Annotated in this window: 27 protein-coding genes and 1 pseudogene (2 of these 28 only partly in view); 20 read left to right on the top strand and 8 right to left on the bottom strand. The window is 44.9% G+C overall.

What is annotated here, in order from left to right; translation table 11 throughout:
• On the bottom strand, positions 1-301 hold the start of the coding sequence (locus C1S74_RS24960) for a DUF58 domain-containing protein (RefSeq protein WP_039975745.1). Its footprint begins 626 nt before the window's first position; only the first 301 of its 927 coding nucleotides appear in the window; it begins with the start codon at positions 299-301; its stop codon lies off the left edge, out of view.
• A gap of 14 nt (positions 302-315) precedes the next feature.
• Positions 316-1,272 carry an AAA family ATPase gene (locus tag C1S74_RS24955; RefSeq protein WP_045398646.1) on the bottom strand — a complete coding sequence of 319 codons (957 nt, stop codon included), beginning with the start codon at positions 1,270-1,272 and terminating at the stop codon, positions 316-318.
• 316 nt (positions 1,273-1,588) lie between these two features.
• Between C1S74_RS24955 and C1S74_RS24950 the strand changes: the two genes are divergently transcribed.
• The 8 genes and pseudogenes from C1S74_RS24950 (at position 1,589) to C1S74_RS24915 (ending at position 10,077) form a co-directional block, all read left to right on the top strand.
• A complete protein-coding gene (locus C1S74_RS24950; protein ID WP_045398645.1) occupies positions 1,589-3,505 on the top strand; it encodes a methyl-accepting chemotaxis protein in 1,917 nt (638 codons plus the stop codon).
• 58 nt (positions 3,506-3,563) lie between these two features.
• Complete coding sequence (locus C1S74_RS24945; protein ID WP_045398644.1) at positions 3,564-3,764, top strand: restriction endonuclease subunit S domain-containing protein; 201 nt, start codon at positions 3,564-3,566, stop codon at positions 3,762-3,764.
• Positions 3,765-3,942: 178 nt separating this feature from the next.
• Positions 3,943-4,610: pseudogene (locus tag C1S74_RS24940) on the top strand (LuxR C-terminal-related transcriptional regulator).
• Between the two features lie 230 nt (positions 4,611-4,840).
• On the top strand, positions 4,841-5,497 hold the full coding sequence (locus C1S74_RS24935) for a LuxR C-terminal-related transcriptional regulator (protein ID WP_045398640.1): 657 nt from the start codon (positions 4,841-4,843) through the stop codon (positions 5,495-5,497).
• A gap of 201 nt (positions 5,498-5,698) precedes the next feature.
• The gene (locus C1S74_RS24930) at positions 5,699-6,283 is read left to right on the top strand and encodes a calcium-binding protein (protein WP_045398639.1); all 585 of its coding nucleotides are present in this window, start codon (positions 5,699-5,701) and stop codon (positions 6,281-6,283) included.
• A 64-nt stretch (positions 6,284-6,347) separates the two neighbouring features.
• Positions 6,348-8,066, top strand: a complete 1,719-nt coding sequence (locus tag C1S74_RS24925) for a type I secretion system permease/ATPase (RefSeq protein WP_045398937.1) — start codon at positions 6,348-6,350, stop codon at positions 8,064-8,066.
• The gene (locus C1S74_RS24920) at positions 8,041-9,381 is read left to right on the top strand and encodes an HlyD family type I secretion periplasmic adaptor subunit (protein ID WP_045398638.1); all 1,341 of its coding nucleotides are present in this window, start codon (positions 8,041-8,043) and stop codon (positions 9,379-9,381) included. Before C1S74_RS24925 ends, C1S74_RS24920 begins: the two co-directional genes overlap by 26 nt.
• A 135-nt stretch (positions 9,382-9,516) precedes the next feature.
• The gene (locus C1S74_RS24915) at positions 9,517-10,077 is read left to right on the top strand and encodes a sugar O-acetyltransferase (RefSeq protein ID WP_045398636.1); all 561 of its coding nucleotides are present in this window, start codon (positions 9,517-9,519) and stop codon (positions 10,075-10,077) included.
• A gap of 88 nt (positions 10,078-10,165) precedes the next feature.
• Here C1S74_RS24915 and C1S74_RS24910 read toward each other — a convergent pair whose 3' ends face one another.
• Complete coding sequence (locus C1S74_RS24910) at positions 10,166-10,795, bottom strand: response regulator (RefSeq protein ID WP_045398635.1); 630 nt, start codon at positions 10,793-10,795, stop codon at positions 10,166-10,168.
• Positions 10,792-12,186, bottom strand: a complete 1,395-nt coding sequence (locus C1S74_RS24905) for a sensor histidine kinase (protein WP_045398633.1) — start codon at positions 12,184-12,186, stop codon at positions 10,792-10,794. Before C1S74_RS24905 ends, C1S74_RS24910 begins: the two co-directional genes overlap by 4 nt.
• A gap of 142 nt (positions 12,187-12,328) precedes the next feature.
• Between C1S74_RS24905 and C1S74_RS24900 the strand changes: the two genes are divergently transcribed.
• The 9 genes from C1S74_RS24900 (at position 12,329) to C1S74_RS24860 (ending at position 45,603) form a co-directional block, all read left to right on the top strand.
• Positions 12,329-12,484, top strand: coding sequence for a hypothetical protein (locus tag C1S74_RS24900; protein ID WP_231565424.1), 156 nt, complete (start codon positions 12,329-12,331; stop codon positions 12,482-12,484).
• A 382-nt stretch (positions 12,485-12,866) separates the two neighbouring features.
• On the top strand, positions 12,867-23,390 hold the full coding sequence (locus C1S74_RS24895) for a DUF11 domain-containing protein (RefSeq protein WP_103415388.1): 10,524 nt from the start codon (positions 12,867-12,869) through the stop codon (positions 23,388-23,390).
• Between the two features lie 30 nt (positions 23,391-23,420).
• On the top strand, positions 23,421-26,936 hold the full coding sequence (locus C1S74_RS24890) for a TonB-dependent receptor (RefSeq protein WP_045398632.1): 3,516 nt from the start codon (positions 23,421-23,423) through the stop codon (positions 26,934-26,936).
• Between the two features lie 29 nt (positions 26,937-26,965).
• Positions 26,966-27,883, top strand: coding sequence for an OmpA family protein (locus C1S74_RS24885; protein ID WP_045398630.1), 918 nt, complete (start codon positions 26,966-26,968; stop codon positions 27,881-27,883).
• Positions 27,884-28,235: 352 nt separating this feature from the next.
• Positions 28,236-28,727 (top strand): DM13 domain-containing protein, encoded by a 492-nt coding sequence (locus C1S74_RS24880; protein WP_045398629.1) that lies wholly within the window; start codon positions 28,236-28,238, stop codon positions 28,725-28,727.
• Between the two features lie 373 nt (positions 28,728-29,100).
• The gene (locus C1S74_RS24875; RefSeq protein WP_045398934.1) at positions 29,101-40,176 is read left to right on the top strand and encodes a DUF11 domain-containing protein; all 11,076 of its coding nucleotides are present in this window, start codon (positions 29,101-29,103) and stop codon (positions 40,174-40,176) included.
• A gap of 69 nt (positions 40,177-40,245) precedes the next feature.
• On the top strand, positions 40,246-43,761 hold the full coding sequence (locus tag C1S74_RS24870; RefSeq protein WP_045398627.1) for a hypothetical protein: 3,516 nt from the start codon (positions 40,246-40,248) through the stop codon (positions 43,759-43,761).
• 9 nt (positions 43,762-43,770) lie between these two features.
• The gene (locus tag C1S74_RS24865) at positions 43,771-44,676 is read left to right on the top strand and encodes an OmpA family protein (RefSeq protein WP_045398626.1); all 906 of its coding nucleotides are present in this window, start codon (positions 43,771-43,773) and stop codon (positions 44,674-44,676) included.
• Positions 44,677-44,754: 78 nt separating this feature from the next.
• Positions 44,755-45,603 (top strand): mechanosensitive ion channel family protein, encoded by an 849-nt coding sequence (locus C1S74_RS24860; RefSeq protein WP_045398625.1) that lies wholly within the window; start codon positions 44,755-44,757, stop codon positions 45,601-45,603.
• An 84-nt stretch (positions 45,604-45,687) separates the two neighbouring features.
• Here C1S74_RS24860 and fhuB read toward each other — a convergent pair whose 3' ends face one another.
• Genes fhuB through C1S74_RS24840 form a run of 4 tightly spaced genes read right to left on the bottom strand, consistent with a single transcriptional unit; the run spans position 45,688 to position 51,521 of the window.
• Positions 45,688-47,655 carry a Fe(3+)-hydroxamate ABC transporter permease FhuB gene (gene fhuB / locus C1S74_RS24855; protein ID WP_045398624.1) on the bottom strand — a complete coding sequence of 656 codons (1,968 nt, stop codon included), beginning with the start codon at positions 47,653-47,655 and terminating at the stop codon, positions 45,688-45,690.
• Positions 47,652-48,575, bottom strand: a complete 924-nt coding sequence (locus C1S74_RS24850; protein ID WP_082039036.1) for an iron-siderophore ABC transporter substrate-binding protein — start codon at positions 48,573-48,575, stop codon at positions 47,652-47,654. The genes fhuB and C1S74_RS24850 overlap by 4 nt, the downstream gene beginning before the upstream one ends.
• Positions 48,576-48,589: 14 nt before the next feature.
• Positions 48,590-49,375: an ABC transporter ATP-binding protein gene (locus C1S74_RS24845; RefSeq protein WP_045398623.1), complete on the bottom strand. Its 786-nt coding sequence runs from the start codon at positions 49,373-49,375 to the stop codon at positions 48,590-48,592.
• A gap of 55 nt (positions 49,376-49,430) precedes the next feature.
• Positions 49,431-51,521 (bottom strand): TonB-dependent siderophore receptor, encoded by a 2,091-nt coding sequence (locus tag C1S74_RS24840; protein ID WP_045398622.1) that lies wholly within the window; start codon positions 51,519-51,521, stop codon positions 49,431-49,433.
• Between the two features lie 146 nt (positions 51,522-51,667).
• Between C1S74_RS24840 and C1S74_RS24835 the strand changes: the two genes are divergently transcribed.
• From C1S74_RS24835 to C1S74_RS24825, 3 genes are all read left to right on the top strand, one after another.
• Positions 51,668-53,491 carry an ABC transporter ATP-binding protein gene (locus C1S74_RS24835; protein WP_045398621.1) on the top strand — a complete coding sequence of 608 codons (1,824 nt, stop codon included), beginning with the start codon at positions 51,668-51,670 and terminating at the stop codon, positions 53,489-53,491.
• A gap of 316 nt (positions 53,492-53,807) precedes the next feature.
• Positions 53,808-55,850: an EAL domain-containing protein gene (locus C1S74_RS24830; RefSeq protein WP_045398619.1), complete on the top strand. Its 2,043-nt coding sequence runs from the start codon at positions 53,808-53,810 to the stop codon at positions 55,848-55,850.
• 387 nt (positions 55,851-56,237) lie between these two features.
• Positions 56,238-57,671: the 5' portion of an EAL domain-containing protein gene (locus tag C1S74_RS24825; RefSeq protein ID WP_045398618.1), read on the top strand. The gene runs 633 nt beyond the window's last position; 1,434 of the gene's 2,067 nt are visible here — the first part of the coding sequence; the start codon lies at positions 56,238-56,240; its stop codon lies off the right edge, out of view.

The following is a 57,671-nucleotide window of genomic DNA, read 5'->3' as shown; positions in this document are numbered from 1 at the left end:
CGATGTATAAGATCACCGCTTGCTCTTTGTCTTCAGCAAACAACTTGGTGTGCGCTTTTCCCGTTCGAGCCGTGACTCGCCAATCGATACTGCGAATATCATCGCCCGCTTGATATTGACGCACTTCCATAAAGTCCATACCGCGCCCTTTTTGACGGCTGGTATGATTACCACTCATTTGCGACCAAATACTCTGTGCTGGTGGTAGCCAACGAACGGATTGCGTCCGGTATTGAAGCAGCTCTTCAAGGGTTAATGTCACCCCATTCGCATGAGGTGGCAATGCATATGATGCAGACATGTCACCTACCTACGTTATGCGCTACCTACAAGATTAAGAAGCTTGTCGATAACCTGATTTGCTGTAATGCCTTCTGCCTGAGCGTGGTAGCTAAGCAGTAGACGGTGACGTAGCACAGGGTAAGCCATGGCTTGAACGTCTTCTGGTGAAACGAAGTCACGACCGGCTAGCCAAGCATGAGCTCGAGCACAACGATCCAGCGCGATGGTTGCACGTGGACTTACCCCCATTGATAGCCATTTCGCAAGCTCTGAGTCGTAATCGCTTGGCTGTCGAGTCGCCATCACAAGACGGACAATGTATTGCTCAATCGCATCTGCCATGTGAATGTTGAGCACTTCTTTGCGCGCAGTGAAGATGTCCTCCTGGCTTAAGCTCGGGCGTTCCACCGCTGCTTCGCCTTTCGCTTCACCACGGTTGATGCGTAAGATGGCGAGCTCATGCTCTGCATCTGGGTAATCCACATCAAGGTGCAACAAGAAACGGTCGAGCTGCGCTTCTGGCAGCGGATAAGTTCCTTCTTGTTCTATCGGGTTTTGTGTCGCCATTACCAAGAAAAGTTCGGGTAGCGCATACGTGTTGCGGCCAGCCGTTACTTGCTTTTCTGCCATGGCTTCTAGCATTGCTGCTTGAACTTTGGCCGGCGCACGGTTGATTTCATCGGCAAGGATCAAAGAATTGAAAATCGGACCAGACTGAAAGGTAAATTCGCCTGTTTCAGGACGGAATATATCTGTACCCGTTAAGTCGGCAGGCAGTAGGTCGGGCGTAAATTGAATGCGGTGGAAATCGCCTTCGACACAATCAGACAGGGATTTTACAGCTCGTGTTTTTGCAAGACCTGGAGGACCTTCAACCAAGATGTGCCCATCGGCAAGTAGAGCAATGAGTAGTTGTTTTACCAGATCATGCTGACCAATGATCTGGGACTCTAAATAGCTTTGAAGCGTTTCGAAGTTCGTTTTGTGCATTTTGTGGACTCTCTGGGTATCCATTTGATTCTTATTTTGTGTATTGGTCACTCATTCGTAGGGAAAAGTTCCAGTACGCCCGTGTAATTTATCTTTCCAATATTGGGGCGAGTAAAGTGATTGCAAGCCATTGAAAAACGTGAATTACCCTACTCGACAGTCTGTTACATAACATTTGCATAAGTTTGTGAGAATTTTCTCTAGTTTTGTAGGGAAAGGCCGATATAGATTCCAAGCCGTGCATAGCAAATACTTATGCACCAAGTTTAACCTGTTCAGAATGCAGATAACGAGTGATTCTTTTAAAGGTCCAAATATGTTGAAACTTACTTCTCTGAGTATCAAACAAAAGGTGGTACTCGGTATTACTTTTGCTGTTTTAGCCTCGACTATTATTGTCGGTGTCATGGCGCAGCGCCACGCCCGAGAGGTGCTTAGTCACCGTTTGGTCGATATTGAGCTCCCTGCAATGCTGCAGCAAATCAATACCGAAATTGACCGTGAAGTTGTCCAAATGCAGCAAGCGGCAAAGCAGTTAGCAACCAACGAATTTGTGGTTGAAGCCTTATCTACGACCGACCGTAATCCAGTTGTTGAAGCGCAACTTGTCCAGCAGCTTAACAATGTGAAGTCTCAATATGAGCTAAACGATGCGTCTGTGGCAAACCGCCAAACCGCATACTACTGGAACCAGAACGGCTTTCTACGCCAACTCAATCGCTCACAGGATGGGTGGTTTTTTAGGTTCACCTCTTCGGGCCAAGACACGTCAGTGAGCGTATTCCAAGAGTCCAATGGTGACGTGAAAATGTTTGCTAATTATCAAGATGTGAATGGCATCTCGATGTCTGGTTTGTCAAAATCGATGGATGATATGGTGTCGCTCCTGAATGGCTTCAAGATTGAGAAATCAGGCTATGTTTTCCTAACGAATAGTAAAGGTGACATCCAGATACACCGCCAGCAAGGCAAAAACAAAACGTCTATTAGCCAATTGTTTGGTGGAGAAGCTTCTCAGCTGCTTAACAAAGGTCATTTCAATCTCGTTACTACCGAATTTGAAGGCCAAGATATGTTTGTATCTAGCCTGTATGTGCCATCAATGGATTGGTTTGTGGTTGGTGTCGTGCCAGTGAATGAGGTATTTGCTGACCTTGATGCAACAGCAGAGAAAATGTTGTTTACGACAGCAATCGTGGCGCTGATCTTCATCGCAATGGGTGTTTTGCTAGCAAACAGCATTACTAACCCAATTCGCCAAATTGCAGACCGATTCACTGACCTTGGTGAAGGGGAAGGTGATTTGGCTCAGCGTATCGAAATCAAAGGTAACGACGAGATTGCTCAGCTATCAAAAGGCTTTAATGGCTTTATTGAAAAGATTCACGCGACTATGAAAGAAGTGTCGTTAACCAGCGGCGCATTAAGCCAAGCTGCGGACAGTGTATCCAACAAAGCCACATCAACGCACGATAATAGCCAAGAGCAACGTGACCAAACAATTCAAGTGGTAACGGCGATTAACCAGATGGGGGCGACCATCAGTGAGATTGCCTCTAACGCTGCAACCGCTGCGGATACAGCAAACCAAGCATCTGATAACACACAGACAGGTCGCCAAGTGGTTACTCAAGCGAAAGAAGTGATCAGTCGCCTTGCCGATGACGTTGAAACGACCAGCATGGTAGTGACGCAACTGGCAACCACTACCAAGGACATTGGATCAATTTTGGATGTCATTCGTGATATCTCCGAGCAAACCAACTTACTTGCTTTGAATGCGGCGATTGAAGCAGCACGAGCGGGTGAGCAGGGGCGTGGTTTTGCCGTCGTTGCGGATGAAGTTCGAAATCTGGCTTCACGTACCGCTGTCTCTACGGAAGAGATTCAGAAGATGATCAATCAGCTTCAAAGTGACGCTCAAGATGCCGTGACAGCGATGGAAGCAGGTAAGACCGTAACGTTCGAAGGCGTCGCCTCGACTGATGAAGCCGTTGAAGTGCTGATGAACATTTCTGAGCGCATTGCAGATATCTCTGACCGAAACACACAAGTTGCGACAGCAACCGAAGAGCAGTCAACGGTTGTACATACCATCAATCAGAACATTGAAGAAATTAATGCGATTAATGAAATGACGACCGCTACAGCGGAAGAGCTAGCGAGTGCAAGCCAAGACCTACAGGAACTATCCTCTCGCTTGGATAAGATGGTTGGTAGCTTCAAACTGTAGAGTTGGATAGAATAGGCCTAATTTACAAGTTTAACGACTATATATTTAGGTAAGTACTATGAATGACTTCGAAAAAGAACTAGAACAGATTTCTCAAGAAGCTGCTCAGGAGCCGGAAGTAAAGCTACCTTCTCTAGAAGAGCAAAAGCAAATCGCAGCCGAACTAAAGAAGCTAGAAGCTGAAGGAAAGCTGACACCAGAGATTCTTGAACAATACTTTGGTAAGTTCAATCAGAAAAATTCAACACCAGTGCACTAATAAAGGGGGAGTTTTCGAACTCCCTTTTTCATACTTACTCGTTAACTCACCTTCTTTAACTAGCTTTCAATCAATAAGTTAGTCTTTGTTACTACTTTTTTTCATACTTGACAATACTGCCGCTCTATCTAAATCTATTGCTTATTTCAATCAAAATAACTAAAGGGCTGCAAGAGAGATGGAGTGTAAAAGTACAAGGAACGTCATATTAATTACTGAGGACAGTTTGCAGTCATCTTTGCTCAAGGATGTTCTGGAAACCAAGCTCAGTATCAACGTTGTTTTGATGCCCCCGAGAAGCTCAGTACCCCCTTAAATCACCACGGCTCTATTTCTGCCACCTTAATCGACTACAGTGTAATTTCCGATGAAGTCTTCGCTCGCTATGTAGAATTCAAGAAAGCGGAGCTAAAAGATACGATTGAAGTGCTTATCAATTGCGATAGAACCATTTCAACAGAAGAGCTGTTTGTTTGGCAGAATCTTGCAGGAATCTTTTATACATCCGATGATATTAACAATCTTCAGCTTGGAATTGGTAAGGTGTTACAGGGTGATATGTGGTTTAGCCGCAAGTTTTCACAGCAGTATATTACGCACTTACGCCGACACAGCAGACCAATAAATAAGAGTGTGTCCGCAATTTTGACGAAAAGAGAGCAGCAAATTATTACCTTCCTTTCAATGGGGGCTTCGAATCAACAGATTGCTGAACAATTATTTGTAAGTGAAAATACTGTCAAAACCCATTTGCACAATATTTTTAAGAAGATTGATGTGAAAAATAGAGTTCAAGCATTAATTTGGGCTAAAGAAAATATATCTGGTTTATCAATAGCGGTATAAATTCAGTAAGGTTAGTGTTTATTTCTTCTAAATTGCGATGTAGATCTATCATTAGTTTTTTATATGTAAAAAGTGTTTCTTTTATGAGAAACACTTTTTTTGTTTATGATTTTAACCAAATTGCAATTTAAAAAAGTATCAAATAACTCTACTCTATCGTCTAGCACTTAGATATGAGTTTAGGTGCTCAGCAATAACTATTAAATTCAGAATGTTAAGTTAGTGAAAGTATGAGAAACATTATGGAACAGTATAAGGAAAGGCCTGAGATCCTAATGATCACTCAACAAAGTTTACAGAGTGAAAACTTTAAGGAGATGCTTTCTAAAAATACAGAAACCAAAATAACCATCATAGATAGTAAAAATCTAAGCTATCACGAATTGATTCCTGAACAGTATTTTCTGTTGGTTGATTTCTCTGTAGAAACACCGTCTGATACTTTAGTTTATCTAAAAGATAATGAAAAAGTGCTAGGAACAATTATGTTAAACCTAGGACATGAGCTTGATACGGAAGAATTAGCATCGTGGCCTCATGTAAAAGGGATATTTGGCCCAAGTGATTCAATGACCAAACTTTGCCAAGGGCTTAAAGCGATTATTGATGGTGATAATTGGTTATCAAGACGATTGCTTGAGCAATTGTTGGCTTATTATAAAGGTAAGGAGGCTAACTACGTTATTGAGCCAGTTATAGAAGTAGAACTCACGCGAAGGGAAATACAAGTTCTTCAGATGTTAAAAGATGGTGGTTCCAACATGGAAATAGCGGATTCACTATTTATTAGTGAACATACGATTAAATCTCATCTTTACAACATTTTCCGAAAAATTGAAGTTAAAAACCGGACGCAAGCCACAAGTTGGGCTAAGAGAAACCTTTAGTACTACTTTTAACTTTTTGTTTTAGATGTTGTTTATGTCTAAAAGTACCACTTTTTGTAGTGTTAAAATTATTGATAGTTTGAAATATCAATCCATATTCAAACTTGTTCCTATGTTTATGTTTATTAGACTTCTCATGTCTGAAGGAAGTTAATCCAGACGTGAAAGTCTATTCAAATATAAAGCCAAGAGGGACATAAAATGAGCACAAATGACACATATATTGGTGATGCGGGTGAAAACAACCAAGTCGCTGATTTTGATGGCGGCAATGATATCTTCATCGGCTTTGGCGGCAATGACTCGTTCGTTGGTGGTGGCGGTGATGATTTCGTTGTAGGTGGTGCTGGTAATGACCGTTTAACTGGTGGTGCTGGTGACGATATTCTAATGGCTGGTACAGGCAATGACTACCTTGGTGGCGGTACTGGTAGTGATTTATTGCTCGGCTTATTAGGTGACAACAAGCTAAATGGTGGTGTCGGCGATGATATCTTAGTTGCCGGTTCTGGTGACAACGTCGTTATTGGTGGTAGCGGTGCAGACAAGTTCGTCTTTACGGATAAGTTTGGTGGTCACGGTGAAGCAAAGGTTGTTGATTTTACCATTGGTGAAGATTCTCTTCATATCGTCAGTGATGCTGTAACGTCATACTCTGATCTTACTTTTACTTACGATGCGAAAGGTAATGCGGTCTTTACAGATGGTGCAGATCTTACCGTTAAATTAATTGGTGTTACACAAGAGGACATCAACTCATACGGTAGCGACTTGTTCATTATCTAGAACTCAGTCTTTTTTAGGCGCTAGCATACCTAGCGCCTACGCTTGCAAATATGTGGAAGTAATCGTGCAAAAAACGGTTTTCAAAGAAGTTAGACAAAAACTATGCACGCTCACAGGCTTGCTGATTGGTTTTAGTCTATTTATAAATTTATTAGTACTATCTATCCCATTGTACATGTTACAAGTGTACAACCGAGTCATATCCTCTTATTCCATTGATACACTGTTTCTCTTGACCGTTATCGTCATTGCGGCTTTATTGACGATGTCTCTGATTGACATTGCTCGAGCTCAAATGAGTAAGACGTTTGGGTATTGGATGGATGCGAAACTTTCGGTATTTATGCTGAAACGAAGCATTCAATATCAAGCCCACTCAGGGAAAAGCTATACGTCACAAGTATTAAGAGATATCCAAAACATCAAAAGTTTTCTAAGTAGCCAAGCCCCTTATCCTTTGCTTGACGCCCCTTGGACTCCAGTCTTTATTCTCTTTGTGTATTTGCTCCATCCTATGTTAGGACATATTGCTTTGGGCGGTTCTGTTGTGCTCTTTAGCTTAGGTGTGGTCAATGAATTGGTGACCAGAAAGACGATGCAAGAGAGTGAAGTTCGGGCTATATCGCATATAAATCATGCCGAGATCGCTACCCAAAATGCGAACTCAATTATGGCGATGGGGATGATGAATGCGTTTCTAGAAAAGTGGTATTCAAACGTTAACGAGTCGAATCGATTGGAACAGCGAGTTACAGGTAAGTCGATTTACTTGGCCAACTTTTCCAAATTCGTTCGCGGTGCGTTACAAATTTGCTTGCTGGGCGGTGGAGCATTACTGGTGATCCAACACGAAATCACCGCGGGTGCCATGATAGCCAGTTCAATATTAATGAGCAGGGCGCTGTCTCCGATGGAGCAAGCCATTGGTACTTGGCGAAGCGCCATGTCAGCAAGAAATGCTTATCAGCGTTTATTTGAAATTGATCGAGTGGTTACGCAAGAAGAGTCTGATATGCCTTTACCAAGGCCAAAAGGGCACTTTGAGTTGACGGGAATGGCTTATCGTCACCCCGGTGCGAGTGAACCCGTTTTATCAGGTATTAGTTTATCTATTCCTCCTGGTGTATCTGTTGGTGTGATTGGCCCTTCAGGTACTGGGAAATCGACTTTTGCTAGGCTTTTAGTGGGTAACATCAAGCCGTTAGCCGGTAAGGTAACGTTAGATGGGATGGAGGTCTCGACTTGGGCCTCAGAAGATCGTGGTGCCCACTTTGGCTATTTAGCGCAAGAGGTTGAACTCTTCCCAGGTACGATTCGAGACAATATTGCACGTTTTAAAGATGAAGATCCTGCAAAAGTTATTCAAGCCGCTCAGCTCGCAGGTTGCCACGAATTGATTCTGAAAAAGAACAAGGGATATGATTTTGTGATTGGCGAGAATGGGCGTGGGCTTTCAGGCGGTGAACGACAACGTATCGCATTAGCTAGGGCTGCATATGGAGAGCCATCCGTTGTGGTATTTGATGAAGCGAATGCAAACTTGGATGGTGAAGGTGAAGCCGCTTACCAACGCTTGATTGCGCATTTGAAATCACAAGGTTCAACCGTCCTTGTTATTGCTCATAACCCGAGCACGTTGAGGCAAATGGATCGGCTACTCTATTTAGCGGAAGGCCGAATTAAGCTTTATGGAGCAAAAGACGAAGTGTTGAAGCGTTTGATGGGAGAAGAAAAAACAGACATACCGAGGGTGCGAAATGAGCAATCAACTGCCAACCGTTAATGAAATGGCTGCGGAAAAAGTCTTTCGCTTCAAACCAGATGCAGAGCTTCATTTAAAAGGGCCAATCTTTCTTGCTATTTTAACACTGACTTTATTTTTGGGCGGATTGGGTTATTGGGCGGCGACAGCGAAATTGGAGAGCGCAGCCATTGCTTATGGTGACCTTTCTGTCTTGAGCAAACGACAAGAAATTCAGCATTTAGAAGGCGGAATTATCGATAAGCTGTATGTACAAGAAGGCGACCTCGTGGAAAAAGGCCAATTGCTAATACAGTTGTCTGAGCGTCAAGCAACGGCCAAACTGGATGCTTTAGGTGGCCAATATATTCATACGTTGGCAAAAGAAAATCGTTTGAACGCAGAACTGGATGAACTTCCTGATATCAATTGGTCTCAAGATCTTGAAACGATACAAAGCACCGATGTCGTGACCGAAGCAAAGTCAGTTCAAAACAAAATCTTTGAAGCCAGAAAGCGATTTTTCGATAGTAAATTAAGCATCATAAATCAAAGCATCTCGGGGGCGAACCTAGAGCTTGAAAACTTAAAGCAGACCAAAGTTATTGAAAGAGAAAGACTCAAGTTTATCGAGGAAGAAATCACAAGTAACCAAGCTTTGGTGCAGAAAGGCTTTTCTGGAAAATCGGCTTTGTTGCAGTTAAAGCGCTTGGCAGCAGAGGTGAGAAGCACACTAAGCCAATTAGATAGACAATCACTGACGGTCAGCAAGCGATTGGATGAGAATCAAGCCAAAATAGAAGAACTTAAGCTAGAGCGACTTAATGAGATTGTTGAGGAGCTAAGAAACACCAAAACTGAGATGGTAACGATTCGAGAAGAGTATCGCTCGGCTAAAGATGTGGTTGCGCGCACAGCAATCGTTGCACCTATTGCCGGCCGAATCGTTAACATGCAGGTGTTCACTGAGAAGGGCGTTATTGGCTCTGGAGAGACACTATTAGAGCTTGTTCCTCAAGACGATAAGTTGTTGGTGGAAGCGAGAGTCAGTCCGCAAGATATCGATTTAATTACTCCAGGACAGCATGCTCAGATCCGTTTGACAGCATTGAATGCTAGAACACTTACACCTTTAGATGGAACCGTCTTGACGATTTCTGCGGATAAGTTGTCTGAACAAAATGAAGACGACTTCTATCTTGCTCGTATTGCGCTTTCTCAAGAGGATGTGACCAAGCATAGGTTAACGTCAGGTATGAATGCTGAAGTGTTGATTCTCTCAGAGCCTAGGACGCCATTGAGTTATCTTGTTAAACCATTAACTGAAAGTATGAATCGTGCATTTCGAGAAGATTAATGGATGGTTTTTGTTTGAATTAACGCCGTTGTGCCAACGTAAATTGCGTAAATAAATAATTCATTAAACGGGTCACATTTTGCGGTGTTGTGATGTGTTTTGATTCGTTTTTATTTTGGTGAGATGGCGTGTTCGATGAAGACAGAAAAACAAAAGATGCTGGCTGGTGAGCCATATGATGCTTGGGATCAGGAGCTTTACCAGGCACGTATTGAGTGCAGAAAAGTGCTACAAAAACTCAACAACAGCATCCCAGATACGGACGAATGGCGAAGCGCAATTGATACACTTATTCCAGACGCTGAAGGTGCATTTTTAGAGCCACCATTCCGATGTGATTATGGCTCTAACATCAAGTTAGGAAGAAACTTTTACGCGAACTTCAACTGTGTTGTTTTAGACGTCGCAGAAGTACATATTGGTGACAATGTGTTGTTTGCACCCAATGTACAAATATACACAGCAGGCCACCCTTTGGATGTGAAAGGTCGTGTCGAAGAAGGTGTTGAGTTTGGTACGCCAATTACGATTGGTGACAACGTATGGTTGGGCGGTGGTGTTATCGTGTGTCCTGGCGTAACGATCGGTGAAAATTCTGTAATTGGTGCGGGAAGTGTGGTGACAAAAGATGTACCACCAAATGTGGTTGCTGCTGGCAATCCGTGTAAAGTCATTCGTTCAATTGAACAAAAATAAGCGAAGTAAAATATACAGCCCCGACAAGTAATACATGTGAAATAAGAAAGCCGACATATTGTCGGCTTTATCGTTTTGAATTGGCGCATTAAAGCATACTGGAGTGGACTTGTTGCCCCTGTTCCGTGAGCGAATAAATTCGACCATCTTCTTTGATCACCAACCCACTAATAACGAGTTGCTTGAGGTGGAAGTTGAACTTGGTATGATCTTCTATGCCCACGACTCGGCATAAGTCCATAAACTTCATCTTTCGGTGTATCTTGAGCTGCTTGATAACCGACCTGCGAATCGGATTTGATAGAGCACTAAAGATTTGGTCATGCTTGCGTTCATCAAGAGGGGATTTCGGTGAGCGCTCCGCATGTACTCTTTTTAGCGTGACAGACAGTGCAGCAAGATTGAATGGCTTAGTTAGAAACTCATCCGCGCCTTTCTTCATGGCATCGACAGCAACATCAACGGTTGCAAATGCTGTCGTGATGATGATTCCTATATTAGGGTGTAAACGTCTTAAGGTCGATAAGGCCTCAATACCTGTCATCCCTGTCATGACGACATCAAACAATGCTAAATCAAAATACTGCTCGGATGCGATATCCAGCGCATCTTCTGCATTGTCACATGCGATGACGTCAAAAGACTCCATGGTTAGTGCCTCTACGAGGACTTCTCGCAATTCTACATCATCTTCTGCAAGTAAGAGTTTTAATGTCATTCAATATTCCTTGGTAAGCGGATTTCTACCGTTAAGCCTGTAATATGATCACTCTTCTTCGAGTTCCTCAAGTGTAGCTCGCCGCCGTGTTGTAAGATAATTTGATTACTGATTGCCAATCCCATGCCAGTGCCTTCTCCACGTGGCTTGGTTGTGTAGAAAGGGGTTGTCGCTTTGGCGATCTTATCTTGTGGCATACCTGTCCCCCAATCTGAGATCGAGAGTATCGCGACTAGCTTATCTTGATAGGTTTCAATAAACAGTTGTTTATGTTCCTGACTGGCATCGATTGCGTTGCCGATAATGTTGGTCACCACTTCTTCTAATTGCCCCTCATCGCCCAATACCTGTAAAGATTCGTCTAGTGACTGACTCACCAGAAAGTCTTCTAAGCGGTACTGATTCAGTGACAGTGCATTCTTCAATACAGTATTGAGACAAACGGCTTTCCGCTTTATGGGCTTATGATGAGCGTAATTTAGGACTTCATGGCTGATCTCTGCGGCTCGTTCAAGACCTTGGCGAATTCGTGTTAGGTGGCGATGGCTGGCCTCGTTGTCTGGTAAGTGTTTTTCCAACAAATCACAACTCATCGTTGCACTTGAGAGCGGAGTTTTGATCTCGTGAGCGACCGCAGATGTTAACTCACCGAGCTCTTTTAATTTTGCGTCTTGTTGTGACTGTTGAATATTACTTTCTAGTTGCTTGTTCTTTTCATCGTCAAAAACTCTGAGAGCAATCCACAATGTACAAAGGATGCAGATCGCACAGATCGTGCGAACCACTAAAACCCACAGCCCCAAATCTGAGGTAAGTACGCCTGCACAGATCCCATATGCAAACAACGAGAGGCCTGTTAACTGGAATGGTAAAGACGCACCGTGTCCTTCTTTCTCGAGGATGTTGGCATAACTCATCATGGCTAAACCTGATATCGCACCAGATCCTAAGCCGAATATCCAACGTACTTGGTTCGCCGTATTGTGTATATAAATCGCGTATTCTTTGTTTCCAAAGCGGTAAACCAAACTGAATATAAACAGGGTTAGAACCGCAAGAGAAGCGTATTTTATGTGTTTTACGTGCTTCCAACTGGTGAGGTCAAGCATCTTCCAAGCAAATACCCCCAAGGCAATAAAAGAGAACCAGAGTTTAAATACCGTAAAGGCTTCAATACCTTTGGTGAGTGCGAATTCGTGCTCATACATGACAAGGTAAAGATCTGACCATTCGTGGAAGCCGTGGATAAAACCGAACAAAGCAAGGGTTGGGAGGGAAGAAGCGATAGCAATGCGACTTTTGCGTAAATCTCTAAACAAGATGGCAAAAAAGATGGCGAAGAAAGCTAGGCCATAGAAGAGGTAAATCTTGAAGATGAGTAACATGTCCATCATTTGAGTCTAAATTGCATTTTTGAGAGTATCAATTAGGGATATTTGCAATCTTATTATGGAAACTTACATATGTATTCGTGGCACATTTCCTGGTTGAGTGAAGTTTCTTCATCATTCTTTGATGTAATTGAGAGCAAGATTGCACAATGGATTAAAAGTAGGGCAAGCCAAAGACATTGTTAATGCGAGTTTGTTTTTAACTCATCCAGAGAATGACTTTATCAATGATCATAACTTGGTTATCGATGGCGGTATGAGTAAGAAAATGATCTACCAAGACAGCTTGCTTGATTAAGCGATACTGCCCATTCTTGTCCACTAGGAATGCTCTTTGATAGAGTGCTCCTAGGTTTTCATGTCAACAATTTTTTCCCTTTTCTTACTTGGCTTGGTCGTATATTGACCGATTATATGAGTTTTTCCAAGGTAAATAGTTATAAAATCATCAGCTGAACCGCTGTTAATAATATTCATATATCAATATTTTGAATGTAAATAGGCTTGTTTCCTCTCTTACATATTGTTTTTTCTAATAGTCGTAATAGGCATTTAAAAAACTGTTAACTAGAAAGATGCCGACTGTATTTAAAACCTCTTCGATAAACTTTCTGCTGATTAATTCGCCTTAATTAATCTTAATTCACTTTAACTCACTGATTTGGGTAGTAGAAGTAAGTATGCCGAAAGATTTTAGTCGTTTGATTCGCACACTTGGTGGTGCGTTTTTGTCGTTCCTCATGGTATTGATTGCTATGCCTGCACAAGCGGATATAGCAGGACTGGATATCCAGTTGTCCCCAATAACTGGTCAATACGATAACGGCGACCAGATTGAATATACATTGACCCTAACTAACACCTCTGGTTCCACACTTTCCGGGTTAGAGGTCAATGATGAGATCATGAGCATTATGACTTCCGGTGATTCCGGAGGTTTAGTGAATGCGTTTGAAAGCGCAGAGATTTCAGCATCTGCGTCTTTTCTCTCATCGTCTGGTGATTACGACAGAAATGGCAACCTCACTGCTACAGATGTTCGCATTCGTAACAACGGCACCGTGTCCTACATCATTAAAGCAAAAGTCTCTGAGCAGGCTGCTGGTGATATTACTAACGTAGCTAATGTGCGTTCTGGTGCGCTTTCAAAAGAAGACTCCAACACAACGACGCATCAACGCGTTGTTTACGAGCATTCAATTGAACTTGATGTATCCGCAGATAGCTATGGCGTTGGGCAGACTCTAGTTTACACCTTAAAAGTGTCAAACACCGGTACAGCAAAAATCAAAGGTATGACGGTTGCAGACTTGGTAGCGAATATAGAGGCCGAGGACATCAGTGGTGCGACTGTCCCTGCGTTTACTTCTGTTTCAAATAGCTCTTCAGTCATTGGTTCTGGAAGTAACGCAGGTTCTTATTCAGTAAATGGCAACTTAGAAGCAAATGATGTGTCAATTGCCGTTGGTGGATCGGTTACCTACACCATCCGAGGACAGGTAGCTTCAACATTGGTTGGAGACATCATCAATGACAGTGCAGAAGCGGAAACGCGAGACGACAATAAACCTGCCGTTGATATCACTACGCCACCCGAAGAAGCTGATGTCACGCTTACGCATACGTTGAACAAAACGGACGATTATCTCGTTAGCGAAGATTTCTCCTACACCATTTCAGTGCGCAACGCAGTAGGCGCAGGTATTGCACATAACTATACCGTTCAGCAACTGATGGACTCACTGGAATCAGAGTTAGGTCACGACATCAGCAATGATAAAAACGCTGATGATACAACAGGAAACCCTTACTCAACCTGGACCAATGAAGTCATTTCTATTGGGGCAAACAGTACCTCAGAGCTTGAAGCGTCCGGAAAGCAAACCGACAAGTCACTTAACGATAAAGTATCAATCTACCCAGCTGAAGAGATCCTTTACTCTGTGGTCGTGCACGCAAGCTCAGTTTCTATTGGTGAAATTCCACAACTAGAAGCCAAAGTTCTGAACGATGAAGGCAGCGCTGATTCTGCTGGTGTACTTGCTAATACGCTAAATACAGAAGATGTCCTAGATTCGTCATCAAGCAAAATTACTCGACACAAAAAAACGACAGACACGACTTATGTACCTGGTGTATCAGGGGAAAACGAAGTGGTCTATGACATCCTGATATCGAACTCGGACACCAAATATTTTGCTAACGATGTGGCGGTGCTAGACAAGTTCGCGTGTAACGTGACTGAACAAGTTGATGGTCCAACGGGTTCTGCTTTTTCTGAATGGAAACTGGAAGTCGCAGATAGCCGTGGTGATGGTTCGAATTACGGCTCTTTTAATTATGGTGCATGGACAACCAATGATATCGATTTGAAAGTCGATTTAGCTCCAGAAGGGTATGTTCGCTACAAACTGACGGCAAGAGTGTCGGATAACAGTGTTGGTCAAATTGTCGATGATGGGACGGATGCGGGTTTATGCCTTGGTGATGATCTAGAAGAGAGCGGGTCTGGTGTTCAGATGCCGAACTCAAATCTCAAAGTTCAAAAAGAAGTGGATTCGCGCTACTACTCTGCGGGGAACACTTTGAACTACACCATCACGGTTGAAAATAGCGGTGATGGTTATGCGATTGATGTGCCTGTATACGATGATCTTGCCTCAGTAACGACTACGTCAATCAATGGTACGTCGACCAAAGCTTACATTAGTTGGGTGATTACCGCTGAATCCTACGCGGAAGATGGTTCGGTTTCTACCATTAGTGAGCCTGGCTTTACGGGTGAGATTGATGGTAACCAAACTAACAAGAATATTCTTGATGTGAATGCGATGGTTGCCCCTCATGAAACCATTATTTATTCGATTGAAGCTGTAGTTAACCCAATTGCAGATGATGAAATTCGTAACGAAGTTGAAGTAGATGATACGCTTTATTCAGACCGAGGGTCTTATCCACGTGATTACTACTTGGTACTGGACAAACGCGTGGATGGTAATGATGAGCAGAGTTGGTATACCAACACCACAAATGAAATCACTTACACCATTAGTGTGACCAACCCTGAAGGCAATGGTTTTGCTTCCAATATCGAGATTCAAGATGAAATCAGTACCATAGAAGCAGAGCTGCTTGAGCCAACGGGTGCGACGAAGAAAGTTTTTACCTCTTGGACAGTTACTGCAGATATTGAGGCTGATTCTCCTTGGTTGAAAGTCGCGGCTGACGCTGGAGATTTTTCCGACAACAACGATCTCGATGTAACAGCGCAAATCCCGCCGGGTGTGACAATCACATACACCATTGCTGGTACGTTGGATCGTAGCATTGATACAGAGATTCTATGGGGGTCTTTCTCAAACACGGCAACCGTAAAGTCAACTGAAGCGGAAGATCACATTAACTTATCGGATTCGGTTACGACGCATCCGCATGAGCCGAATTTAGTCGTAGCGAAAACGGCACAAAACACTGATTTTGTTGTTGGTGAAAGAGCGACGTTTGATATCTACATCTACAACCGTGGAACAGGCTATGCCAACGATGCAACGGTTAAAGATGACATCGAAGCGCTTAACTTTTTCTCTAGCTGGTCGGTAACAGGCTCTACGGACACTGACGAACCAGGCTCGCGTTATGGTGACGTAGCAGATAATGAAAATATTGACACTGACGTTGATATTACACCGGGAGGGTGGGTGCATTATGAGGTCTCTGGTATCGTCAAAAGTGATTACCCACACGATCAGGTTTCTAACCGAGTTGATGTTTATGACCCATTAACGGACCGTGACCACAGTTCTTCTGCTCAAATCGACAATAAAGACAGTGCTTATGACATCAATGTTGCGTTGACAAAAACAACCAATGTTGTGCGCTACACCCCAGGTGAAGAACTCGAGTACACCATCGTGATCGGCAACAATGGTGACATTGCAGAAACGGACCTGATCTTGATCGACCGCTTGAGTGATATCACAACCACCCTTGCTAATGACAAAGATGGTGAATCAGAGGATTTACTTGAGCAAAATCCTTTTGAACATTGGTCGTATTCTGTTGACGGTGGCGCCTACAGCACGCCTAACACTGACGATGTTGAGATCCCTCTAAATATTCCTGCTAATGATTTTATTATCGTTAAGATCAAAGCGCTGGTAAAAGACAATGCGGTTTCTAACGGGGTAGAAGCGGGTGAACAATATTTGATCCGCAACGAGGCATTGTTGATTCACAAAGATGATGCAGGTTGTACTACTTCTTGTGAGTATCTAAAACGTGCCGTTGCTGAAAACCATCAGGTCTACAACAATGGTGATGTTTTCCGTACCACCAACATCAACCGTTACTCGCCGGGTGACGAGCTGATCTACACCTTCAAATACACTTCACAAGATGGCAAAGGTTATCGTAACAACGTTGATGTAAATGAACTGATAAACGGAATTTCAGTGGACTTGCAAGATGGCTCTACTGGTAATCCATTTTATGATGATGCTTCTGGCACTAATAAGTTTACGGTCAATGTAGCGAAAAGTGATCCTGCGAATGCTGGTACAACCGATGGCACTAAAGACGGTACTGTTGCTGACAACAGTAATATTGTAACGACGATTGATATCGATGAAGGCGAAGATGTTACCTATACCGTTAAGGGCAGAATTCGACCAGATGCAGTCGGTAATATTAACTATCGTGACACTATCGTTATCCCCAATGACTACCACTTAAACTTCGACAAAGTGACCGATGAAACGGTATATGAACCGGGGCAAACTATCACTTACCGTTTGATTATAGAGAATGATGGTGCTGGCAATGCTCATGACATTCCAATCGTTGATGAACTAACGAAAATTGAAACCGAATTGGTTGATGGTTCTACGGGTGCAGCTTTCACTACTTGGACAATTACTTCTAAAGCTAGTGGTGAAGATGCGGACTATGTTGACGCAGGTGCAGGTGCTGACACTGTTTACTCTTCTAGTAATGTCGATCTAAATGTGTCCGCAGATATCCCAATGGGAGCAACCCTAGAGTACGAAGTGGTTGCAACGATCAATGACAAAGCAAATGGTGACATTGTTAACCTGTTCACGGTTGATGGCGATACCATTTCTCACGACATCAAACAAGCTACGAACAAAATCGAATACGAAAAAAATATTCTCGCGTATTACGATGTTGATGGTAACGAGCTTACTGGTGCAACTCACTACATGCCGGGCGGATATGTTGAGTACGAAATTCGAATTGAGAACACAGCGAGCGCACACGTTGATAACTTTAGTCTAAGAGACGATATTGACGAAATTACAACGGACTATTACGACGGTACACGCGGTCCCGCGTTTGACAGTTGGACAATTGAAACTTTCTCTGATGCCTCGGGTATTACCAATCCAGACGTTGACAATGCGATTCAAGACAACCAACCGATCGATTCTCACTTTGATATCGCGGCGGATAACTTTGGCGGATTCTTATCTGAGCCATTTGTTCGCTATGTTATTCGCGCCAAGATCAGTCCTAAAGCGGTAGGATCGTTTACTAACCGTGCTCATATCGATGAAGATAATGGGAATAATTTGATCGCAGTTTCTCCTCCTTCTTCAATGGCGGATCCGGAGATTAACTTCAGTAAGAAGGCTTTTTCTGATGCCGGATTTAGTGCTGAGAAAACGACCTACTCACAGGCATCTGGTGAGAGTGAGGTTTACTACCGCATTCAGCTGAAAAACAATGGCTACGGTACCGAGTATGGCTCTCGTCTAAAAGATACCATCTCTGCAATTCAAACTCGTATCGCGGAAGACAACGCAACGGCAGGTAGCGATCCTGCCGACCAGCCGTTTGATTCAGGTTGGGAAGTGATTCTAGTAAAAGACGCAGCTTCAGGTTCGATCACCGAAGCGGTTGGTTTTGTCGATGGTAACAACATCGATATTGAAAACGACATCGTTATTGCGCCTCAAGAATCGTTGACGTTCACCGTTCATGGCACTATCCGAGAAGATGCCTTGGGTGATATCAAAAACACCGCGAACTACGACGGTAAAAACCGTACTGCCACTTTGCTTCCTTTAACGAACAACATCAATGTTGAAAAACGTGTTGTATCTATAAATGGTACCCCGTTTTCTTCTGGGGATACTTACATCCCGGGTGATGAAGTGGAGTATGAGTTCGTCGTTACTAACCCAGAGAACGGGTGGGCAAACGACGTACGTATTCAAGATACAGTGACGGATATTGGTGTAGAAGTTATTGGTGGTGCAAGCAAATCTGCGTACGTATCTGGCGACATCAACCACACTGTTAGCAATGGCATCGACGCCAACATTGATACTCATGTACCGGGTTACAGTGCGGCTGGGAATCTAGATATTGAAGTCGATATTGCGGCTGGTGAAGCGCTGACCTTCAATCTGACAGGCACAGTAAGAGACGATGCGCTGGGTGAAATTGAAGAGAACCGAGTTATCGCTGATGGTAAATCGGCAACATCGGAGCCTATTCCACCTAAGCCTTCAGAAATTAACTACTTCAAGACTTTAGAGTACACCGATGGGGACTCTGCAAGTTGTACGGTTCCATCAAGTGATGGCAGTGGCTGTACTTACGCACCACGTGGTGATGTGGAATATCAGGTCACATTAGAAAATACGGGTGAAAGTATTGCCAATGATGTTCAAGTGATTGATGCAATAAACAACATTAATACATCCGATGGTACAGCGGCATTTACACAGTGGTCTACGTCGATCGCAGTCGAGCCGACGGGATCTTATGCTGTTAATGGCAATTACAATGGTAACGTTCCACTAAATGCGACCGTTGATCTTCGCCCAGGAGAGTACATTGTCTTCGATGTGAAAGGGACGGTGGCTGCTTCTGCGACAGGTTCAATAACCAATACTGCACAAGTCAATGGCGACAACACGAATGATATTGTTCTGGAAGCTGGCCGATCTCAGTACTTGATCGATAAATGGACTGATACTCCTCAATATGTACCGGGTGGAACGGTTAACTACTACATCGATATTACCAATGATGATGTAAGTACCGGCTTTTTTGGTCTGCTGGATGACATTAACAGTTTTGAAGTTGAAACGGTTGATGGCTCTATGAAGCCTGCTTTAGAAGAATGGACTCTGGATTATGAAGTGTTGTTTGATTCTGCACCTTCAGATCCAGCGGCAAATGATTTCTCCGAGCTAAATAAACTCGTTGGTGTAACTAATCCGGATATCAATATTCCCGCGGGTTCAATAAAAATGGCAGGACGCGATGATGCCGGTACTGGTGGCGGTGATAAATACACCGTTATTCGTATCCACATCCAAGGTAAAGTTCGTGATGATGCTGTAGGCCGTTTTACCAATACCGCTTTCCTTCTATATGGTCTGGGTAGTAAACGAGCGAAGCTAACACAGGGCTACATCACACCAAAACCAGGCCAATTGGAACTGACCAAAGAGACTACGCCGATTGCAGAGCCGGATGCGAAATACCAACCGGGTCAGCCTGTTGCGTACAAAATCACGTTAACTAACGTCGGTGAAGGTTACTTGGTCGACCAAGTGTTGGTGGATCGCATCGATACCATTATGACCGATGTGGCGAACAGTACTGACAATGAACAAGCCTTCACGGGTAAGTGGGTGATCAGTGATGAAGTGCTGGGTGGTAGTGGTGCTCCTTTGCTGAACGCTCGTAAGAACGTTATCGATACCGATCAAGGTTACAGCGCGACTTACAGTATCCACCCTGGCGATAGTTACTCTTTTGTTGTGACGAATACGGTCAACGATAGAGCAAAAGGCAACATTACTAACGTAGTTAAAGTCGACAGTGATGGTACAGACTACACAGCGGAAGCAACGTATTTGCCTGAAGACGCGCAAGTCACGTTGACAAAAGAAGTCGATAAGCTTGAGTACCTACCGGGCGATACGCTGACTTATACCGTGACAGTTAAGAACAACGGCTTAGGTTGGGCAGAAGCGGTTGAAATTAAAGACACCTTGAAGTCGATTGAAACGACACTTGCTGGCGGTACCACAGGAAAAGCATTTGACCCAAGTTCGATTCAGATTTCAGCGGTTTCAACAACTGGTGAAACGCCAGTTCCAGCACCAACAACAGGTGAAGATCTGAAAGAGACGCTCGATATCGCCCCTGAAGATACGATCGTTTATACCATTCAAGCGACAACGGTAGCCAATGCGACTGGTGACATCACCAATATCGCGAGCACAACGTTTGAAGGGAATACAACAGAAAAAAGTGCAATCAGTACGCCGATTCTAGCGACGGTATCCATCGACAAATCGGTAGACACCCCGATCTATGAAGTGACGAAGCTGATTAACTACGACATTACGGTGAGTAACACGTCATTGGCGTTTGCTTCTGGTGTTGAACTGAAAGACATCATCAGCGACATCGATGTTGACACCACCAGTGGCAATAAAGAGTCGGCGTTTATGTTGTGGGAAGTGACGTATGAAGCATCGGACGAACGCACTGTTGTGACACCAAAAACGTTCGAGCTGAGCGACGATATTAATGCAACCATGGATATTGCGCCTGAAAGTACCGTGACTTTCCGTGTGAAAGCGCTGATCCGTACCACAGCGATTGGTGAAATCAGCAACACTGCAACCGTCACTTACAACGGTGTCTCTCAAGATTCAACGGCGATTATGCTGCCGATGGATGCGGACTTCGTTGCAACTAAAACAAACGTTCAAACCGAATACGAGCCTGGTGAAGAGTTGGAGTTCTTGATCACCATCGAGAACACCTCGAATAACTACATCACCGATTTGAGTGTGGTGGATGACATGTCGTCTATCCAAGTTGGTTACTACGACGGCACAACAGGCCCTGCGTTTGTGGATGGCTCAACATCGCTTGAGGTGGAATCGCAAACCATAGGTAGCAACGTCGACTCCATCAGTCCGACAGAATATAGTGTCGATATCGCACCAAAAGGCACGGTTGTATTTCGCGCCAAAGGTACGGTCGTCGATTCGGCAACTGGTGCTATCGTCAACACCGCGCAGGTCGATGGTGGAGAGGTAATCAGCCCGCCAGTACAGAGTGTTAGTGCAGTGGTACAGGCCGAGCTTTATACCGATGCTCCACACTATGTACCTGGTGAGCAAGTGGAATATCACCTTGTGATTGAAAACATCGGACGTGGTATTGCGAAGAACGTCGCTATTTATACTCAGTTTGGTGAATCCATGGGTGATTACATCGATGGCTCACGCAACAAAGCATTCGATAACTGGACTCTAACCGCAGACTGGCAAGGGGCTGAGACTCAGCCGGGCGATTATGAAGACAGTAAAGATCTCTTCACTATTGTTGATATCGCACCGGGCGGTAAGATTGATTACACTTTCACGTTGACCGTCAATGAAGACATGCTGACCAACATTGATGTACTCGGTTACTACTTAGATCTGACGTGGAATCCGGCTGCAATGGCACGCTCAAAAGGCATGATGCCTTCGCCAACCTCAGTGCAGGGTTCTGCAGACCAAGTCGCAGCGTTGGATTTACCGCCTGTTCCTGCTGAGCTTGTGGTCGAGAAGCGTTCTGATAAGCCGGAATACACACCGGATGATGACTCCGTCACTTACTACCTAGCCGTGACTAACCAAGGTGATGGTAACGCAGCCAGTGTTCGCCTAACCGATGAAATCAGTGAGCTGCAAAATGAAGCGGGCAACAAAGTCTTTACCGACTGGACCATCGAAGGTGTCGAAGTAGACGACAGCGGCAGCGTGATTGATCGCCATACGTTCCCAGCAAGCGAAGATTTGGATTTAACGGTTAACTTAAAGTCGAAAAAACGTAATGCGTTTGCCTTTGAAGTTGTGGGCACGCTAGGTAAAGGCTTGGATGACGACATCACTAATACTTTTACTGCGACAGAAACCGACGGTACACAAACCAGTGACAGCGTGACCACGCACATCAAGAAGATCCCAGATAACAATGGTGAACTTCTGCTAACGAAAGCGGCGTTGCAAGACACCGCGCAAGTGGGCGATGCCGTGGAATACGAAGTGATCGTGGAAAACAACAACGAATCGTACTTCAAAAACGTCACCGTGGAAGACCGTTACCCAGGCGGCTTCAAGTACATTCTTGATACATCGGAAGTGGTGTTGAGTGGCCCAGATGGTGAGTTTGGTAATGAAGACGACCGAGTGTTGACGATTGAACCATCAGACACAGGCAAGCTGCTGTTTACATCATTGAACTTCGATCCGGGCGAGAAGCTACGTATTCGTTATCTACTGCGAGTTTCCGTTGGCGCGACGTTTGGTGACTACATCAACACCGCAGTATCGAAAGTCGATGGCCTTGCGGTGTCGAACGAAGACAGTGCCAAAGTGACCGTAGAGCCAGACAAGGTATTCGATACCTCATCCATCATCGGTAAGGTGTTTGAAGACCACAACAAAGACGGTTTCCAAGCAGACGCGACGGCATTTGATGTGGAATTGATTGCCAACTTGCCTACACAGGACTACATCGCTGGCTCTACAATCGTCGTCCGCGATGGGAAAGAGCTGTCGGTTGAGGATGAGCAAGACAATGGTCAAGTGATTTCAGCCGTGCAAGAAGGTGTTGAATTGGGTGATCTGTGGGGCCACTCGATAAACCGCACCATCTCTGAAACAAAATCTGTCGCGATTCAATTCAAAACACGTACTCGTGAGAGCTTTGATTTTACCGTCACATCGGACGGTGGTTCGCGCATCGAATTTGATGCGCAAGGCCAAATCAAGTTTGCTCATGAATCAGACAAAAAGAACGGCCTAAGTGCAGAGAATCTTAACGTCACAAGAAACCTCTATCGACATGGCGATGCCTACTTGTGGGAAATCGTGATTGAGAACAAAGGGGTTTATGAAGACGGGATACCTGGTGTCAAGCTGATGACGGTGGAAGGCATCGTCATTCATACAGACCAGTACGGACGCTACCACGTGCCCGATCAATGGGTGCTGAATAAGAAAGGGAAAAACTTCCTAGTGAAGTTAGACACTGACTCGTTACCGACTTCGATGGAAGTGGTGAGCGAAAACCCGAAAGTGTTGCGAATTACCCCGAATAAGCTCACGAAGTTTAATTTCAGTGTTCATCGCAAAGCGAAAGACACCGAGCAAGAGTAGTGAGTCATTTGAGCAGTATCTGGAATTTGTATGAAAGTATTTAGCAAGTCTCGTTTAGCTACCTGTATTATTTCTGCCATGCCGATGATGGGCATGGCAGCCGATACCAGCAAGCTAGAAAAACTCGAGTCAGAGACCACTGATATCTCGGTCGAAACACCAAAACAAGAAGACGACGCATCGCGTATTTATTTAGACCAAGGCGCAATTTGGGCGAGTCGTGATATCACGCGATTTGACCCAGTGCTGGATGTGAGTGTCAGTGATGAGCTGGAGGTGGAAGAGGGTACGCTGCGCGATAGCGTTGGTTTCACCATTACCACTAACTACAGTTACTACATCAAAAAATACCAACTTGAAGTTTATCGTGTGGGCGACTTTGGTTTGTCCGAGCCGATTGCCGTGCTCGAAGGCGATAAGTTGGCCAACGATTTTGACATCAACTGGGACGGTGCTACGGACGTAGGCTACCAATTTGATGCCGGTGGCCAACTGTTGTTCCGCCTTAAAGCGTGGGACAAAGACGGCAATATGGATGTCACTACTGTGGGTGTGACGGATCTCGTTCGTCCGGATGCAGAAGTGGACATTGATCGTAACGACAACGAAGATGAAGAAGGCAAAGGCCGCAGCTATGGCCAAGCTAAGTTGATGCGTCACAACATTCCGACCGACGCAGGTCTAGCGAAGTTTATTGGTACCGGCCTTAAAGGCGTCGATAAAGTCATCATTGGCGAAGACGAATTCGACGTTGAAGATGGCAACTTATACGCTGAGCAGTACCTTCCTACCGACGCGTACGTATTCCCAACCAAAGTCGTGTTTGGCAATGGCGATGAGCGCCGCTATCAACTCTACGTGCGTATCCCAGACACTTACTATGCTCAAACCGGTTTGGCAGATTTGTACATCGGTAAGAACAACGTATCAGGCAACAGTGCAGCGCTTGGCGTCGATGATCAATACCAAAATGACATCTACAACCAAGGTCGTTTGGCGTACTTTGGCCAAGGTAAGTTTGGTGACAAGCTGCGTATTACTACCCACTTCGATACTAAAGAAAGTGAACTTAAAGACATGTTTAAGCACCCGTTTGCGTCGGAAGATTCAGAGGTGTTTGACATTCTGGAAGACGATGACGAGTTGTACTACGGCAACTATGGCGACAGCTCAAACATCGAGAAAGTGGTCAATACCAAGGGCAAAGTCTACCTAAATGTAGAATACGACAAGTCGCAGTATTTGTGGGGTAACTACAACACGGGTGTCACAGGCACAGAAAACAGCGATTACAACCGTAGCTTATATGGCTTCAAAGCAGACTACCGCACTCGCGATACCACTCAATACGGTGAAGACCGATTGAACATCGTTGGTTTTGCAGCAGAAGCGGATTCTCTGTACGCACACGATGAATTTCTTGGCACGGGCGGCTCGCTTTATTTCTTGCGTCATGGCGAAGCCGTACCAGGCAGTGACAAGGTTTACGTCAGGGTCGTGGATGAAAGCGGTTTAACGCAAAACGAAGTGCCACTAGAGCCGGGGCGTGACTATGAATTCGACCCATACCAAGGCCGAATTATCCTGACTAAGCCGCTAGACAACATCATGTCTGACAGCTTTGGCAGCGTGATTGAAGGCAACGACGATTACGAAAACTATCTCGTTGTGGACTACGAATACGTACCACAAGGCTCTGACTCACTGGATGCCATGTCTTACGGTGGTCGTGTGAAAGGCTGGGCGAATGACTACATCGGCCTTGGTGTGACCTACGCAACGGAAGAGAAAGACAACCAAGATTACCAAGTCTACAGCTCTGATTTGACACTCCGTGCGACGGAAGGGACGTTCATTAAAGCTGAATTCGCACACAGTGAAGGCCGGCAAACTGAGTCGAACTTTGTCTCGTACGATGGTGGTTTAACATTTTCGCCGGTTGGCGACAGCCTTGACGATCGTGAGGGTGACAGTATTCAAGTGACGGCGGTTGCTAACCTGTATGACTTGGCACCAAGTATCTTTGGTGCGGTCGGTAACGACGTCAAACTTTGGTACAAAGACAAAGACGCCGGTTACAGCTACGCGAGCAGCAGTGACGACCTTGAGCAAGAAGCTTATGGGGCGGAGTTGCGTCTGCAAGCCACTGACCGCATTGCTGTGCTATCACGCTTTTCTGCCAACGAAGAGCGTGACATGGATGGCAATCTGAAAACAGATTCAGAGACCATTGAGCTAGAAACTCAATTCAAACTGACTCAGCACATCAAGCTCTCGGCAGCAGGCCAACAGGTGGATGAGCTAAACCAAGCCGATGAACAAAGTAACGCGACCTTGGCAGGTTTACGTTTGGATTACATGTGGGACAGCGACAACAGCGTGTATGTCAAAGGCCAAACCACCATGAACCAATCGGACGACTACGACGACAACGATAGCGTTTCTGTTGGTGCTGAGTTCCGCGTGTTGGAAGACTTATCACTGGGCGGTGAGTACACCACTGGTGATCGTGGTGAAATTGCCGAAGCGACCGTAACCTATGATGTCTCTGACGACCACTCTACCTATGTCACTTACGTGGATGACAACTACGAAGGTGAAAACAACGTGATTGTCGGCCAACGTGCTGACCTGACTTCAAGCGTGGATTTCTACCAAGAGAACCAGTTTGTTGATGAAAATGATGGCCATGGCCGTATCGACTCCTACGGATTTGGATACGACGTGACGGATGATGTCGAAATGGGCATTGGTTATCAGCAAGGTGAAATCGAAGATGATGAAAACCAAATCACTGAGCGACAATCTGTCAGCTTGAATGCGTCAATCGATTTGGATGACATCAACTTGAGCCACAAACTGGAATATCGTGTCGACAAGAACGAAGACGATCCCGATGTCGCACAGCGAGAGCTGGAGCAGATCGTGACGACCAACAGTTACACACATCGCTTAACAGAAGAGCACACCCTGTTTGGTAAATACAACTACTCGATTACTGAGAGTCAAACCACAGGTGAGACCATGGCGCGCTTTGTCGAAGCAACAGGTGGCTTGGCGTACCGTCCGATCTACAACGACCGTCTGAACTTATTGAGCCGTTATACCTACATTGCGGATTATGACCAACTAGAACGTGACGTAGATTACCAAGATGAAACCAGCCAAATCATCGAAGTCGAAGCGATTTACAGCATCGATGAAAACTGGGATGTCGGCGCAAAATACGCACACAAAGACAAAGAAGAAGTCTTTGCGCGTGAATCCGGTAAGAACGAAATCGTCAAAAGTGACATTGACCTGTATGGCTTAAGCGCCTCTTACCGAGTAATGAAAGAGTGGGACGTAACCGGTGAATACCACTGGAAAACGGACACCTTAAATGATGAGTTGGAGCATGGTGCCTTGGTGTCAGTGAACAAGCACATCGGTAACAACTTCAAAGTCGGCATTGGTTACAACTTCTCTGCCTTTGATAGCGACTTAACCAACGATGATGACTACGATGCACAAGGCGTATTCATTAACTTAGTTGGTAAGTTATAACCCCACCTGTGAATGAGTGAGAGGAATTTATGAAAACAACCCTTCGTCTTCTTGGTGGGGTAGTCGGCACGCTGCTTGTTGCTGGTTGCGCTACCGATACTTACGTAAGCCAAGAGAACCGAGACAAGTTTACGGACTTGGACGTATCGAAATTCTTAATCAGCGAATGTTTAGCGCCAGAGCGAGAAATTCACATTGCTGTGGCAGAGCACTTTGCTTTTGATAAGTACAACATTCGAGACGTAGATGCGACGAGTTTGAATGCCTTCGTGCATGAAATCGAAGGCTTAAGCGGTCGAATTACCATTGTTGGTCATACCGATTACAAAGGCTCACAGGAATACAACGAAGCCTTGTCACTGCGCCGCGCTCAATCAGTGGAGAGCTTCCTGAAAGAAAAACTCAACCCAGACCATTATGACTGGGAAGTGAAGTATTTTGGTGAAACGCAACCATTAGCGCTAGGTAAAACCGATCAGGATCGTGCTGAAAACCGCCGTGCTTTTGTGGTGTTCGAAGAAGCGCAAAAATATGAAGAAATGCCATTTTGTGAGCCACCAAAACCGGATCGCAAAATCTACATGGCAATGACACCGCACTTCGATTTCGACAAGTCCAAACTAAAGCCAGAAGATTTGTCGAAGTTGGACAGTTTCACTGATAAGCTGCAGGGCTTGCAGGGCAGTATTCTGGTCGCGGGTCATACCGACCAAATTGGTTCACTGTCTTACAACGAGAAGTTGGCGCAGCGACGAGCAAGAGAAGTGGTGAAGTATCTGAAAACCAAAATCGATCCATCGCAATTCTTATGGGAAGTGAAATCGTTTGGTGAGCTACAACCGGTTGTTAATGAACGTTCCAAAGAGGCTAATGCCCTTAACCGCCGAGCCTTCATTGTGTTCAAAGAAGGAGCGATAGAGCAACCCACTATTCAACCTAAACAGTAAATAAAAACACAGCCGACTTTAGTCACTTAGTGTATTGAAAAGGTCGGCTTTTTATGCAGCCCCGCTTGCGCTTTTTAACCTCATCACTTTCCTTCCCTTAATACTCTGTTCAAAACAAAACTTTCTTACCCATCACAGATGAATACCACCTTTTGATTCCATAAGTTGCACTTGCTTGAATGACAATTGTTCGATTTGAGTATCAAAAACCGCAATATAATAACGATAATTGTGACTTTGACCTGAAAAATATATAGGAAAGTTCCTATTTTTAGGTAATACCCTGATTTGGCTGAATTTATGGACTAAATTTATTATTGACGTCGTATTCGCTAAAGCTAGGTATATAACTATGAAATGGACTTTATTGCTTGTGAGCCACACATTATGTGTTTTGGCTGGTTTTGCTGGTGGAATTTACGCACTACCAATTCTTATACAACCGGCTTCTCCGGATGTTTCTGTTATCTCTAACTCCTCTGAAGGCGTGCTCTATCAAGGCTCATTTGACCGTAATCGAGCTGACAGTGATTTTTTGCATTGGGGAGAGGGAAAAATTTGGCTAACAGAAGACACGCTAGCCTTCGAAGGTAAACTTGCGCCTGGGCCAGATTATAAGCTTTATCTCTCACCAACATTTGTTGAAACCGAAGTTGAGTTTGAACGATTGAAGTCACAAATGATTCAAGTGGGTGACGTGAACACATTTGATCGCTTTATGGTCAATCTTCCTGCCGATCTGCCTTTAGATGACTATACGACCGTCATTGTTTGGTGCGAAACGTTTGGAGAGTTTATTACCTCTGCCAAGCTTGAATCTGTCTCAAATCTGAACCGAAGCTGATAGCCCCAAAGTTTTAACTGATACCAAATTAAAAATGACAGAAACGTGACAAAGTGAAAAATTCAATAGCCAATATCTCGGCGCTTGATTTTTGACATTAATGTTCGCTTAGTCATAAATCTACGAATAATTAATATTTGATATAAGTCGGAAAAGTATTGTGCCAATTGTTCAACGTTATTTAGTTATATTCCTGCTGACTCTCCTTGCATCTGCCAAAGCGATGGCGGCGGGGGAGATCGAAATATCTTTCACTCCTACCTTGGACGCGACTTATGAAAATGGAGAGGTGATTACTTACTCCATTGAGGTTCGGAACACGACGATCAGTACGATCAGTGATGTCACTGTGACGAATGCGATTTGGGATGTGATGTCTGGCTCGAATAAGGCATTCAGTAGTATCAATATTACTGATACTCATACCTTAGGAACGAATGCAGGAACTTATTCTTCGAGCAATAGCAACCTTAACGTTACAGGTGCGAATTTATTACCACTAGGACGCATTACTTATCAAATCGAAGCAACGGTTGCTGATGATGCCGCTGAAAACATTGTTCTTGGCAACACTGAGGTAAAAGGAACGGTTTCCGGCACAGAAACCACCTTTACGAACTCGACTACCATTACTTTTACGCCAGCCGAATACGATTACATTCTTGAAGCTTCTGTTAGTCCGTCAGAATACAACGTTGGCGGCACACTGACTTACTCTTTAAAGGCAACCAACAACGGTAGCTATGCGGTTAAAGGATTAGACATTGAGCAAAACTTTGCGTCTCTAACTGGGCAAAAGATCGATGGCTCGACTGGTGATGCATTTAGCAACGTTAGCATTAGTGCTGTCGCATCATCGGGTAGTAAGGCTGGTACCTTTGCGACAACGGGCGATTTATCTGTGGTAGATGCAGAGATTTCTGTTGGTGGTTACATTACTTACACCGTTGAAGCTACGGTTGCAACAGATTTAGTGTCCGATATTGATACCCAAGCAAGCTCAACGACTCGTGCAGGAACGGTCGACAGTAACGCGTTATCTACTCCTCCTGCTGACCCTGACGTTGAACTTGAACATACGCTGAACTCGACATCGCCGTATCTCATTAATGGTGAAGTTAATTTTGAATTGAAGGTGAGCAACAACGGTGGTGCGATTGCTCATAATTACCATGTAAAACAGAACATTAAAGATTTAGTTAGCCGCAATGGGTTAGCTAACGATTTATCTCCTTCTTACAACAACACCGATGTCGATGGGAACCCTTTCAGCACTTGGGATATCACGGTTTCAAGTATCGGCAGTAACTCACTTTCCGACTACCAAGGCAGTTCAAAAACGGATGTTGATTTTGACGATACAGTTTCGATCTATCCAAGAGAGTCGATCACCTATCAAATTAAAGCGACTTTAACCCCAATCACGATTGGCACTTTGCAAGGCTTTACTGCCTCAGTAACTGATGAATCTGGTTCACTAGTCGAAAGTGCCAGCATTTCAGACACGGTTGACGCTGAAAAAGTGCTGAGCGTGACGGACTCTGATATCTCTATCTCAAAGACCACGTCGGCCTCTGAGTATGTGCCAGGCGGTGAAATCGAGTACGAAATTACCGTTACGAATGGATCTTCAAAGTACTTCGCAAACAACCTGTTAGTACAAGACAATCTAACTTGTGTCATGACAGAACAAGCTGGTGGAGCTGGTGAAGGTCAAGCATTCGAAGAATGGAAAGTAGAAGTCATTTCTGGTGAAGATTCGATTGGTTCGGATCCGGGCTCCTTCGGTTATGGCTCTTGGTCATCTAGCCCAATCTCCCTTACGCCAGACATTGCTCCTGGTAAAACCATTAAGTACAAACTGACAGCAAAAACCAATGATACAAGCACAGGTTTGATCCTTGATGACGATCCGAGTTGCTCTAACGATAACGTCACAGAAGAAGGATCTGGTGTACAAACACCGGACGACAACTTACGAGCGAGTAAAGATGTAGACAGCCGTTTTTACTCTTCAGGTCAAACACTGACTTACACCATTACAGTGACCAACGACGGTGATGGCTTTGCAAACCAAGTGCAGGTTCTAGATGACCTTAACTCAGTAAAAACAACGGATATTAACGGCAAAGAAATCAATGCTTATTCGGATTGGACGATAACCGCAGAAGCATTCAAAGACGATGGAACACCAGCAACGGCATCAAATACTGGTATTACCGGAGAAGTAAAGTATCCTGACAATTTAAATGTTATTGCGACCCTTCAACCTCACTCTTATATCGAGTACACCATTGTTGCGGATACGAATCCTCTCGCAAATGGCCATATCTCGAATGAAGTGACTGTCGATGGATCGGTATATGCAGATCGAGGTTCAGACCCTCGTGATTTTGCGATTGAGCTTAATAAGCGAGTAAAAACTAACACAGATTCTGGTTTCCATGATGAACAGACGGCTTACTCTAAGCTCGATACTGAAGTCACTTATCAAATCAGTTTAAAAAATGCGAAGGAAAACGGCTACGCAACAAATGTTGCTGTGAAGGACACTTTATCGTCTATTTCCGCGAGCATACTGGAGCCCGACACGACATCCAAGCAAGTCTTCACGTCTTGGACAATAAGTGCAGAAATTATTTCGGATGACCCTCAATTAGATGGCAATCCCGCTTATACCGACGTGGGTACCTTTGCGTCGAATACGGATCTAGATACAACGGCACAAATCCCACCCAACGTTGAAGTTGTTTACACCATCGTGGCACAAATCGATCGTTCAAATGAAAGTGAGATTATTTACTCTCGATTTGACAATACTGTAGAAATTAAAACCCCAGACTCAACGGTGCAATCTTCAGCTTCCGATACGGTTATTGTTTACCCTCATGACCCGAAGGTTATTGTGGCTAAAACGACACCGGATGACGAGTTTATTCCAGGTCAGTGGGTAAACTTTAAAGTTACTATTGTTAATACGGGGGCTGGCTATGCCAATGAAGTGCGTGTTACCGATGATATTATTGGTTTGAATGCTTTCTCAGAATGGGAAATTACCTCTACCACGGATTCCAATGATACACCTTTTAAAACAGGTAGTTATGCAGGGTCTAAGTCGAATTACCCTGATAATGGCAATATCAATACGCGCATCGATATCGACCCTAAAGTGAATGGCGTAGAAGGTTATGTTGTCTATAACATTCGCGGAAAGGTAAAAGACGATTACGTTGAAGATGAGATCTCGAATACGGCGGAAATCTATGATCCATCGACGAACCTGAATCAATCCTCTTCTGCGGAAATCGGTGGCACTTCAAGTGAAAAGTTGAATGTTTCGATTCTGAAAACCGCTGACAAAGTTCGTTTTGTTCCAGGTGATGATGTTACCTATGAAATTCGGGTATTGAACAATGGTGCAAACATAGAAACAGGTTTAAAAGTTGTTGATTTGCTTACTGATATTCGAGCTGTTTTAGCGAACGACAAAGACAACCAATATGAAAACTACCCAGATCAGCCCCCATTCAAGTATTGGCAGTTTGATTACGATGATGGGGCCGGCTTCCAATCTCAAACCAAGGACGACTTTATTTATCCTCCGGGTGATGCGTCAAATACAATGACACTTGCTCCGGGAGAGTTGCGAACTTTCAAGATCAAAGCGCGAGTCGAAGACAATGTGGTTGGTTCTCAGGATTCAATGGGTAACTTGAACGACAAGATTGAAAACGATGCGTATGTCTATCGCGATTTTGGCTCTGTAACGGAAGAATCGCACCTTTCTCACCACGAAATGGAGCGTGCATACAATGGTGGAGATGTCGTACGAAAGCTGCTCGTTAATGGCGTAGAGTCACGTTTCTATTCACCGGGTGACACTCTTACCTATCAAGTTACGGTTTCTTCACAAACAGGTTATGTCAACGACCATGGTGTTAATGAGAATATTACTGGGGTAGCAACTCAGTTGCTTGATGGTTCGTTAGCAACACCATTCGACGCTGGTTTTACCGTGGATGTTTCTAAAGATGACGCGAATGGTGGCGATGGAACGACTGACGGTACATTAGATGGCACGGTTGAAGATAATAAAGATATCCTAACAACGATCGATGTTGCCGGTGGTGACTCTGTAACGTTCGAAGTAGAAGGTGTGGTGCGTGAAGATGCGACAGGCACTATCACAATTGGCGGTATTACCGTTATCCCAAATAGCTACCACCTTTCGTTTAGCAAAACTGTTGACCAATCGAGCTATGAGCCGGGTCAACCGCTGGTTTATCGGCTAACTATCGAAAACGATGGTAACGGTAACGCGTATAACATTCCTGTTATCGATAGGCTTTCTACGATTGATGTTGAACTTGTTGATGGCACAACGGATCAAGCGTTTGATGCTGGTTGGACTGTTGTTCCAAGTATTGTGAGTGGCAGTTCTGAGGCCATTTTTGATCTAGACGGTACAATCGCAGATAACGCTGATATTGATACCCATGCTTCGATTCCTGCAGGTACCAAGATTGAATACAAGGTTACTGCGAAAGTTAATGACAATGCAGTTGGCAACATTCTTAACTTATTGACGGTTGATGGCGACACGGTCAGTGCGGAGACTAAAGCGTCTGCCGAGAAGTACGATTTCTCTAAACACGTCGTCAAACTTTATGATCAAGATGGTTCTACCGAATTGACTGGTGGCTACACGCCAGGCGGTTATATCGAATATGAAATTTCGTTGAAGAACTTAAATAATGTTCACATCAATCAGATGCCAATCAAAGATGAAATCAGCAGTATTCAAACGGATTACTTTGTTGGTGGTAAAGGTCGAGCGTTTGATTCTTGGACTATTGTAAGTAGTGTTGACACTAGTGGCATCAGCAATGCGGGCTCTGTTAGTAACAACAGGGATATTGATACTAAATTCGACTTAGCAGCAAGCGGATTCGCGACTGGTGGAACCTTCGTAACGTATACGATAAAAGCAAAGATCAGTGAGCAAGCAGTCGGTCAAATCCTTAACGTAGCAGTTGTTGATAATAGTCATAACTTACCATCAGAACCTGTGGACATGTTGCCTGCGAATATCTCAAAGACGCACAAAGCTTACACAGACACAACATTGGCTACGCACAAAACGACTTACAACCATACCACTGATGGTGAGAAAATCGTTTACCACTTACGAGTTGAAAATAACGGTAAAGGCTTGGAATACAACAAGTCTCTACAAGAGCTGTTCTCTAAAGTAAAAGTTCGAGTCGCGCAAAATGCGGCTGGAGAGTCAGATTCACAGACTCTGCCTGCTTTTGATCAATATGGGTGGACGGTCACCGTAACGACATCAGGTGAAGCGACGACGCTTATTGATGGCTATACCGGTGGTCCGAGTTCTGACATCGATATATCAACACTCTCGATTGCTCCGGGCGGTTGGATTGACTTTGTGATGGAGTCACAGATTCGTCAGGATGCTCTTGATCAGATTGTTGTGAAGCCAAAATACAATGGTAGCAACTTTAGCTCAGCGAAAGTAACACCAGAAGACAGCAATCTGTCGGTGAGCAAAGAAATTGTCTCTATCGACGGTAAATCCTATGTCTCGGGTGACACTTACAAACCTGAAGATGAAGTCATCTACAAATTTACGGTCACCAATACGGAACCAGTATGGCGTGACCAAACGGTTATCCAAGATATCGTGTCTAATGTTCGTGTTGAAGTGATCGGTGGTACGACGAAATCTGCATTTTCAGAGACGAATATCTCTCATGTCTTTACCTCGACAGGTACGACGGGAACACAAGATACCTACATTGAATCTTACGATGCCACCGACGATTTAGACCTTTTGGTAGACATTGCGCCAGAGGAAGTCATTGAGTTTTCGGTGAAAGGTAAGATCCGCCCTGATGCCCTGGGTGATATCGATGGCAATACAGGTAAAGCAGGCAATCAAAGCGACACTACCGATGTGATTCCGCCTGTAGTTCCTGTCCTTTCGTTTAGTAAACAGGTCTTCAATACGACATCGGATACTAATATTTGTACTTTCCCTTCTGATGATGGGGTTGGGTGTCACTATAACCCTAGTGGTCAAGTACAGTATCGTATTACTGTGAAAAACGAAGGTGAGAGTATTGCCAATGACGTTGCGATTATCGATAAGTTAAATGAAATCTATACGGAAGCGGTAACTCCCACATTAGCGTTTTCTGACTATAGCTCTGCTATCGTGTCTGCCCCAGACGCTTCACGTTTCTCAATCGCTGGTCAATACGAGGGAAATGTTCCTCTTGATGCGACATTTGACTTAATGCCCGGCGATGAAGTCGTTTTCGAATTAAATGGTACGGTTGCTTTTGATGCACTTGACGACATCGCCAACGTTGCATCGATCAATGGTGTTAATACTAATGAGGTCAGACTTGAGCAGGGTGATTCAGACATAATTGCTCAAAAATCTACAAGCACCCCAACGTACAAGCCGGGTTCAACGGTTAAGTATGAAATCTTGATCCGAAACGAAACAACGAGTAACCAAATAGTCGCCGTTGAAGATTTAATTGGTAGTTACACAGTTGAAACTGCAGACGGTACGCAACAACCTGCATTGGATTCTTGGACTATAAACGCAGAAATCCTCAGTGATGGTAATGGTGCAACAAACATTGATGAGTTAGACGCGCTGGAAGGTACCTCAAGCCCTACAATAAGCAATAACATTGAACTGGGCGCTAAAACTGGTGATGTGTACTCTTTAGTTCAAATTCAGATTGAAGGTGTAGTTCGCAATGATGCGGTAGGTAAATTTACTAACAACGTAAGTGTAGATACGAAAACATACAACTTACGTGAAAAGTTCATCTATCCACAACCTGGTGAGTTAGAGGTATCCAAAGTCACGACAAGTCCGGCGGCTATTTACCACCCTGGTGATACCATCGGTTATGACATAGAAGTGAAAAACATCGGCGATGGTTATGCAACCGATGTATTGATTTCAGACCTGTGGAAAACGATTCGTGCTGAAAAAGCAGGCGCATCACTGCCTGTGCGTGCGTTTGATTCTTGGTCTAGTGCTCAAGTTGTGAGTGTTGAAGGTACTGACCCTGATTTAAGTAAGCCGATTTCTGGTTCCGAGGTTACGGGTGATAGCGGTTATCAAATTCGTTATAACATCCACCCAGATCATACCGTGAAGCTTCACGTGGAAGGTGTCGTAAAAGATGACCTTGTTGGCGATATTACTAACGTGGTTGAAGTGAGCGACTCAAGTGGTATTCAGTCTGCAAACGCAACTTATGTGGCTGCGACCGCTGACCTGACTGTTGAAAAAACGGTAGATAAGAGCCAATACGAATCAGGCGATACACTGACTTACACCATCAAAATCGAAAACACGACGGCGAACTGGGCAAGCGATGTTGCGATCAAAGATTTGGTGAACGACATTATCGCGACCAGTATTACTGGTACCAATGTGAAAGCATTTGAAACTGGTACCATCTTCTTTAATGCTTCTTCGCAAACGGGTGAAACCAAGCTCCCATCGTCAACCGGTGAGTTTTTGGATGGCAATTTAGATATTGGTCCAAATGATATTGTGACAATTACTGTCGAAGCTGAACTTGATCCAGAAGTGGTGGGCGAGGTTATTAACCAAGTCGAAGTGACTTATAACGGCACAACGAAGACCGCAGAAGCGACCAGTACCGCTAAGATTCCAGATTTGACCTTTACCAAAGAGCCGATGGTTGAGTTTTACAGTCCTAACCAAGCGGCAGGTTACATATTAAAGATCGTTAATGAAGGGAATAGTTACGCGAACGACATCAATTTAAAAGATGAAATTGGTACACTAACAGTCACGACTATTGATGGTTCTACCAATCAGGCATTCCTGCAATGGGCCGTTCAATATGTCAAGGGCAGTTCGCTGACCACTGTAGATGCGAACTCATTGGTTGTGGATAAGGACATTGATTACAACATTGACCTTGCACCGAATGACACCATCACCCTCTACGTTATTGGTTTAGTCAACGCTGAAGCGACGGGCGACATCGTTAACCAAGCGATATTGAACCACAACAGTAAAGACGTGACGGCAACAGCGACGTTGAAGCCACGTCCCGGTGATATCGTACTGGAGAAAACCACCGATGAGCGTTATTACCAGCCGGGCGAGTTCTCGACCTTCCGTGTCAAAGTAACTAACAATGGTTCGGGCTTCGCCGCTGATGTCAAAGTTGAAGACATCATTTCTTCTCTCGAAGTCGAAACCTCTGGCGGTGCGATGGAGCCTGCGTTTAATGACTGGACGATTGTGACGACGAAAGGGGACCCTCGAACTAACATCGACACTACTCCAGGGCCAAATGGTGATATCTCTACAAACCTCGATATCGCCCCAGGGGATACGGTTGAGTTTGCGATTACTGGCACAGTAAACAGCAGTGCGGTTGCAAACATTGTTAATACCGCAACCGTCGAGTTTGGTGGCGCAACTTCAGATGCCACGGCAACGTTAGAAACCTTGCCGGAAGAAGTGTGGATAGAAAAAACGGCTGAATCACCAATCTACATTCCGGGCGAAGAAGCCGTATTCCATGTTCGTGTCTATAACGGTACCGATGGTTTTGATAACGATATTGAACTCGACGATATCTTGTCGGGCATTAAGGCGACCAACATCTACGGTGTAAATGAACGTGCGTTTGAGAGTTGGACGATTGAGACCACCAACAGTGACAGTCGAACTACCATCACACCGATGCCTGTCGATAACCAAGACATTCGCTCTGTTATTGATATTGCGCCACACGACATTGTTGAATTCACGATTACCGTGAAAACCAACCCGTTAGCTGCGAGTGAAATTACGAATACTGCTATCGCAGACTTGAATGGCACCATGCAACGGTCGAGCGCGACCATTCAACCACAGTCACAAGGCATCTCAATCGAGAAAACCGCAGATACGGAGTACTACGTACCAGGCACTGAAGCGACATTCCGCGTTAAGGTGAAGAACGAGGGTACTGTTTCAGCAACAGGCGTGGATGTAAAAGACATCATCAGCGATCTTAAAGTCGTGCGCTTGGATGGTACGACAGTGGAAGCCTTCGACTCTTGGCGTATCGACGTTAACAAGAGCAACCCAGAGACAGATATCACCAATATTCCAGCTGTGAATGCTGACATTGATTCGACGCTGACGATTGCTGCTAATGATGAAGTGGAATTCGTGATTACTGGTCTCGTGAATCAATACGCGACGGGTGAGATTAAAAACACAGCAAGCGCTACTTTCCGAGGTGACACTCAAGAGGCTGCAGCGACACTCTTAGCAATGCCAGAGTCGGTCAAGCTAGAGAAAACCGTGGATGACGAGTTCTATCGTCCGGGTGAAAACGTGACTTACCACGTGGTATTGAGCAATGAATCAGGTTCATTTACTGAAGAGATTGTGCTTAAAGACTTAGTGTCAGAGTTGAAAGTGAACACCATCAACGACACAGAAGCGACGGCGTTTACCTCTTGGAGTATGACCAGTTCTTACAGTGATGAACGCACTATCGTTTTACCTCAAATTCAAGGCGACAATATTGACGTTAATAGCCGCGTGATCCTTGCGCCAAACGATACGTTGGAAATTGAAATCACTGGTGTGGTGAATAGCGATGCGATGGGTGAAATTACCAACCACGCGTATGCCTACGACAAGTCAGAAAGTGATGTACTGGCGGATGACTTTGCAACCATCAAGCCACTGCCAATCATCCTATCCGTGACTAAGGTGGCGGATAAAGCGGAATACACCAACGACGACGATGAAATTACCTTCACGATGACCGCGACGAACCGAGGTTCTGCGGATGCGGAAAGCGTTAATCTGTTGGATGAGATCGACAAGCTGATTGGTAACAACGGTAATGCGCTGTTCACAACATGGAAGGCGACGATCACTGAACTTAAGTCGGGTGTTGTAGTTTCCGTCGATTCTGACAGCAATGTGGATTCCAACCACACCATGAAAGCGTACCAAGGCAATGAGTATGAAATCGTGGTGACGGGTGAAATTAACCAAGGCATCGATGACAACTTCACTAACGTCTTCACCGCAGCTGCATCAACGGGTGAAACGGCTTCGGCTAACGTTACCATCAAGGTCAAGAAGCAAGCTTATAACGAAGGCATGCTTACGGTAACCAAGGTGGCGAGTAAGTCTGAAGCAAGCGTAGGTGAAGTTGTAGAATACGAAGTGACGATCACCAACGAAAACGACAACCCATTTACGGGCGTTCGTTTGGTGGACCGTTATCCAGGTGGTTTTGCTTATATCCCAGATTCGACTGAGATGGTGAACAGCGGTCCTGACGGCGTATTCGATACCTCAGATGATGTTCAGATTACTGTCGAGCCAACGAAGACCAACCAATTGTTTTTTGAAGTAGGTGATATGAACATCTACGGCAAAGGTGATTCGAAAACTGCAGATGCAATTCGTATTCGTTACTTAATGCGCGTTAGCGTGGGCGCAACATTCGGCGTCTACACCAACACGGCATGGGCTGAAGCACCGCCAGCAGAAAGCTTCTCTGCACAAAACACGACGACCAATTATGTTGTGAAATCGAACCTAGCGAGTGCAACAGTAGAAGTGATGCCAGACAAAGTCTTCGATACCGCTTCCATCATCGGTAAGGTTTTCGAAGACCACAATGGTGATGGCTTCCAAGCAGATGCAACAGCAGATGATATCTACATTGATGTCGACCTGGCCGAAGGTGACTACATTCCGAATTCTACTTTCATCACTCAAGATGGCGTGGAGACTCAGTTGAAAGACGAGAAGGTGAAGCGGAAAGGTCAAGAGGTGGTGATGTCGAGTGTTGATAAAGGCTACGAAGTGGATGAATTGTATGGTTTATCTCGTAACCGCACGCTTGAACACAGCAACAAAGTGGCATTCCAATTCAAAACTCGAACTCGCCAAGGCTTCCCTTTCAAGGTGACCACGGATAACGGCACGCACATCGAGTTCGACAAGCAAGGTAATGCGATAACCAAGCACAAAGGAGATAAGAAAAAAGGTCTGTCCGCAGAGAATCTCGATGTAGTAAGAAACCTCTACCGTGATGGGGATGCGTACCTGTGGGAAATCATCGTAGAGAACAAAGGGCTTTATGAAGATGGTATTCCAGGCGTTCGATTGTTGACCGTCGAAGGCATCATCATCGAGACAGACCAATATGGTCGATACCACGTTCCAGATCAGTGGGTGTTGAATAAGAAAGGTAAGCAGTTCTTGGTCAAAGTGGACACAGACTCGCTACCAACCGGCATGAAGGTCATCAGTGAGAACCCGAAAGTACGCCGAATCACACCGAACAAACTGACGAAATTTAACTTCAGCATCAAAAGCAGTGGGGATGATTAACCGTTAGCAGCACAGATGCAGGCTGGGTACGCCCAGCTAACCACTCAAGCGGTTAAGCAGGATTTATTTATGATTAGATTTAGACCATCAAAACTGACAATGTGTATCGCGGCTGGATTGCCGATACTTTCGTTCGCGAAAGATACCAGCCAATTGGAGAAACTTGACAGCGACTCACTGGGTATTGAAGTTAAAGCGCACGAACAAACCGATAACTCGCGTATCTATTTAGAACAAGGTGCGATATGGGCAAGTCGTGACATCATGCGTTTTGACCCGGTGCTTGATTTAAGTATCAGCAGTGATGTGGAAGTGAAAGATGGTAAGCCATTGCAAGAGATGAGCTTCGCTATTACCACCAACTTCAGTTACTACGTGGATCACTACCAATTAGAAGTGTTTCGTGGAGGTGACCGTGGTTTGGTTCATCCTCTAGCTGTGGTTGAAGGCCAACAGTTTGCGAACGATTTCAATATTGTTTGGGATGGCACCACCGAGCAAGACTACCAGTTTGAATCCAATACACAGCTTTTGTTCCGTTTAAAAGCGTTCGATAAAGATGGCAACATGGATGTAACCACCGTGGGTGTGATTGATCTTGTTGAACCTGATTCAGAAGTTGATATTGATAAGAACGACGGTGAAGAGGAGCAAAGCCGTAAGTTAGGTAAAGCACAACTGATGCGTCACAATATACCGACCTCTGCGGGCTTAGCGAGGTTCATTGGTACTGGTCTGAAAGGTGTTGATAAGGTCATTATTGGTGAAGACGAGTTCGACGTAGAAGAGGGTGAACTGTACGCTGAGCAATATCTACCCGCAGACGCCTACTTGTTCCCAACTCGTGTAGTGTTTGATAACGGTGAAGAGCGCCGCTACCAGCTTTATGTACGAATTCCTGATGAATACTGGGTGCAAGCTGGTCTTGCCGATTTCTACATTGGAAAGAATAAAGTTACCGGCAACTCGGCTGCACTTGCTGTGGATGACCAATATCAAGATGACATCTACAATCAAGGCCGCTTAGCGTATTTCGGTCAAGGTAAGTTTGGCGACAAACTCCGAGTGACCACCCACTTTGATACCAAAGAAAGCGACGTGCGAGACATGTTTAAGCACCCGTTTGCCTCTGACTCATCAAGCGTATTCGACATTCTGGAAGACGACGATGAAATGTATTACGGCAACTACGGCGACAGCTCGAACATCTACAAAGTGGTGAACACCAAAGGTAAGGTTTACCTCAACGTTGAGTACGATAAATCCAACGTCTTGTGGGGGAACTACAACACCGGCATTACTGGCACCGACAATAACGATTACAACCGAAGCTTATATGGCTTTAAAGGCGATTACCGTACTCGCTCAACCACCAAGTTTGGTGAAGATCGTCTAAACATTGTTGGCTTCGTTGCTGAGTCTGATTCACTCTTCGCTCACGATGAATTTCTAGGTACTGGCGGTTCGTTGTACTTCTTGCGTCATGGTGAAGTCGTACCGGGCAGTGACAAAGTAATGGTGAAAGTTGTCGACCCAGACAGCAGCATTACTGTGCAAGAAATGCCGCTGCAATCGGGGCGTGATTATGAAATCGACCCGTATCAAGGCCGCATTATTCTGACCAGACCGCTGAACAACATCATTTCGGATAACTTCGGCACTGTCATCAACGACCAACCAGCATCTGGCTATGACAACTACCTTTCAGTGGACTACGAATACGTTCCTCAAGGCAGTGACGCGCTTGACGCAATGACTGCGGGTGGTCGTGTGAAAGGTTGGGTTAATGACTACATTGGTGTGGGTGCTAACTACCAAACCGAAGAAAAAGACAACCAAGACTACGAAGCGTACGGTACGGACTTAACTTTGCGTGCATCAGAAGGTACGTATTTGAAAGCCGAATTCGGACACAGTAAAGGCCGTCAAACCGATTCCAACTACGTTTCTTTCGATGGCGGTTTAACTTTTACCCCAATTGGCAGTATCGCAGAAGACCGCGAAGGTGATATCTACCAAGTGAAAGGGATGATGAACCTCTACGACTTAGCGCCAAATGTCTTTTCAGCAGTCGGTAACGACGTGAAAGCGTGGTATAAATCCAAAGATGCAGGCTACAGTTTTGCAAGCCAAGATGACGACTTAGAACAAGAGTCTTACGGTACCGAAATTCGTTTCCAAGCCACAGACCGAGTCGCAGTGAAGACGCGTTTTACCTCTATTGAAGAGCGAGAGTTAGATGGCGACTTGAGAACAGATACCCAACAAGCGGAATTGGAAGCTCAAGTTAAAGTCACCAAGCACATCAAGATTTCAGCAGCGGGTAAACAAGTTGAAGAGTTGAACAACGAGGATGAAAAAGGCAAAGGCACCTTAGCTGGTTTACGTGCTGACTACATCTGGGACAGCGATAACAACGTGTACATCAAGGGTCAGAAAACCGTAGGCCAAACTGACGAATACGACGAGAACGATAGCGTAACGCTAGGTGGTGAAACACGCATTCTCGAAGACTTTGTGGTTGGCGCGGAATACACAACAGGTGATCGCGGTGACGCTGCAGAAGCAAGTGTGACGTATGACGTAACCGAAGACTACAGCACTTACTTGACCTACGTAGACGACACTTACGAAGGCAAAAACAACGTGATTGTCGGTCAACGAGCGGACCTGACTTCAACTGTCGACTTCTATCAAGAAAACCAATTTGTTGATGAGAACAACGGTAAAGGCCGTATCGACTCATTCGGCTTCGGCTACGACATGAATGACGACATCGACATGGGCATCGGCTATCAGAAAGGTGAAATCGAAGACGATCAGAAGATTACGACCGAACGCCAAGCAGTAAGTGTGAGTACTTCGATTGACTTAGATGATGTGGTATTCAAAAACAAAGTCGAATACCGTGTCGACAAAACCGATGATGCGACCGACCCAGACAAGAAACGCGTCGATCAATGGGTAACCACTAACCGTTATACGCACCACCTAACGGAAGAGTACACTCTATTTGGCAAGTTCAACTATTCGCTTTCCGAAAGTAAATCAAGTGACAAAGTGTTAGCGCGCTTTATTGAGTCGACAGCAGGTTTGGCGTATCGCCCAATCTACAATGACCGTTTGAACTTACTATCACGTTACACCTATTTAGTGGATTTCGACCAACTCAATCGCGATGTGGACTATAAAGACGAAGAAAGCCACATCATCGAAGTAGAAGGCATTTACTCACTTGACGCGAACTGGGATTTAGGCGCGAAATACGCGTTCAAGAATAAGAGTGAAATCTTCACTCGCCAGTCTGGTGAAGATATCCCAGTGGATAGCAAAATCTCACTTTACGGCTTGAGTGCGTCTTACCGCGTCATGAAAGATTGGGACGTGACAGGCGAGTATCACTGGAAGACAGACAGCACATACGACGAGCTAGAGCAGGGCGCATTGGTTTCAGTTAACAAGCACTTGAGCGACAACTTCAAAGTCGGCGTGGGTTACAACTTTTCAGGTTTTGATGGCAACCTAGCGAATGATGACGATTATGACGCATCAGGCGTATTCATTAACCTAGTTGGTAAGTTATAAGAGGGTCACATGAAAGCGACGATTCGTTTGTTAAGCGGCATGATCGCAGGGGCAATATTGGCAGGATGTTCGGCTGACGCATATGTGAGCCAAGAGAACCGAGAAAAATTTGCTGACGTGAATGTCTCCAAGTTTCTAATCAGTGAATGTTTAGCACCGCAACGAGAAATCCATATCGCGGTTGCTGAGCACTTCGACTTCGATAAATCCATCATTCGTGAAGCTGATGCGGTAAGCCTAGACGCGTTCATCCGTGATATTCAGGGCTTGAGCGGACGTATTACGATTGTTGGTCATACCGATTTTAAAGGCTCTGACGAATACAACGAGAAGCTGTCTATGCGCCGCGCTGAATCGGTAGAAGCGTATCTACAGCAACAACTCGACCCTGAGCAATACGATTGGGAAGTGAAACACTTTGGTGAGTCGCAACCATTGGCGTTGGGTAAATCTGATCAAGCGCGAGCAGAAAACCGTCGTGCTTACGTGATGTTTGAAGAGGCGAAGAAATACGAAGAAATGCCTTTCTGTGAGCCGCCAAAACCAGAGCGTAAGATCTACATGGCGATGACACCGCACTTTGATTTCGATAAGTCGGAATTAAAACCGGAAGACCTTTCACAATTAGATGATTTCATCGCAAAACTGCAAGGCTTAGAGGGTAGCATTATGGTCGCTGGTCATACTGACCAAGTCGGTGCTCGCTCTTATAATGAAGCACTGGCAGAACGTCGTGCTCAGACTGTGGTGGAATACTTGAAGACGAAACTTGACCCATCGCAGTTTGTTTGGGAAGTAAAAGCCTTTGGTGAACTTCAACCTGTGATCAACGAAGACTCTCCAGAAGCCAATGCTTTAAACCGCCGTGCGTTTATCGTATTTAAAGAGAGCGAACTGGGACAACCGACTGAATAATTTGGTAAGGTTGTCCTCTCGCAGCTAGTTATCTAGCATGAAAGGTCAACCTATCCAAACCAAACAGGGAGTCGGGTAATGGAGAAAGTGCAGTTAGTCGTCGATTTTCTTCTCACTCACAAAATTGTATTTACCGCATTAATCCTGCTGTTCATCATTCTTCTGCGTCGTTTGATTCTGTCTCGAATCCGCGGTGACGATGCCTTTATTACAGAAGAACAACGCAACTGGATGTCGAGAACCAAAAACGGCACGTTTGCTATCACCTTGCTGGTTCTGTTTATCTTATGGCAGTCGGAAATCAGTGAGTTTGCACTCAGTGTCACAGCGATTGCAGTGGCAATTGTGGTGGCTTCTAAAGAGATCATCCTTTGTTTCACCGGCTCTATCCAACGTGCCAGTTCGCGTTCGTTCCGTATTGGCGATTGGATTGAAGTAGGTAAGTTATGTGGTGAAGTGATCGAACACAACATGATGGCAACGGTGATCCAAGAGATCGACCTGCATCATGGTCAATACCATTACACGGGCAAAACGGCTACGTTGCCTAACAGCATGTTTTTCACCTACCCAGTGAAGAACCTCAACTTTATGAAGCGCTACGTTTATCACAACTTCTCCGTGGTGGTGAAAGACTTCGTCAACCTATTCCCAATTCTGCCACTACTGACGGATAAAATAGACGAACATTGTAGTTACTTCGCTGATGTCGCGCACCGCTACAATGCGATGATCGAGAAACATGCAGGCGTTGATCTACCAGGCGCAGAACCGCACATCCATATTTCGAGTAACATCAACGGTGAGCAAATCGTGCACATCATGATCTTCTGTCCAACGGATAAAGCAAACCACTTAGAGCACCTAATTCGTAAAGACTTTATGGAGCTTTATGAGCAACGATTTCCAATGAATACTGAACATTAAGTATTAGGTATTACGAATACAAAAGAACCCCGCTAACATGAGCGGGGTTCTTTTTATCTCGGTTTCTAAGTCGGTCTCAATGGACTAATTGAACTTGCTTTTGAGCATCAAGAACAGGAAGTAAGTACTACCAATAATAGCGACTAGGGTGCCAGCTGCGATTTGACTTGGATAGATGGCGATTTGACCCACCCAATCTGCCCAGATCATCAAGGTAGCACCAACTAAGCTGCCCACCACCAACTGCTCTTTAATGCGTCGAGCGCCAAGCATCATTGCCATGTGTGGGGCAACTAAACCGACAAATGAAATCGGACCGACGGTAGCGGTTGAGAAAGCACACAATAAGGCGACAACCGTCAGCATGATGGTGTTAGCGCTTGAGGGATTTAGCCCACGTGCATTAGAAAACGCTCGCCCAATGGAAATCAAGGTTAGCCAGCGTGACATCGCAAAGACACCAACAAGAAGCAAGAGCACAGCCAGTAACAAGAATAGCGCCGTGGTTCCCGTCACTCGGTAGGTAGAGCCCGTCAGCCAAAGTAGGATTTCATAGCTATCGCCAGAACCTTGTGCCAAAGCAAACTGCACCAGAGCTTCGAGTAGCGCTGTTAACGCAATACCCGACAGAACAAAGTTCGATGGATTGAAGTGACTACGCTTACCGATCACCAGTAACAACATCAATACAATCATGCTGCCCAAGAAGGCAATACCCCAATTGAACGCAGCAAGAACAGAACCCACCATCACTCCGGTAATGATAATGGCGAAAGTCGCGCCAGAAGACACGCCAAGAATATCTGGGCTCGCCAATGGGTTATAGACAATACGCTGCAATATGATGCCTGCGATTGAAAGAGCAATACCGACAGACAAGGCGGTGACCATACGAGGCCAACGAAGCTGCCATTGGAATTCACCCGGCACAGCGAATTGAATGCCATTTGCGCCGTGAGTAATAAACGCATAAGCAAAGACACCAATGACCGCCATAGCAACAAAACCCCAAACCGCGAGTTTAGAAAGGTGAGTTTTACCCTGACTCATTGATAGGTTGAGTTGGTCTGTGGCAGTTAGCTTTTTGCGCGTGAACCAAATTAATGCAGGTGCACCAATGGCTGCGGCAGCTACGCCACTAGGAATGGTTTCTTCTAACCAGAGACTCAAGAAGATCGCAGCGGAGTCGGTGATTAAGAGCAAAACCGCGCCTAATAACAAACTGCTGATCAACTCATCTCGTGGCGTTCTTGCCCCCATCGCTCGGGCAATGTTTGGGGTGAGTAAGCCGATAAAGCTGATGATGCCGACTGCGGTAATTGAGGCAGAAACTAGCCAAATACCCAGCAGCATTAAACCACCAAATGCAGGCATCACAGACAGCCCACGAGCGGTTGCACCCTCTTGCCCCAACTTGAGTACGGTAAGAATTCTTGGCGCAACGGCAATGATGATCACAGCGACAGCGGTACGAGGAAGCAGCCATTCAAACCATTCCCAACTGTATTGGGTTAGGTTGCCAGCGCCCCACATGAAGATGTTTTGAGCAAATTGTGCGTTCAAGATGATGATGGCAGTCGCGACAGATCCAAGCAGGATGTTAATCACCATACCAGAAACCACCAGAGGCAAGCCCGTCATATTACGCACGCCTGCTATAGAGACAATCAGACCAAACGCCACCAGAGCACCGACCATTGCCGCTAGAGCAGAGTAATCCGCCACCCAATCGACAAACCAAATATTGACGATAACCAATACCAACCATGCACCGGATGACGTTCCTAGAGTGAGAGGGGACGTCAGGTTGTTTTGAGTCAATTGTTGCATCAAGCTACCCGTTAGACCAAGCATCGCACCCACAAGGAGTGTGATACAGAGGCGAGGTAATTGCGCTTGTACAAAGAAAACGTCGCTAAATTCACTGGCAACATCTGGATCCAGAGCGAGTTGCCACTGCGCACTGAAAGGCAAGTCTGTATCGATTTGAAGGCTCAATACACTGAGCAGAACAATCAGCGCAAGATAACCTAAGTAATGCTGTATTCTCATTGTTTTGGTGCCAACTCAATTAAACTGTCGGTGATCGCTTTTGCCATGTATTGCAAAGACATTGCACCACCGTATGCCCACACGGCGCGAACCGAATTGACACGATCTTTTTTCACAAACGGCATCGCTTGCCAAAGTGGTGACTGCTTTAATTTGCTCTCTTCTGGAAACGGGAGGACATAAAGCACATAGCTATCGTCTAAGTGCTGTAAGCGATTGATGCGGCCTTGTTTTACGCCCCAAGCTCTCGGTGGCACTGGAATTGGGTTGTCTAAGCCAAGTTGTTTTGCAACGTAATTCGTGGTGGAGTTTTCTGTCGCAAGGAACACGGTGTTTGGTGTCGAGAAACGCATCACTAACACACTGAGTGGATCAGAATAATGCTGCGCGATTCGCTCTCGCATTTGAGCAAAAGATGCATCGAGCTCTGCGAGTTCCTTCTCTGCTAAATCTTGTTTATTAAACAGCTTACCTAATGTACGGAAGTGTTTAATTGCCGTTTCAGCAGCGGCTTCGTTTTGCGCAAAGTTCGGCAAATAAATCACAGGCGCGATTTGCTTGAGCAAAGGAATCAAGTCTTGCTGAGGAGAAGCGGCGAGAATCACATCAGGGTCCAAGCTGGCGATTTTCTCCAAGTTGGGTTCAGAGCGCGTGCCAACATCCTCTATCGATTCAGGCGCAACAGGGTTAACGACCCATGTTCGGTAGGCTGGTAGGTTTGGCGCAGCAATTGGCACGACGTCAAGTGCCAGAACTTGCTCAAGAATATCCCAGTTTAATGCAACCACGCGTTTTGGTGCTTGCTCAAATGTATGAGAGCCATACTGATCTTCGATGGTAATTTCAGCATGGGCGCTGGTGGTTGCGAACATGGCAAACAAGCTCGCAATAAACCAATGCTGTACTCTTTTCCAACCCATCGTTTTTTGTCGCATCATGCGCACACCACCGCGACTTTTTGACTCGCGAGTGTTTCTGCTGGCGTAGGGTGATCAATCAATTTGATTGGTGACTCGTAGAGTGCAGATAAACGCGCTTCATCCAAAAGAATTTCAGCGTTCCCTTCAAAGGCTATTTCGCCTTTCTTCAGTGCCACGATATGCGTTGCATAGCGCAGTGCGAGGTTTAGATCGTGCAAGATGACGATGATGCCTACGTTCTCGGTTCGGTTTAACTCAGACAGTAGTGCCATTAATTGAAATTGGTGGTGCACATCTAGAGCGGAGGTCGGTTCATCAAGAATAAGAATCGGAGATTGCTGAGCGAGTAGCATCGATACCCAAGCGCGTTGACGCTCACCACCAGAAAGATCATCCGCCAGTGCTTTTGCAAAGGGTGATACGCCCGTGCGCGCCATTGCATCAGCAATGATCTGTTTATCTTCTGAGTTCCAGCGACCTAATGCTCCGCGCCAAGGAAACCGCCCTAGTCGAACTAACTCTTCCACGGTCAAACCCGCAGATGAAGGCAGTTTTTGTGGAAGGTAGGCGATCTGTTTAGCGAGCGCTTTGGTTTTAAAACTCGAGAGTGAGTGGCTATTTAACTCAACACTGCCATGGTCTGGTGCCATCTGACCAGAAAGCAGGTTTACCAATGTTGATTTACCCGAACCGTTGTGACCTAAAACGACGGTCAGCTTGTTAGTTGGGATAGTAAGATTGTCGATGCCGAGGATTTGACGTCTGCCGCGAACAACCTGAATGTTAGATAGTTGAAACATGGAAGGATCTTCAAAGAGAAAACTCCCCTCAAGTGAGGGGAGTGGGTTTGTTTAATTACCAGCTGTAGTTTGCATTTAGCATTACAGTGCGTGACTGACCGTAGTAGCACCAGTAGTCACAACCTGATACGTATTCTTCATCAAGAATGTTGTTTACGTTCAACTGAGCTTGCCATTGTGAGGTGATGTCGTAAGTAACCGATGCATCCCATAGTGTGACAGAAGGAACGGTTAGGTCTGAGCTCTTAGGGTTGTCTTTCGATTCACCCACGTAGCGAACGCCAGTACCAATATTTAGACCAGGAATCAGCTCGTAGGCGCTGTAGTCTAACCATGCAGAGGCTTGGTGCTCTGGAATAAGCGCTGCTTGCTGTTTACCCTGACCAAAGGTTTCGTCTGTTTCAGCTTTAGTGTATGTGTAGCTTGCCATCAGTTTTAGATCATCAGTCAGCTGCGCTGCACCTTCGATTTCAACACCTGTTGATGTTACTTCACCAGTTTGTGTTGCAATCCAAGTAGATGGGTTCGTCACCAGAGCATTCTTCTGTGTGATGTCGAACCAAGCAACGTTTACGTAGCCATCCATAAAGCTTGGCTCGTACTTCACACCCACTTCAACTTGCTCACCCTCAAGTGGTTTGTATAGTTCGTTGGTGGCTGCATCAATCGTGCTGATGACTTCAAACGATTGAGAGTAGTTTGCGTATGGAGACAGACCATTATCCGCGAGGTACATGACACCAGCGCTTAGAGAAAGCTGACCATCGTCGCGAGATTCGCTTTGGTCAACAGAAGGGCCTTTGCCTGTGTTTTCTGTTTTTACCCAGTCGTAACGAGCGCCAACGTTACCAATCCACTGCTCGTGCAGTTTTAGTTGGTATTGTGAGTACACACTTGCTTGAGACTTAGAGATTTCACGCTTGATGTTGTTGGCAGGATCAAGTGGTGTGAAGTTGCCGTATTCTGGATTCCACGGGTTGATCGTACCGAACGCAAAGTTGTCTTGCTCATCACCATCTGTTTTGTGGTATTGCAGATCCATACCAACCAATACAGTATGTTCAGCGTTATCAGTCATCCAGTTACCAACAGCATTGTTGTCGAATGTAATGCTTTGGTTCTTACCGTCACGGAAAACGATACCTTGAGCTAGTTCTTCAACTGATGGATCGTTGTTAGAGAATGCGTAAGAGCTTCGTAGGTACAGTTCGTTAGAGCCGTAGTTTAGGTTTTGCGAGAACGTCCACGTGTCATTGATGTCGTGTTCAAGCAAGTAACCTAGAGAGAATTGAGTACGCTCGTACTTGTCGTAATCGGGTTGGCCAAGGTTTGTTGATGGATCAATTTTACCGAAGTCAGAACCGATTAGCGTGCCAGCCGCAGGGAAGAATGGGTTGGTTGGAACACCATTGTCATGAAGGTAGGTTGCCAACACCGTTAGCATCGTGCGGTCATTGATGTCGATCTCAACGCTTGGTGCGATGTAGAAACGTTCGTTGTGCGTGCCATCAAGCTCGCCATCTTCGCTCTTCATTAGACCCACTAGGCGGTAACGAACGGTGCCTTCTTCATTTGCTTCATCAGCGATATCAAAACCAACGGCTTGGTGGTTGTTGTTACCCACTTCAACTTTGACTTCCCCTTGAGGAGAAAAGGTCGGTTTCTTTTGCACTGCGTTCACAACACCACCTGGTGCAGATTCACCATAAAGGACCGCCGCTGGCCCTTTTACTACTTCAACACTTTCAAGGCCATATGGTTCCACTAACCAGGTGTAGTAACCATCACGAAATAGGCGGTTCCCATCTAGGTAAGTTGCAGCATCAAAACCACGAACCTTGAACCAGTCAGTATCGTTGTCTGCTCCGTATGGTTGAGCAGTCACCCCTGATGTGTAACGTAGCGCTTCATCCAGTTTTTTGGGCGCGCGGGCGCGAAGCTCATCTTCAGAGATGATAGAAACTGAACGTGGTGTTTCTTTCGTTGGTGTATCTACTTTTAAGGCTTGAGCGGTAACCGTGAGCGTTTCCATCACGGTTGCGTCTTCTTCAGCATGAGCAGATAAGGCAACCACTGCGGCGGTTGGAGCTACGGCGTAGACGAGGCTTTTTCGAATCGCAGCAGCAAGCAAATTTGTTTTTGTCATGTATCTATTTCCGACAGTTATATTTGGTTCTAATCTTAATAGTAATAATTATCATTATGGATTTTATTTTCGTTATTTTACTGACTTTTTTGTCAAAAGATAGTACAACGTGCGGGAATTTATTCGACAGAATCGAAGTGCTTGTTATGTTTAATTGGTTTGAAAAACTAACCCAACCTTTTCCAAAAATTGAGACCGAAAAACCGCCAAAAACCTTGTTTGGTTTCTGCCGTTTTTATACTAAAGGGTTCGAAGTTCCATTAGCAGTGATGGCCGTATTGAGCGCATTAATTGCTATTACAGAAGTCACCTTATTACGCTATATGGGTGAATTAGTTGATATTTTATCGAATCAGGAGCGCGCTACCTTCTGGCAAGATCAAGGCGATCGCATGTTGATGATGCTGTTTCTGGTTGTGGTGGTCATGCCGTTACTTGGTTTGATTCACTCAATGATCATGCACCAGACATTACTAGGTAACTATCCGATGTCGATTCGTTGGCTAATCCATCGTTACTTACTCAAGCAAGCTGTAGGATTTTTCCAACGAGATTTTGCTGGACGTGTCGCGACTAAGGTTATGCAGAGTGCACTTGCTGTGCGCGAAACTGTGATGAAGCTGGTGGATGTACTAGTCTATATTTCGGTGTACTTCCTCTCCATGATTTGGATGATGGGTGAGTCCGATGTGTTGTTGATGTTACCTATTGTTACTTGGTTGTCCATTTATGTCGTTATCCAACTTTACTTTATTCCTAAAATGAAGAAAGTAGCAACCGATCAAGCTGATGCGCGTTCTGTGATGACTGGCCGTATTGTCGATTCCTACACTAATATATCTACCGTTAAATTGTTTGCCCACTCTCAACGTGAACTGGAGTATGCGGAAAGCAGCATGAAGCAATTCTTGGCTACTGTGTATCGCCAAATGCGTATGGTGACGTGCTTACTATTGAGTGTTGATGCACTTAATTATCTGTTGTTGATTTCCATCAGTGTGTTGTCAGTATTTCTTTGGTTGGATGCGGCGGTCACGATTGGTGGCATTGCAGTCGGTATCAGTATCGCTTTGCGTGTACAAGGGATGTCGAAATGGATCATGTGGGAAGTCAGTGCGTTGTTTGAAAACATTGGTACGGTTGTCGATGGCATAAATACCATTTCAAACGATGTTGAAGTGAAAGACGTACCGAACGCGAAGCCATTGCAAATCCAACGTGGCGAAATCCGCTTTGAGAAAGTGGGTTTCAATTACAATGACGAAAAAGCCGTATTTGAGCAGATGGATTTAAACATCAAGCCGGGTGAAAAAGTTGGTATTGTTGGTCGTTCGGGCGCAGGTAAATCAACTTTAGTGAATTTGTTGCTGCGTTTCTTCGATGTGAATTGCGGCACCATTCGCATTGATGGTCAAGACATCTCACAAGTTGAGCAAGAATCTCTTCGCCAACACATCGGTATGATTACTCAGGATACGTCGTTGTTGCATCGTTCTATTAAAGAAAACATCTTGTATGGCGATCCAGATGCATCGATAGGAGCGGTCATTGAAGCGGCACAAAAAGCCCATGCTCATGAGTTCATTAGTGAATTGAAAGATGAGCAAGGAAATGTTGGCTACGATGTAGAAGTAGGAGAGCGAGGCGTTAAGCTTTCTGGTGGTCAGCGTCAACGTGTGGCAATTGCCCGCGTGCTATTGAAGAATGCACCAATCCTTATCATGGACGAAGCAACCTCAGCGCTGGATTCTGAAGTAGAATCGGCCATTCAAGAGAATTTAGAAGTGTTGATGGAAGGGAAAACCGTGATTGCGATTGCCCACCGACTATCCACGATCGCTGCGATGGATCGATTGATTGTAATGGATCAAGGTCAGATTATCGAACAAGGTTCTCATCAAGAACTGCTAGAACTCGGTGGTGTGTACTCGCAGTTATGGAAACATCAAACCGGTGACTTTCTCTCTTAATTAACGTGAAATCGAAAATGTTTGATTGCCACTGATAGTGAACAAAACACAATACGATGAATTTAAGGGGATCTTAGGTTCCCCCTTTTTTATATGCGCCGCTTGGTGTTGCTTATCGAAACGACAAATAATCTTAATGGATCGAAGGGCATATAATCGCTAAATTACGCCCGCAACGTATCTTTCGCTTGTTGATTACTTCAAAACATATAAAAACGCTTATTAAGACTACTTAGATGGTCTCTGCCTTTGGCTGCGGTTGCACTCACGACTGTTTGGATGACAGTTGAATCTCCTTTTTACTATAAGATGCTCCATGCAAACTGGCTTGAACCTCACTTTTTCACCGTTCCAACGTCTATCGATGCTGACAGGGCAATGGCGTGCTGGCTCTAAATCCTACTTAACGGATTTGGCCTCCATAGCACTCTTGTTGTTACCCCTGACTTTATCGAATGCACTTGCCGTTTTTTTCGGACATGCATTCCGTCTATCTGGATGGGTAGAGTTGTCTCAGATGTTATTTCATCTGTCAGATATCCTCATCAATTTGTACCCAAGCGCATTTTGTGTGGTGGCGGGTTATTACCTTTCACATAAAACAAATGTGTCGAGTGCCGTCTTCATCATTTATTCGTTGATCATGTTCTACTTGATCTCGATAGAAAACGGCAGTTTGTCTATGACTTACATGTTGCCAAACAACCCGCTCTTGGCGTTGTTTAGTGCGATGATGACGTACGTCTATTGCAATATTTTTAAGATACGCTTATTAGAGCCACAAGCGTTGGATTTCTCGTCACGATTACTCAAGCACGTATTGCACTTCTTTTTATTCGTATTGATTGCGTTGGCGGTGTCTCAATTGACCGCTATCATCATGGCCCTGTTTGGTGGGATGATTCGTAGCTTAGGCGTTGACCCTCTCACGTTAGAAGGCGGGATTATTTACCAAACTGTGTTGGGACTTCTGGGTTCAATCGGTATCAATGGCCATAATCTTCTGTTTGCGATTAAACAACAAATCTACGCCGCAACAGAAGCGAATGTTTTAGCGTGGCAAGCGGGCGAAGCTTCCCTTAATGTGATAAGCCAAGGTTTTTACGACGCGTTTATGTCGATGGGTGGCTCAGGTAACAGCATCAGTTTATTGCTGTGCGTATTGATGTTTGCCCGAGAACGTAACCACCAGATGCTAGCGTTGGCGGCGACTCCGTTGGTGATCTTCAATATCAATGAAGTTCTGCTGTTTGGTTTGCCAATCATTTTTAACCCATTGTTGATTGTGCCTTTTGTGTTGGTGCCGTTGCTGAGCTTTATCATCACTTACGGATCCATTGCGTCTGGGTTTGTTCCTCCGGTGGAAAACATCGTTAACTGGATGACCCCGCCTTTGTTCAGTGGTTACGTTGCGATGGGTAACCAAATTGAAGGCTCGTTATTGCAACTGTTCATCATCGTACTTGGCATATTTATCTATCGTCCGTTTTATTTGGCTTACGCGGGCAAGTATTCGGCGCAATTTCGAGCGAATACGGCTTACACAGGTATCGAGAGCTCGTTGTTCAAAACCTTACTCAATAATGTTCGCGATTCGAATAACTCAAGTATCAGCAAGTCGACAGCGCAAAAGCGGCTTACCTCTATTTTAAGGGAAGGGGAGTTAGTGATGTTTTATCAAAAGCTCCAATCGACGAGCAATGTCAACACGTTTTCTTATGAGGCGTTGCTTAGGTATGTCGACAAAGAAGGTAAGCTGCACCCACCTACTTTCGTAAGTGATTTCCAATTGCTCAACTCAATGCCTTTGCTGGATAAGTTGGTGATCGAGAAAGTGTTGGCAGACATGCAACAAATGACGTTATCAAAGGACCGTCGAATTGCGATCAACATTGCAGTCGCGACCATTGAGGAAGAAGAATTTGTTCCGCATTTACTTGCACGTCTTACTCACTATGGGATTTCGCCAGAATGGTTGGAGATAGAAATCACCGAAGAGGCGATTTTGAGTAATAAAGTGTTCCTGATTAAAACCATGGAAGCATTACAAGCTAGAGGCATTCGAATTGCAATGGATGACTTTGGTACTGGCTATGCGTCGTTCCCACATTTACTAAAGTACCCGTTTGATAAGATTAAACTGGACCGTTCTTTACTGTTGGATGCCAATGATCAAAAAGGCAAAGACTTATATGAAGTGGTGGCGAAACTGGGTCATATTACCCATTGTGAAGTAGTAGCTGAAGGCGTGGAAACACAACAAGAATATGATTTTGTTAAGGCGTGTGGGGTAGATAAAGTACAAGGTTACTTCTTTACCCGACCGCTTCCTCTCTCGGATATTTTACGTGAACAATAATCTCTCTGGCTTTTATCGTCACAATTAAAAAGTTGAGTGGAAAGAGAGGCTTGTTGGCGCTAATGTGCGCCTCCTTGCTTAATTAGCAGGCAAAGTAACAAACCACGTTGACCTAAGAAACAACGGGTTTTATCTAAACCAAAAGAGGGTTGGTCGTCCTAGTCCATGATCTTTTGGTTTAGTTGATAACAACAAGTTAGCTTGTGGCTACCTTTGTTGAGTGACTATTCGCAACGTTGAACGATCAACGCTTTGTTACTCGAATGATACCGTCATCGACTGTCTGTCGAAACTCTCCCTCATTGCGAAACAAATTAAACGGACCTTAATTGCGGCGAACTTCCTGAGCGACTCTTCAGTCGTTTACTAATGGATAAAATTAGCCAAATGAACAATCGATACATCAATCGGCTTTTTACTGTAATTTCTTCCAACTCGTATATAAACGGCTTGTGTAACGTGCTGGTTATGTTACTGCCAGTATCGTTGATTTCCGCTTTCAGTACGTTACTGAGCAACCTTTTCATGATGGCGGGTTATGAGCAAGTTGGCTCAACTGTTGGGGCTGCGAGTTCTATCATCTGGAAGTTGTTCCCGATTTTGTTGTTGGTGTACTTCTCGCAGTTTCTTTCTTCATTGTTAAAAGTCTCACGCGTTAATGTGATTACGCCATCACTGATGATTTATTTTATTGTGTGCAATGAGTGGGGACTACTGCAAGAAGGTACAGTCGTACCGAGCAACTACCCATTGGCGATCATCATTCCTATTTTGGTGGGATGGTCTGTGCGTGCAATGCAAAACCGCAGATGGTTTATGCGATCTGAGCTACCAAATATCGTCGATCAGTCTTACAACTTGATCATGGCAACGATATTGTTGGTTGTCGGTTATACTTTGATTGGCTATTTGTTGGGACGCGTTTTTTGTGCGGCTGATATCGCAGACTTCTTGCTGCCGAACCTTGATCCATATTCTCTACTAGATGGCATTATCTACGAGTTGGCGCGCAATCTATTTTGGTCAATTGGGATTAATGGCCACATTATCTTTGCACCATATAAAGCTGAGTTGTACGAAGCGTCACGTCTAGCGATAGAAAACCATGAGTTATTAGGAACGCCATTACCCATACTGACCACCAACTTCTTCGATTTTTATGCGGGTATGGGCGGGGCAGGTAACACCATTTCTTTAGTACTCTGTATGTTGTTTCTAACTAAGAACCGCAGCTACAGAGCGTTGGCAACTGCGGCCTTAATTTTAAGTCTGTTCAACATTAATGAGCCGATTATCTTTGGTCTGCCCATTATGTTTAACCCTCTGTTAATTGTACCGTTCCTGATCGTACCTATCGTGGGGCTCGTTATTGCTTACGTGGCTACTGCGGTTGGCTTGGTCGCTCCGATGACTGAAATCATGAGTTGGATGACTCCTCCTTTGATGAGTGGTTACATTGGAACGGGTTATACGTGGACTGGCGCGGTGTTGCAGCTGATCATCATCTTGGTAGGTGTGATGATCTATTCTCCATTCTTCAAGCAGATGGACAATATTGGCAACACCAATGCTTTGTTTGCTAAGTCACTTTCTGATGATTTCTTCAACTATGAAGGAGTCGAAAATGGCAAATCGGCAGGGGCTTTTTTCCCAGAGATTACGAGCAAATTTGCAGCGCAAAAACGTATTATTGATCTGAAAAATAATGGTGCGTTCGTCTTGTATTACCAGCCTCAGGTTAATACGCGGACTGGCGAGATTCATTCTCTTGAAGTGTTGATTCGACATCGTTCTGAATCTGGTGAGATTACGCCGCCGACT

The organism is Vibrio hyugaensis (assembly GCF_002906655.1).
Taxonomy (GTDB): Bacteria; Pseudomonadota; Gammaproteobacteria; order Enterobacterales; family Vibrionaceae; genus Vibrio; species Vibrio hyugaensis.
This window is presented reverse-complemented; position numbering and strand designations above follow the sequence as displayed.

Excerpts from the sequence above, each read along its gene's own strand:
- C1S74_RS24955 (WP_045398646.1), bottom strand. The coding sequence starts at position 1,272 with ATGCACAAAACGAACTTCGAAACGCTTCAAAGCTATTTAGAGTCCCAG.
- C1S74_RS24950 (WP_045398645.1), top strand. The coding sequence starts at position 1,589 with ATGTTGAAACTTACTTCTCTGAGTATCAAACAAAAGGTGGTACTCGGT.
- C1S74_RS24945 (WP_045398644.1), top strand. The coding sequence starts at position 3,564 with ATGAATGACTTCGAAAAAGAACTAGAACAGATTTCTCAAGAAGCTGCT.
- C1S74_RS24935 (WP_045398640.1), top strand. The coding sequence starts at position 4,841 with ATGAGAAACATTATGGAACAGTATAAGGAAAGGCCTGAGATCCTAATG.
- C1S74_RS24930 (WP_045398639.1), top strand. The coding sequence starts at position 5,699 with ATGAGCACAAATGACACATATATTGGTGATGCGGGTGAAAACAACCAA.
- C1S74_RS24920 (WP_045398638.1), top strand. The coding sequence starts at position 8,041 with ATGAGCAATCAACTGCCAACCGTTAATGAAATGGCTGCGGAAAAAGTC.
- C1S74_RS24915 (WP_045398636.1), top strand. The coding sequence starts at position 9,517 with ATGAAGACAGAAAAACAAAAGATGCTGGCTGGTGAGCCATATGATGCT.
- C1S74_RS24910 (WP_045398635.1), bottom strand. The coding sequence starts at position 10,795 with ATGACATTAAAACTCTTACTTGCAGAAGATGATGTAGAATTGCGAGAA.
- C1S74_RS24905 (WP_045398633.1), bottom strand. The coding sequence starts at position 12,186 with ATGGACATGTTACTCATCTTCAAGATTTACCTCTTCTATGGCCTAGCT.
- C1S74_RS24895 (WP_103415388.1), top strand. The coding sequence starts at position 12,867 with ATGCCGAAAGATTTTAGTCGTTTGATTCGCACACTTGGTGGTGCGTTT.
- C1S74_RS24890 (WP_045398632.1), top strand. The coding sequence starts at position 23,421 with ATGAAAGTATTTAGCAAGTCTCGTTTAGCTACCTGTATTATTTCTGCC.
- C1S74_RS24885 (WP_045398630.1), top strand. The coding sequence starts at position 26,966 with ATGAAAACAACCCTTCGTCTTCTTGGTGGGGTAGTCGGCACGCTGCTT.
- C1S74_RS24880 (WP_045398629.1), top strand. The coding sequence starts at position 28,236 with ATGAAATGGACTTTATTGCTTGTGAGCCACACATTATGTGTTTTGGCT.
- C1S74_RS24875 (WP_045398934.1), top strand. The coding sequence starts at position 29,101 with ATGTCTGGCTCGAATAAGGCATTCAGTAGTATCAATATTACTGATACT.
- C1S74_RS24870 (WP_045398627.1), top strand. The coding sequence starts at position 40,246 with ATGATTAGATTTAGACCATCAAAACTGACAATGTGTATCGCGGCTGGA.
- C1S74_RS24865 (WP_045398626.1), top strand. The coding sequence starts at position 43,771 with ATGAAAGCGACGATTCGTTTGTTAAGCGGCATGATCGCAGGGGCAATA.
- C1S74_RS24860 (WP_045398625.1), top strand. The coding sequence starts at position 44,755 with ATGGAGAAAGTGCAGTTAGTCGTCGATTTTCTTCTCACTCACAAAATT.
- fhuB (WP_045398624.1), bottom strand. The coding sequence starts at position 47,655 with ATGAGAATACAGCATTACTTAGGTTATCTTGCGCTGATTGTTCTGCTC.
- C1S74_RS24850 (WP_082039036.1), bottom strand. The coding sequence starts at position 48,575 with ATGGGTTGGAAAAGAGTACAGCATTGGTTTATTGCGAGCTTGTTTGCC.
- C1S74_RS24845 (WP_045398623.1), bottom strand. The coding sequence starts at position 49,375 with ATGTTTCAACTATCTAACATTCAGGTTGTTCGCGGCAGACGTCAAATC.
- C1S74_RS24840 (WP_045398622.1), bottom strand. The coding sequence starts at position 51,521 with ATGACAAAAACAAATTTGCTTGCTGCTGCGATTCGAAAAAGCCTCGTC.
- C1S74_RS24835 (WP_045398621.1), top strand. The coding sequence starts at position 51,668 with ATGTTTAATTGGTTTGAAAAACTAACCCAACCTTTTCCAAAAATTGAG.
- C1S74_RS24830 (WP_045398619.1), top strand. The coding sequence starts at position 53,808 with ATGCAAACTGGCTTGAACCTCACTTTTTCACCGTTCCAACGTCTATCG.